The following is a 53,810-nucleotide window of genomic DNA, read 5'->3' on the forward strand; positions in this document are numbered from 1 at the left end:
AACCAGTCGAACGACTCGGTCTGCAGAGCGAGAAGATCAGGAACTTCGAGGGGCTCCTGGATACGCGCGAAAGAAACGCGACGGGGACCAGCGGGTACGGCGGAGGCGTTGCGCGAGGCTGCCAACAGATGTCCTTCCGAGGGCTCGCGGCGGACTGACTACACGCACGCCAGACAACCTCGCAACGTGAGCAAGCATCACGGGTCGTCAAAGGGCAGCGCAAAGGGGCAGTGTAGCCGAACGGCACACGCCTGTCCACTTCGCTCTCGCTGCATGCTCCACGTTGGTCGCAGCATCGCCCGTTCAGCCGCAAACGTCAAGCCCGCGAGCCCGACTTTTAGCCGCCTAGAGGCCCGGACGCTGGGTTTTCTCCCCAGTGTGATCGGGCGCCTACCGCCAGGCCCAAGACGATACCCGCGATCGTGGGCGGTTAACGCTCCGTCACCCCGGGGGTCGAACCCATGCCGACCACCGATGTAGCTGTGACTGGAGTACCCCTATCAAGGGCTTCGCCAAACCTGATTTTTGGTAACAATTGAAGGTAGCGGCGCGCCCGGCGGCTCAGGCCGTTCCCAGCAGCGTGGACAGCCCCTCGACCAGCCAGCGCCCGTCTTGCCTGACCATGACGAACCGGGCGCGGTTCTGGGTCACCTGTTGCTGGGGCCTGTCCTGGTTCGGCACTACTTTTACCGTAACCATGTTCACGAACAACAGGACCTCGACCCTGTCGGGCGTGGCGCGCTCGACGCCGGCGTCCACCACGGCCGCGGTGCGGACGGTCTTCTCGGCCTTGGCCTTGGACACCAGCGACGTGGTGAGCTCCTTGTAATGCCTGGTCAGCTCGCCCGTCGTGTACGCCCCGGCCCTGGCCAGGTCGGCCTCCACCGAGCGGTAGTCGTAGGAGAACATGTCGGGGGCGACCTGCCGGGCCGTCGCCATCGCCTCGGCCCCGGCCCCTTCGGCCCCCCGCAGGTCGCGCAGGTCGAACCACATCCTGGGCACCAGCACGCCCGCGACGATCACCAGGACGCCGAGCAGCACCACAGTGACGGTTCTCACACCACCTGCACCACCTTCGACACCAGCCAGACGCCGCCGGCCTTGGTCACGTCCATCGTCCAGCGGTAGAAGCGCTCCTGGGGCGGGCTCTTGGAGCCGTCCCAGCGGATCTCGGCGTCGGCCACCACCAGCACCTTCGCCGTGCCGCCGGACATCGACACCAGGCCGGTCGCGCGCAGGACGCCGTGCTGGACGACCTTGTTGGCGACCGTGGTGCTCTTGAGCTTGCCCGCGATGGCCTGGTAGCCGGTTCTGGCCCCGCCCGTGCAGGTGTCGAGGATGCGCTGCACGTCGGCGTCGGCGGTCTTGTAGTCGAGCGAGACCAGGTTCTTGGCGTGGGTGCCGGCCGCCAGCAGCGCGGCCTGCCTGTCGTCGGCCAGGGCCTGCGCGTCACGTGCCTGGAGGGAGATCCACACACCGGCGGCGACGAGCGCCGCCAGCGTCACGCTGAGGGCGGCCACGAGGATGCGTGCCGGGCGTGCGGGAAGTGCTCCCACCTGTGCTCACCCCTTCCGGCCGGTCGCCGGATCATAACCCGCGAGCCACTCCTGAAGCCCTGGAATCGACGGAGGCGGTTGGGGAGCCGGGGCGTTGCGGGCGCCGCGCACCCCGGTCGCGCTGCCGCGCGGCTCCCTGCAGAACGCCTTGGGGTCGGGCGGCCGGGTGCTGAGGTCGTGGGGCTGCCGCCTGCGTACGCCCTCGTAGCCGCGGGTGCAGGGCCTGGGCACGTTGAGGTCGAGGTCGAGGCCGAAATGCAGGCCGTCCCGGTCGACCACGGAGAAGGCGCCCGCGACCGCGGCCGGGTAGCCGATCAGGAGCTGCCGGAGGGCGGTGACCCGGGCGGAGACCGTACGGCCGCCGATCACGAGGTGCGTCAGCAGCGGGCGCAGGTGGGGCGCGACGCCGTCGGTGAGGCGTTCGAGCGACTCGGCCGCGCGCGGGGTGCGGCCGATCACGTGGGCGAGGTCGCCGCGACCGTTCCGGAGCGAATCCGTCAAGCTCGCCAGATGTCCGGCGAATGCCTTCAGATGGCCCCCAGAGGCCCGCTGAGCGTCGAGCACGGTCTCCCCGTAGTGCAGGACCGCGACCGTCTCGGGAAGCACCCTCTCGGCCTGTCCGAGCAGCCTCTCGCCCGCGTCGGCCAGCCGTCGCAGGGCGGGCCCGTTGCCGCCGAGCCCCTTGTCCAGCTCGGTCACGACCGTCTCCAGGTCGCGCGGGTCGACCGAGGTCAGCAGGCGGTCGGTGTCGCCGAGCAGCTGGGCCGTGGGGACCGGCAGCCGCGTGTGCGCGCGGTCGATCACGTCCCCCTCCCGCAGGTACGGCCCCGCGCCCCCGGCGGGCCGCAGGTCCAGGTACTGCTCCCCCACACCCGACCGGTTGGCCACCACCGCCAGCAGGCCGCGGGCCGGGACGGGGGCGCCGGAGCCGAGCCTGACCACGGCCCGCGCGCCGTCGCCCGCCACCGCCAGCGACTCCACCCGGCCGACCGGCACCCCCCGGTAGGTCACCTCCGAGCCGTCGAACAGCCCGCCCGCGTCGGCCAGCTCGACCGTGACCCGGTAGGCGGGGTCGAACAGGTCGGCGCCGACCCGGGCGTACCTCACCAGCGTGTACGCCACCGCCACCACCCCGATCAGCGCGAACGCCAGCAGCCTGACGGTCATCGCGCACCGCCGAGCAGGTTGCGCAGCGTGGTGCCGGGCGAGGCGTCGACGGTCAGGTCGGCGTTGGCGTAGTCGCCGCGCAGCATGGACGAGGCCGACCCCGGGAACGGGAACGTGATCGCGGTCGCCAACCCCGAGGCGACGCTGTCGCGCGCCCGGTCGAGGTTGAGCAGGAGCTGGTGCAGGTGGCGGAGGTCGGCGAGGGTGTCGGCCTGGGAGCGCTCGACGACGCGGGTGGCGGTGCGGCCGAGCCGGTCGAGGGCGGCGAGCATGGCGGTCAGGCCGGCGCGCTGACCCTTGAGCAGGGTGACGGCCGGACCGATCTCGGTGGCGGTGGCCCTGATCGTGGCGCGCTGGGCGGCCAGGGTGCCGGTGAGGCCGTCGAGCGCGTCGATCAGCCGGACGATCTGCTTCTTGGAGCCGTCGAGCCCCGCGGCGAACGCGCCGAGCCTGCGCAGCAGGTCCTTCAGCCGGGCCGAGCGGCCGTCGAGCACGTCGGCCAGCTCCCGGTTGATGGTGGCGACCTGGTCGAGCCCACCGCCGTCGACCAGCAGCGAGGCGGCCGACAACACCTCCTCGACCTCGGCCGTCGTGCTCGTACGGGCCATCGGGATCGGGCCGCTCAGCCGTCCGCGTCCGGCGGGCAGCAGCTTGACGAACTTCTCCCCCAGCAGGCTCGTCTGCGAGATCGCCGCCGACGTGCGGTCGGGCAGGGCGACGTCGCCGCGTACCTGGCAGACCACGTCGGCCCGCCAGTCGTCACCCAGCTCCACGCCGGTGACCTCGCCCACGGTGACGTCGTCGACCTTGCACGGCGAGCGCGGCACCAGGTCGAGCGCGTCGGCGAACCGGATGGTCACCGCGTACGGCCGTTCGCCCAGGTCGGCGCCGCCGGGCAGCGGCAGCGAGGCCACCCCCTCGAAGCCGCAGCCGGCCACGGTCAGGAGCAGCAGCGCCAGGACGAGCGGGCCTCTCATCGCACGGGTCCTTCTGGCAGGGGGTCGGGCGGCCGGATGGAGGCGGGCAGCGGGACCAGGTTCTGGATGATCGTGTCGAACCAGCGCCCGTTGCCGGTCGCGTCGGCGAGCTGCCGGGCGAACGGGCCGAGCAGGGCCAGCGACCGGTCGAGGCTCTCCTCCTGGCGGCGCAGCACGGCGACGAACGAGCGCAGCCGTTCGAGGGCGGGTCGCAACGTGGTCCTGTTGTCGGCGACCAACCCGTCGATCTGCCCGGCCAGCGCCACCGTGTTGACCAGCAGCCCGTGGACGACGGCCCGCCGCGCGGAGACCTCGCGCAGCAGCAGGTCGCCGTCGGTGACCAGGCCGTGGAGGTCGGCGTTCCGGCGGGCCAGCAGGCCGGTGACGGTACGGGCGTGGCCGACCAGGTCGTGGAGGCGGGCGTCGCGGGCGGCGACGGTACGCGAGAGCCTGCCGAGCCCCCGGAGGGAGGCCCGGATCTCCGCCGAGGAGCCTTCCATGGTCTGCGACAACACGGTCATGGCCGCGGCCAGGGCCCGCTCGTCGACGCGTCCCGCGGCCGCGCCCAGGTCGGCGACGGCGGGCGCGACCTCGTAGGGGACGCTCGTGCGCGACAGCGGGATCTGCCCCTGGAGCCGGCCGGCGCCCTCGGGGACGAGCATGACGAAGTGGGCGCCGAGCAGGGTCTTGATCCGGATGTCCGCCCTGGTCAGCGAGCCGAGCCGGACGTCGTCGGCCACCCGCAGGTCGACGCGGACGTGGTCGCCTTCGAGATCGACCCCGGTGACCTCCCCGACCTTGACCCCGGCGATCATCACGTCGTCGTGCTCGCGCAGGCCCGCCGAGTCGGCGAACGCGGCCGAGTACGTGCGGCCGCGCGGCAGGCCGCCGACCACCAGGGCCGCCACGACCAGCGCGAGAGCCACGACGATGCCGCCGACGCCCAGCGGCACGGGGTCGCGTCTCCTGAAGGGGGTCAGTGGCATCGCGGGCTCCCGTTGACGATCTTCGGAGTGCGCACGCCGCCGCTCCTGACCGTGAGCGAGCAGAGGTAGAAGTTGAACCACGACCCGTAGGAGGAGGCCCGGACGAGCCGGCCGAGGCGGTCGGGCGCGCGGGCGAGGGTGTCCTCGACCAGGGCGCTCCTGGCGTTGAGCGCCTTGAGCAGCCCGTCCGCGTGCCGGACGCTCGCACGCAGGTCGGGCCGGGCCCGGCGGACGAGGTCGCCGGTGACGGCGGTGAGACGGTCGAGGGTGGCCAGCGAGTCGCCGATGGCCTCGCGGTCGCCGGCCAGGCCGCCGATCAGGGCGCGCAGGTCGATCAGCAGGCGGTCGTAGTCGTGCTCCCGGCCGGCGATCTCACCGAGCACCGCGCCGAGGTTGGTGATCACGCGGCCGATCACGGCGTCGCGGTCGGCGAGCGTGCCGGTGAGGGAGGCGATGTGGCCGAGCAGGGCCTCGACCGTGCCGCCCTCGCCCTGGAGCACCTGGACGATCTGCCAGCTCAGCTTGTTGACGTCCTGGGGGCGGATGGCGTTGAGCAGCGGTCTGAAGCCGTTGAACAGGGCCGTGACGTCGAGGGCCGGGCGGGTGTCGGTGACGCGGGCGCCCGGCGGGAGCAGGCCGGCGCCGCCGGGGCCGGTGGAGAGCGTCAGGTAGCGGTCGCCGACGAGGTTGCGCCAGCGGACGGCGGCCACGACCGCGCGGGGCAGCGCGGTGGTGCGCCGTACGGAGAAGGCGACCTCGGCCTGGACGCCCGCCAGCGTGACGCTCTCCACCCGGCCCACCCGCACGCCGGCGATGCGGACCTCGTCGCCCTCGCGCAGCCCCGAGGCGTCGGTGAACAGCGCGTGGTAGACGACCGCGGCGGTGAAGCGGGCGCCCGAGATCGTGATCGCGAGGGTGGCCACGCACAGGGTGGTGACGAGGGCGAAGACGGCCAGCTTGAGCGCCGGCCCGAGCGTGGTCATCGCAGCATCAGCCTCGCCAGGTCGGCCGTGCCGTCGTCGAAGCGCACCCCCGGGAAGGGCACGGGCGCGTGGTCGGGCAGGCCGTAGCAGGCCGGGGCCCTGCGGTCGGCGTAGCGCGGGGTGTCCTTGCCCGGTTCGTACGGGTGCGCCGGCCGGACGATCTCCAGCACCGCCTTCGCGCTGCCGTGCCCGAAGGCGTTGTCCAGCAGCGGCCGGAGGCGGTCGAGGCCGCGCAGGACGCACGGGATGACGGGCGCGTGATGGGCGGCCACGTCGAGGGCCGGGCGGACGACATGCGGGAGGCCGACCAACCCCGGCTCGTTGGTGCTCAGCAGGCGGTCGGTGGCGGTGGCGGCCCGGGTGACGGCCGCGGCGGCCGGGGCGATGGGGGCGGCGGTGAGGGTGCGGCTGATCGCGGCGCTGTTGGCGAGGGTGCGCAGCAGGTCGGGGGCGGCCTGGCCGTACCGGGCGGTGACGTCGGCGAGCTTGGCGATGTCCCGCCTCAGCGCCGGCAGGTGGGGCTGGAGGCGGCGCAGGTAGGCATCGGTTCTGTCCAGGGTCGTGCCGAGCCGGGCGCCGCGGCCGTCCAGGGCGGTGGCCAGGGCGTTCAGGGCGGCGTTCAGGCGTTCGGGGTGGACGGCGCGCAGGTGGGCCAGCAGGCGGTCGAGGATCTCGGTGATCTCGACCGCGGCCGCCGAGGACCTGAGCACGTCGCCGTCGCGCAGCGGGCCGCGCGGCGAGCCGGGCGGGATCAGGGCGACGTACTTCTCGCCGAACAGGGTCTTGGCGCGCAGCTCGGCGGTGGAGGCGCGGTCGACGTCGTGGTCGAGGGCCAGGGTGATGCGGGCGCCGTGTTCGGCGGGCGCCAGGTCGGCCACCTCGCCGACCACGACCCCGTTGACCTTGACGTCGGCCCGGCGGTCGAGCTGGAGCCCGGCGGCCGGGAGCAGCAGCGTGACGTGCCGGGCGGTGGAGAACGCCTTCGTGTAGACGGCCAGCGTCAGGGCCGTGAAGGCGGCGATGATCGCCAGGAGCGCGGCGCCGTGTCTCATCCGGCCAGCCTCACCGTCGTGGTCGTGCCCCAGATGGCCAGGCCGAGCAGGAGGTTCGCGACGTTCACCGTCACCAGCACCGCGCGTACGGCCCGCCCGACCGCCACCCCGACCCCGGCCGGCCCGCCGGTCGCGTGGAAGCCGTGGTAGCAGTGGATGAGGATCACCAGGACGGCGAAGACCATCGCCTTGCCGAAGGACCACAACACGTCGTAGGGCGACAGGAACAGCTCGAAGTAGTGGTCGTAGGTGCCCGTGGACTGGTCGTGCAGCACGGTGACGATCAGGCGGGTGGCGAGGTAGGAGGCGAGCAGGCCGAGCACGTACAGGGGCATGACGGCGGCGAAGCCGGCGATCAGGCGCGTGGTGACCAGGAACGGCACCGGCGGGATAGCCATGACCTCCAGCGCGTCGACCTCGTCGCCGACCCGCATCGCGCCGAGCTGGGCGGTGAACCCGCAGCCCACGGTGGCCGACAGGCCGATGGCGGCCACCAGCGGGGCGATCTCGCGGGTGTTGACGTAGCTGGACAGGAAGCCGGTGAAGGCCGAGCCGCCGATGCGGTCGAGGCCGGTGTAACCCTGCAGGCCGACCTCGGTGCCGGTGAAGAAGGTCATGAAGGCGACGATCGTCATCGTGCCGCCGATCACCGCCAGGCCGCCGCTGCCCAGCCCGACCTCGGCCAGCAGCCTGAGCACCTCCCGGCGGTAGCGCGCGCCGGCCGGGAGGGATCTGATCGCCCTGGCGTAGAACTCGCCCTGCCGGTCGAGCGCCCTCATGACCGCACCAGCTCGTTGTAGACCGCGCTGATCAGGAAGTTCTCGGCGAACAGCAGCAGGGCGGCGAACACCACGGCCTGGTTGACCGCCTCCCCCACGCCCTTGGGCCCGCCCGCAGCGCTCAGCCCCTTGTACGCGGCGACGAGCCCCGTCGTGACCCCGAAGACCAGCGCCTTGCCCTCCGAGACCCACAGGTCGGAGACCTCGGCCAAGGCGTTGAACGACTGGAGGTACGCGCCGGGCGAGCCGCCCTGGACGACCACGTCGAACAGGTAGCCGGCGACCAGCCCGACCGTGACGACCAGGCCGTTGAGCAGCGGCGCGACCAGCGCGCAGGCGGCCACCCTGGGCACGACGAGCCGGTGCAGCGGGTCGACCGCGAGCACCTCCATGGCGTCGATCTCGTCCCTGATCCGGCGGGCGCCGAGGTCGGCGCAGATCGCGCTGCCGGCCGCGCCCGCGATCATCAGCGCGGTCACCACCGGGCCCGCCTCGCGGACGATGCCGAGCACCGCGGTGGCCCCGGTGAAGGACTGGGCGCCGAACTGGCGGATGAGGTTGCCGGTCTGCATGGCGAGCACGGCCCCGAAGGGGATGGCGACCAGGGCGGTGGGCAGGGCGCTCACGCTGACGATGAACCACGCCTGCCGGACGAGTTCGCGCACCTGGAAGGGCCGTCGCGCGGCGGCCCTGGCGGTGTCGAGCGACATGGCGACGAACCGCCCGACCTCTACCGTCACCATGTGCGGCCGATCAAACGCGGACAGTCATTTTCGAAGGCCGCGAGGAGGTACTTCTCGGTCGGATTCATGATCTAGGCGACGCCGTCGGCGTGGGCGTTGATCAGCCGGGGGTACTCCTCCAGCCAGTCGCGGCCGCGTTCGTCCACGAACGAGCCCTGCGGCGGGATCACGCCGTGGGCCGCCAGCCACCGGCCGGGCGGCTGCTGCGACCGGCGGAGCACATTGCCGCTCGGCATGAGCTGCGGCGGGATCGGCGGCAGCCCGCCGGGGTCGTGGCCCATCTGGGCCTCGGCCTCCAGCTCGGAGATGTCCTTCTCCTCCGACATGCCGATCGGGCCGTGCCTGCGGGCGTTGAGGAACTGCCGCACCACCGGCTCGTCGCTGGACAGCAGCATCTCGCGCGGCCCGAACATGACCAGCTCGCGGCGGAACAGCAGCCCGATGTTGTCGGGGACCGTGCGGGCGGTGTTGATGTCGTGGGTGACGATCAGGAACGTGGCCTCGATGTCGGCGTTGATGTCGACGATCGTCTGGTTGAGGAAGGCGGTGCGGACCGGGTCGAGGCCGGAGTCGGGCTCGTCGAACAGGATGATCTCGGGGTCGAGCACCAGCGCCCTGGCCAGGCCGGCGCGTTTTCGCATGCCGCCGGAGATCTCGCCGGGCAGCTTGCCCTCCGCGCCGACCAGCCCGACCAGGTCGATCTTGGCCATCACGATCCGGCGGATCTCGGCCTCGGTCTTCCTGGTGTGCTCGCGCAGCGGGAAGGCGATGTTGTCGTAGAGGTTGAGCGAGCCGAACAGGGCGCCGTCCTGGAACAGCACGCCGAACAGCCGGCGCAGCTCGTAGAGCTTGCGCTCGGGGCAGCTCGCCAGGTCGTGGCCGTCGATCCAGATGTGGCCGCGGTCGGGACGCAGCAGGCCGACCAGCGTCTTGAGGAAGACGGACTTGCCGGTGCCCGACGGGCCGAGCAGCACCGAGATCTCACCCGCGGGCAGCGTGAGCGAGACATCTTCCCAGATGACCTGCCGACCGAACGACTTGGTCAGCCCCTCGACCACGACCTCGACGCCCACTGGCCACCTTCCCGATCACAGGGAGCACTCAGGGGATAACGTGCCGCACACTTTACTTCCAGGATGGACTCACGGTAGCGGCGTTCCGAGGAATTGGAACCGGTTCCAATAACTTGTTACCCGGCGGTTATGAGACGTCAGGTCCAGTAAGGGCGCGCAGGCTCGGGCGCAGCAGCCGGGCGATGCGGTCCGGCGGGGCGTCGCGCAGCTCGGGCAGTTCGAGCAGCTGGTGGCCGACGGTCACGCCGAGCAGGATCGCGGTCATCAGGGCCGCGCGCAGGCGGGCGTCCTCGCCGGGGATCGACGCGGCGAGTCTGTCGATCTGCCGGGCGAGCGCCTCGCGGGCCGCCGTGCCCGCCTCGGGGTGGGTGAGCATCGAACGCATCATCGCCAGCGAGCCCTGGGGCAGCTCGCCCATCTTCACGTCGAGGGTGCCGAGCAGGTGCTCGACCAGCTCCTCCGGGGTGACGGCGGCCTCGGGGGCGGGCGTGGCGCGCACGGCGGCCCTGAAGAGCTTCTGCTTGTTGCCGAAGTACTGCATGACCAGGGCCGGGTCCACCTCGGCGGACTTCGCGACCGCCCTGATGGTGGCGCGCTCGTAGCCGACTTCGGCGAACAGCGCCCTGGCCGCGTCGAGGATCCTTCCCTCGGTCCTGCGCCGCCGTTCGGCACGGGGAAGCACGCGCTCGCTCACGATCCGACTCTACCTGTGTTGACCGTTCGCCCGGATTCGCTCTACGCTCGTTGAGTCAACGACTGTTGAGCGAGATGCGAGGGGTTGTGGTCATGACCGTCGAGGAGATCGTCGGCGCCTTCCACGGCGCGATGCTGCGCAAGTCGGCCGACGAACTGGCCGACCTGTACGCGGAGGACGGGAGGCACGAGTTCCCGTTCGGCGGGCTGCCGCCGTACGAGGGGCGGGAGGCGGTGCGGGCGGGGTACCGGGCGTCCTGGGGCCTCTCCCCCGCCGTGCCGCAGGAGGTGGAGCGGGTCGCGTTGCACCGTACGGACGATCCCGAGGTGGTGGTCGTCGAGCAGAACGCGCACGTCAAGGTGGGCGAGCGGGCGATCACCGTCCCTGGGCTGCTGATGCTGCGGATCAGGGACGGCCGGATCGTCCACTGCAAGGACTTCATGGACGCGAGCGCCATCGCCAAGGTCCGGGAGGCGGCCCACGGCCCTGGGCTCAGTTCCGGCTGAGGTCGAAGACGGCGATGCCGCCGGCGGTCGTGGCGGTGAAGGTGTCCTGTACCCAGGCCGCGATCCGGGCCACCTCGTCGCTGCCGCCGGTGCCGGAACTGCCGAAGCCGCCCATGCCGGTGCCGATGAAGTAGTGGATCCGCCTTTGGGCGACGTACTGCTGAAGCGGTCGAGCGTGAGGGCGGGGTCGGTGCCGTTAAGACCGCCGACGGCCAGCACGGGCAGGCCGCTGGCGAGCCGGCAACCGGCGGCGTTGTTCGAGCGAACCGCCGATGTAGGGCCGCTCGGACGCCTGCACCAGCGCCACGGCCACCAGCCACCACCCGGCCGCCACCGCCACCGCCGCCCCGGCCGCCAGGAGCTGCCACACCCGCCGCCGGAGGCCGCCCGGCGCGGTGACGAGAAAGACCAGCGCGAACCCCTGGACCACCAGGAACGCGAACCCGATCACCGCCCCCGCTCCACGAGCCACCGCGTCGAGCCGTGTTCCCTGGCCCGCGTCACGCAGTACCCGGCGACGGTCAGCGACAACACCGGCAGGGCGTCGGGGTTGTTGAACCGGGACATCAGCACGGCCACGGGCGTGACCGCCATCGCGGCCCCGGCCAGCAGCGCCGCCCGGACGGGGAACAGTCGGCGCACGGTCGCGTACACCATGGCCACCGCGCCGACGCCCATGAGCGCCTGGGGCACGAGGACGGCCCAGGAGTTAGATCCGTACGCGGAGCTCCCTCGGCCAGAGCGAGGCGGGGTCTTGCCGACGGTGATCGCGTTCGCGGCGTCGGACGACCCGAAGAAGAACGCCTTCCAGCTCTGGCTCCCGGCCTGCACGGCCGCCGAACAGGAGGAGTTGGCCCACGCCGCCGCCCCGAGCCCCCACACGTAGAGGACTCCGGCGCCGAGGAGCAGCACGGCCGACGCCACCCGCGATCTCGCTTCGCTCAGCACACCTGCACGCCAGGCAGGCCCGTTGGCCGGGCGACGAGACCCGGATGAGGATCGCCTGAGCCGTCCCGTCACATGCGAAAAGAGGCGGCCACACCCGGCACCAGGGTGTGTCCGCCTCTTTCGAAGAGCTGTGTGAAGTGGGAAGTTACTTCACGGTCACGGTGGCGCCGGCGCCCTCGAGGGCAGCCTTGGCCTTCTCCGCCTGCTCCTTGTTGACCTTGCCGTCGAAGACCGGCTTGGGAGCGCCGTCCACCAGGTCCTTGGCCTCCTTGAGGCCCAGGGACGTGAGGGCGCGGATCTCCTTGATGACCTGGATCTTCTTGTCGCCGGCGGCCTCGAGGATGACGTCGAACTCGTCCTGCTCCTCAACGGCGGCGGCCTCGCCACCGCCACCGGCGGTGGGGGCGGCGGCGACCGCGACGGGGGCGGCGGCCTTGACGTCGAAGACCTCTTCGAAGTTCTTCACGAACGCGGACAGCTCGAGGAGGGTCATCTCCTTGAACGCGTCGAGCAGCTCGTCGTTGCTGAGCTTCGCCATGATGCTTTTCCTTACGTTTAGGACTTGCAGAAAACTAGGAACGGGACCGCGGAAGTTGCGGCAACCCCCGTGTTACTCGCCCGCTTCTTCGCGCTTGGCACGAAGGGCGTCGGCCAGCTGAGCCATCTGCGTGGGCAGCGCGGCGAAAACCGCGGCGGCAGCGCTCTGCTTCGCCTTGAGGGCACCGGCGAGCTTAGCGAGGAGGACCTCGCGGGACTCGAGGTCGGCGAGCTTGGTGATCTCGGTGGCGTCGAGCGTCTTACCGTCGAGCACACCACCCTTGATCACCAGAAGGGGATTGGCCTTGGCGAAGTCACGCAGACCCTTGGCCGCCTCGACAACGTCGCCGTTGACGAAGGCGATCGCGGTCGGGCCAGTGAGCAGGTCGTCGGGGAACGACAGACCGGCTTCGTTGGCCGCGATCTTGGTCAGGGTGTTCTTCGCCACGGCGAACTTCGCATTCTCACCAAGAGCAACGCGCAGCTGCTTGAGCTGAGCGACGGTGAGACCGCGGTACTCGGTCAGAACGGCGGCGCTGCTGCCTTCGAACTCGCTCTTGAGCTCGGCAACGGCTGTCGCCTTATCCGCCCTCGCCATGGGCCTCCTTCCAGGTGTGCCGCCGGCGAAGGCCCCTGGAAATGAGAACAGCCCCGGGCGCAGGGGCGCACGGGGCTCACATATGGAACTGCACCATATGGGAAACTCGCATCACACCTGCGCGGGCCGTCCACAGAACGTGGATCCTTCGGTCGCCAGGACTGATGCACCTGACGACGACCGGCGGTCTTCGGCAACGACCAGAGTACGTGCTGGTCGCCGAGTTTCCAAATCGGTTCTCAGTTGACGGTCGTCTTCGGCAGCTCACCGACCTGGTCCGCGGGCGGGGCCTCGACCTTCACGGGCTCGTTGAAGCCCTTGAAGAGCAGCGTGGCGTCCAGCGTCGCGCCCTCCTTGGAGCCGTTCAGGGTGAGCTTGCGGGGCAGGCCGTCGCCGGCCACCCAGATGTCGAACTTGACGTCCTTGAGCTCGGCGAGGTTCGTCCTGGCCTGCTGCTGCTTGTCGGCGGGCAGCTGGCCGACGGCGGCGTCCACGGGGAACGTGCCGCTGTAGTGGGTGGTGTCCGCGCCGTTGACGCTCTCGGTGCCGACCTGCTTCACGTCCTTGGAGACGGTGACCAGCTTGGTCACGTTGGCGAGGTCGAACTGCTGGATCTGGCTGAGGTACTGGTTGACCTGGTTCTGGTCGCCCACTTCGTTGAGCGCGACCTTGATCCACGGCTTGGTGGCGCCGACGAGTTGCTTGAGCGCCTCGACCTTCACGTAGACGGTGTCACCCTGCAGGACGGCGCGCACGCCGCCCGGCAGGTTCCGGCCGCCCATGTCGACGGTGTCGAGGGTCAGGTCGACGGCGAGCTGGGGCTTGCTCTGGTAGAGCATGCGTCCCTGCACCTTGCCGTTGCCTTCTTGGGGGTGCGTCACGTTCGCGACGGCGTCCACCGTGTAGCTGGTGACCTCTGCGGTCTTCTGCGCGGCCTGCGCAAGCACCTCTGAGGCGGCCAGGTTGACCTGGATGGGCTGCACGTTCGTACCGCACCCGGCGACCGTGGCCGCGATGAGAGCAGCTCCGGCCGCGGCGGTGGCGAGACTTATCCTGCGCTTCAGCATGTTTTGACCCTACGGTTGGCTTGTCCCGTCGTGGCGACTTCCCCGCATAATTCGGGGAAAACCCAGGGTTCTCCCCGACAAGCTGTGCACGATTTCTGCACAACCCCGCTCACCTGGAGAGATCATCCACGCCGGAAATCCTGGACGAAACGGTTCCGACCCGGCGCTCGGAGGCACCCGTACGAACCGAAAGGCCCCCGCCTGGCACAGGCGGGGGCCTTTCGAAGAACGTGCAGCCGTTACGCGTCGAGCTCGGCGGTCAGGCCACGGGTGAGGTTGGGGTCGACGGGGACGCCGGGGCCCATGGTGGTGGAGAAGGTGACCTTCTTCAGGTAACGCCCCTTGGCCGCCGACGGCTTGAGACGCAGCACCTCGTCAAGGGCGGCGGCGTAGTTCTCGATGAGCTGACGCTCGGGGAACGACGTCTTGCCGATGATGAAGTGCAGGTTCGCCTGCCGGTCGGTGCGGAACTCGATCTTGCCGCCCTTGATCTCCGTCACGGCCTTGGCGACGTCGGGCGTCACGGTGCCGGTCTTGGGGTTGGGCATGAGACCGCGCGGGCCGAGCACGCGGCCCAGACGGCCGACCTTGCCCATGAGGTCAGGGGTGGCGACCACGGCGTCGAACTCGTTGAGCCGGTTGCCCTTGGCGATCTCGTCGATCAGCTCGTCGGCGCCGACGATGTCGGCGCCCGCCTCGCGGGCTGCCTCGGCACGGTCACCGGTCGCGAAGACCAGGACCCGGGCGGTCTTACCGGTGCCGTGCGGGAGGTTGACCGTGCCGCGCACGATCTGGTCGGCCTTGCGAGGGTCGACACCCAGCCGCAGCGCCACTTCCACGGTGGCGTCGAACTTGGTGCTCGACGTCTCCTTGGCCAGCTTCGCGGCGTCGGCGGGCGTGTAGAGCTTGTCGCGGTCGACCTTGGCCGCCGCGTCCTTGTGCGCCTTGCTGCGCTTCATGTCTGTCTCCTTGTGGTACGCGGGCCGGGACCCGGCCCTCCCACGGATCTGGGAAAGGTCTTAGTCGGCGATCGTGATGCCCATCGACCGGGCGGTGCCGGCGATGATCTTCTCTGCAGCCTCGACGTCGTTGGCGTTGAGGTCGGGCATCTTGGTCTCGGCGATGCTGCGCAGCTGCTCGCGCGTCAGCCTGCCGACCTTCTCCTTGTGGGGGACGGCGCTGCCCTTGTCGAGACCCAGGGCCTTCTTGATCAGCTCAGGCGCCGGGGGCGTCTTCGTGATGAAGGTGAAGCTGCGGTCTTCGAAAATGGTGATCTCAACGGGGATGATGTTGCCCCGCTGGGCCTCCGTCGCAGCGTTGTACTGCTTGACGAAGTCCATGATGTTGACGCCGTGGGGACCGAGGGCGGTACCGACCGGCGGAGCGGGCGTGGCCTGGCCAGCGGGGAGCTGGACCTTGACGAGCGCCGCGATCTTCTTCTTCGGAGGCATGAGTCCTTCTCCGGGTCCTGATCGTGATGCTGTCCGGACGCGGATGCGCCCGGACATGTCGGAAGGCCACCCTTCGCGAAAGGCGGCCGACCGAACGTCTAAGTGTAGGTGATCGTCTTAGATCTTCGAGACCTGGTTGAACGAGAGCTCGACCGGGGTCTCACGACCGAAGATCGAGACGAGCACCTTGAGCTTCTGCGACTCGGGGCTGATCTCGCTGACCGAGGCGGGCAGGGTGGCGAAGGGACCGTCCATGACCGTGACGGACTCGCCGATCTCGAACTCGACCGTGGGGCCGCTGGCCGCCTTGGTGGTGGCCTTCTTGCTCTCCTCGGTCGGCTCGGGCGCCAGCAGCTTGGCGACCTCGTCGAGGCTGAGCGGGGACGGCTTGTTGGACAGGCCGACGAAACCGGTCACGCCGGGCGTGTTGCGCACGGCGGCCCAGGACTCGTCGGTCAGCTCCATGCGCACCAGGACGTAGCCGGGCAGCACGCGCTCCTTGACCGGGACCTTCTTGCCGCTCTTGAACTCCTGGACGGTGTGCGTGGGCACCTCGACCTGGTAGATGTAGTCCTCCATGTTGAGCGACACGTTGCGGCTCTCGATGTTGGACTTCACGCGGTTCTCGTAGCCGGCGTAGGAGTGGATCACGTACCACTCGCCGGGGAGCCCGCGCAGGGAGCTCTTGAACTCCTCGACCGGGTCGACGTCGGGCAGGATCTCGGCCTCCGCGTCGACGGGGGCCTCCTCCGACTCTTCGACCTCGTCGGTCTCGTCGGCCTCCTGGAGAGCCGCCTCGACGCCTTCGTCGCGAGCCTCACCCAGCTCGTCGCCCCATTCGTCGGTGGCCTCTCCCAGCTCGTCGTCGCCCCGCTCGTCGCGGGGTTCCTCGGCCGGAACAGAAGACTCGGACACGTGACCTTTCCTCATTTCCTCGAATCGAATGGTGTCGCCGTCAGTCGACACCACACGGTGTCGAGCTAGGCGGGATCACTCCCCGCCGAAGACGCGGAGGACGGCCCAGCCCAGAGCGGCGTCGAGCCCATAAACGATCGCCACCATGATCAGAACGAATACCAGAACGACCGTGGTGTAGGTGATGAGATCCTTGCGTGTCGGCCAGATGACCTTGCGGAGCTCGTTGACGACCTGCCGGTAGAAAAGGGCAGGTGAAGTGCGTGTCTTCTTTTCGCCACTGGGCTTGCCTGCGGTCTCGCCGCGCGTGTCGATCGCCACAGTCCTCACCTGAATCTGTCGTATCCAACGCAGTTTTGCGGCGCGCTTACACGCCATTATTGCGCGGACCGCACTCGCAGGGCACGAGGGACTCGAACCCCCAACCGCCGGTTTTGGAGACCGGTGCGCTACCAATTGCGCCAGTGCCCTATGTCGTCAACCACACTACCCTGATTGACTCACTGCCTGGACCGAACCGCTCGCCGACATGCGGCGGAAGGACCAGGCGAAAGCATACGGGGGATTGCCCGGTACGTCGAACCCAAACCTGATCGCCCAGGTCACGCCCGCGTGGGAGCATGGGAGGCATGTCCACGCGACCCCGTATCTCCGCAAGAATCTCCGCGATTTCCGAGTCCGCCACGCTCGCGGTGGACGCCAAGGCGAAGGCGATGAAGGCGGCCGGCCGCCCGGTCATCGGCTTCGGCGCCGGCGAGCCCGACTTCCCGACGCCCGGCTACATCGTCGAGGCGGCGGTCGAGGCGGCCCGCGACCCGCGCAACCACAAGTACACGCCGGCGGGCGGTCTTCCCGAGCTGAAGCAGGCCATCGCCGACAAGACGCGGCGCGACTCCGGCTACTCCGTGGAGCCGTCCCAGGTGCTCGTCACCAACGGCGGCAAGCAGGCCGTCTACGAGGCGTTCGCCACGCTGCTCGACCCGGGCGACGAGGTGGTCGTCGTCGCCCCCTACTGGACGACCTACCCCGAGGCGATCAAGCTGGCCGGGGGCGTGCAGGTCGACGTGGTGACCGACGAGTCCACGGGCTACCTGGCGAGCGTCGAGCAGCTCGAGGCGGCCCGTACCGAGCGCACGAAGGTGCTGCTGTTCGTCTCGCCGTCCAACCCGACGGGCGCGGTCTACTCGCGCGAGGAGACCGTGGCGATCGGCCGGTGGGCGGCCGAGCACGGGCTGTGGGTGGTCACCGACGAGATCTACGAGCACCTGGTCTACGGCGGCGCCGAGTTCACCAGCATCGCCACGGCCGTGCCCGAGCTGGGCGACCGGGTCGTGATCCTCAACGGCGTGGCCAAGACGTACGCGATGACCGGCTGGCGGGTGGGCTGGCTGATCGGCCCGTCCGACGTGGTCAAGGCCGCCTCCAACCTGCAGTCGCACGCCACCTCCAACGTGGCCAACGTGTCCCAGAGGGCCGCGCTGGCCGCGGTCTCCGGCGACCTGTCGGCCGTGGCCGAGATGCGGTCGGCCTTCGACCGGCGGCGCCAGACCATGGTGCGGATGCTCAACGAGATCCCGGGCGTGTTCTGCCCGGAACCGAAGGGGGCGTTCTACGCGTACCCGTCGGTCAAGGAGCTGCTGGGCAAGGAGCTGCGCGGCCGTCGGCCCGGGTCCTCGGCGGAGCTGGCCGAGCTGATCCTGGAGGAGGCCGAGGTGGCGGTCGTGCCGGGCGAGGCGTTCGGCACCCCCGGCTACTTCCGGCTGTCCTACGCCCTCGGTGACGACGATCTGGTCGAGGGCGTCAGCCGGATGGCCAAGCTGCTGTCCGAGGCCCACTGAGCGGCCTACGGGGCGCCCTGCCGACCTTCCGGGGCCCGGCGGGGCGCTTTCCTCGGTTCAGGAGGCGGCGTGCCTGACGGCGGCGGCGGTCTGGCGTAGCTGGGCGGTCATGCCGGGCGTGGCGGCGAGGTAGACGGCCGTGCCCGGGCTCTCCAGCCACATGAAGTTGCGCAGGCCGTCGCGGCTCGTCCAGCGCAGCGCGGGTTTGCCGCGGTAGGCGGTCAGGGTCGACCGGGCCACCAGCGTGGCGAACTGCTCGGCCGTCCGCACGCCGCACACCACGCCCACCCGCAGTTGCTCGTCCTCGTCGTCGCGCCACATCACGCCCCTGACCGTGAGCCGCCTGGCGAGCGCGGCCAGGCGGCCGAAGGTGCCGGCGCGGGCCATGGGCGGGGGCGCGCCGGGGATCTCCAGCCTGGTCGATCCGCAGGCCAGCGTGACGGGTTCCGCGGTCGCCGGCTCGCTCGCCGACGGCGGCGGCGGGGTGGTGCTGGGCGGTCGCGGCGTGTCGCCGCCGCACCCGCCCGTGCCCGCGGCCAGCGCGAACGTGATGAACACCGCTGCCGGGCGCCGCATCGTCCCCCCATGACTCGTGGGATCAACCAGGGAAAAGGCTCCTAGTCTCCTACAGGAGCACGGGCCGAGGCGGCAATAGGCAGCAGTTCGCCGCCGAGGGAGTCGCTGACCCGGATCCAGGCGCCCGTGCCGGGGCGTTCCAGCCAGGCGATCACCCTGCCGCCGCGCGGATGCGCGCCGACGACCGCGGGCCGGCCCCGGATCGTGGTCTCGCGGGGGTCCAGCACGCCGGCGTGCGCACGGTAGGTGTCCCAGTCGGCGGCCACCGTGCCGTGCTCGACCTGGGCCTCCACGTAGCGCTTCGCGGTGCCGTACCTGGCCCGGGCGCCGTCGGGGGCGACCGGGCCGCCGCCGCTGCGGCGCAGGCCGCGTGGCAGGTAGGTGAGCCAGAGGTCGTCGGAGACGACCGCGAGCGGGGACTCGGGCCGCGCCGCCGCCGCGCCGGGGCGGGGCGGCACCTTCAGGGGCGGCGCGGGCACGTACGACGAGCCCGCCGAAGGCGGGTGCGGACGGCCGAAACCCGAGTGGAACAGGGCGTAGATGGCGAGAGCGGTCATCGCGAACGCCAGGCCGGCGAGCAGCGCGCGCCGGCCCTGCCCCGCGACGCCCGCACCCTCAGGGATCATGGACGGTTGATCCCCCGATCCGGGCGATCTCTACCGTGCCGATGCCGGTCCCGCAGCCTTCGGCGACATGCGAATCCGCACCTGGGGCCAGTGGCAAAATATGGAAATGCACCGGCCCCTGCACACGCTGCCCAAAGCCCATCTCCACCTGCACTTCACCGGCTCCATGCGGCACTCGACGCTGATCGAGCTGGCCAGGGAGCAGGGGCTGCACCTGCCCGACGCGCTGGAGCAGGACTGGCCGCCGCGGCTGCGGGCCACCGACGAGCGCGGCTGGTTCAGGTTCCAGCGGCTGTACGACATCGCCAGGTCCGTGCTGAGCCGCCCCGAGCACGTCTACCGGCTGCTGCGCGAGACGGCCGAGGACGAGGCGGCGGCCGGTTCCCGGTGGCTGGAGATCCAGGTGGACCCGTCCGGGTTCGCCGCGCGGTTCGGCGGGCTCACGGCCACGCTGGAGCTGATGCTCGACGCGGCGCGGCAGGCCGCCGAGCACGCCGGGGTGCACATGCCGGTGATCGTGGCGGCCAACAGGACCAGGCATCCGCTCGACGCGAACACCCTGGCCAGGCTCGCCACCCAGTACGCCGACCGGGGCGTGGTGGGTTTCGGCCTGTCCAACGACGAGCGGCGCGGCGCGGCGCGCGACTTCGAGCGGGCCTTCCGCATCGCCAAGCGCGGCGGCCTGCTGGCCGTGCCGCACGGCGGCGAGCTGCTCGGGCCGCGCAGCGTGAGCCAGTGCATCGACGACCTGGGCGCCGACCGGGTCGGGCACGGCGTGCGGGCGGCCGAGGACCCGTGGCTGATGCAGCGGCTGGCCGACCGGCAGATCTGCTGCGAGGTGTGCCCGACGTCCAACGTGGGGCTGGGCGTGGCCGAGCGGGCGGCGGACGTGCCGCTGCGGCGGCTGTTCGACGCCGGGGTGCCGATCGCGCTGGGCGCCGACGACCCGTTGCTGTTCGGCACCCGGCTGCTGCGCCAGTACGAGCTGGCCAGGGAGGTCTACGAGTTCTCCGACGCCGAGATCGCCGAGCTGGCCCGGCAGTCGATCCGGTCCTCGACGGCGCCGGAGCCGGTGCGCAAGGAGCTGCTCAAGGGCGTGGACGACTGGCTGACCGGCTCACCGGAGTGACTCGGCGATCCGCACCGCCCGTTCCTTGGCGCCGGCGCCCTCCAGGCGGTAGGTGAGCGCGTCCCGCTGCCAGACGAGGGTGGGGGCGGCCTGGCGCAGGGGGATCTCGGTGCCGTCCTGGCGGCGGATGTAGCCGAGCGGGTGCTCGCCGGGGATCCACCAGGCCGTGGTCCCGGCCATCTCCACGTAGTCCGGCCAGGGCGGGCCGAGCTTCTTGAAGAAGAACGGGTCCACGCCACCCTGGAACTGGTCGAGCCGGACGCCGTCCGGCCAGAACATCGACACGAGCCGGCCCTGGTCGGCGACGGTGGCGCGGTCAGGGGGGCCGAGCTCGGACGGGGTTCTGACCCGGAACCTCACTAGGCCGGGCAGGTCGTCCGGGTCCGCTGGGTGTTCGCCGGGGAGGTTCGCGGTGGTCCGTACCGGGGTGGGTGGTGTGTCGCCGAGCTGCAGTTCGACGCCCGCGAGGCGGAGGATCCGGGCCACGGCGGCGCGGCCCTGGGGCGTGGCGGCCGTGACGGCGACGACGGCCAGCACGACGGCCGCCACGATCCGCCACCGCGCCCGCCGCGCCGGCCGCCGCCCATGCTTCTGAGGCTGGGGCTCCAGGCGGGCGCGCACGGCGGCGGCGACGTCGTCCGGCGGCGGGGACGGGGTGTCGAGGAGGGGGCCGAGGGCGGTCAGCTCGGCTTCCAGGTCGTCGAAGGGGTCATGCGAGTTCACCGCCCACCTCCTCCCTCAGCCGGGCCAGCCCCCGATGGGTGCTGGACTTGACGGTACCGACCGGCCAGCCGAGCACCTGGGCCGTCTCCGCCTCCGACAGTTGCAGGAAGTACCGGCAGACCACCGCCTGGCGTTCCCGCTCGGGCAGCCCGCGTACGGCCGCCACCAACCGGGCCCGCCGGTCGGTGGCGACGGCCGCGCCCGCCGGGTCGTCGGGGGCGACGGGGCCGCCGGGTCCGGCGGGATCGGCGGCGGTGAGCCGTACGGCGAGGTCGGAGCGGCGCCCGCGGGCCCGGGTCAGGTTGTGCGTCTCGTTGGCCACGATCCGCAACAACCAGGGACGGAAGGGCGCGTCCCGCCGGAACCCGGACAGATGCCGGAAAGCTTTGACGAACGCCTCCTGCACGACGTCCTCGGCCTCGTCGCCCGCGCCGAGCAGGGCGGCGGTGCGATGGGCGAGCGCGCTGTACCTGGCGACCAGGACCTCGTAGGCCCCCAGGTCACCGTCGAGCGAGCGGGCGATCGCCTCGTCGTCGTCCATGGCGTGTCAGATTCCATCGCATCCGCCCGCGCCGGGGGAAGGGTGTTTCACGCATCAGGTCATCCTCAGGGGCATTAGACTCGTGCAATCCGTCTGCCCCTCAAAGGAACGGGACTATGTCTTCTGGGTATGACCGTGTAGTGCAACCGGCGGCCGGTGACGAGGCCCTGGAGAACCACCTGGGTGGGGACGAGGCCAAGAACTATCGGCAGTACGAGTTCGACATGGTCGCCCCGCACGTCGGCCGTTCGATGCTGGAGATCGGCTCCGGGCTGGGCCACTTCGCCGAGCAGTTCCTGCCGCGGCTCGACCGCCTGGTCGTCAGCGACTTCGACCCCTACTGCGTCGAGCAGCTGGAGAAGCGCTTCGAGGGCCGCGACGACATCGACGTCCTGCAGTTCGGCCTGCCGACCGAGATCCCGCTGAAGGACAAGGTCGACACCGTCGTCATGATGAACGTGCTGGAGCACATCGAGGACGACGCCGAGGCGCTGCGTTCGCTGGCCCGCGTCACGCTGCCCGGTGGCCGGATCATCATCTGGGTGCCCGGCTACATGCAGCTTTACGGAGACTTCGACCGCAAGGTCGGCCACGTCCAGCGCTACACGCCCAAGACCCTGCGCGCCACGGTGGCCAAGGCGGGGCTCGACGTCGACGTGCTCAAGCCGATCAACTTCCTGGGCGGCATCGCCTGGTGGGCGGCGGTCCGGCGGGGCGGCGTGGGCTACCCCGACCCGCGCCTGGTCAAGATCTACGACCGCACGGTGGTCCCGGCCACGCGGCTGATCGAGCGGTTCATCACCCCGCCGTTCGGCCAGACGGTGTTCTGCGTGGCCCGCGTCCCGCAGAAGTGAGCCCTCAGAAGTGAGCCCGGCCGCCACCCGGTGGGTTGGTGGCGGCCGGACGTTTTCTACTTGATCGAGCCGGCGGTCAGTCCGCCGACGACCTTCCGCTCGATCAGCGCGAACAGGATGATCACCGGGATGGTGGCGATCACCGAGCCCGCGAAGAGGTTCTGCCAGTCCACCTGGTACTGGCCGATGAACGAGTTGAGCGCGACCGTGAGCGGCTGGTTGGCCGGGGTCGTGGTCAGGGTCAGGGCGACCACGAACTCGTTCCACGCCGCGATGAACGTGAAGATCAGCGCGGTGATCACGCCCGGCATGGCCAGCGGCAGCGTGATCCGGAACAGCGCGCCGAAGCGGCCGTTGCCGTCGATGAAGGCGGCCTCCTCCAGCTCACGCGGGATCGAGGCGAAGTAGGCGTTCAGGATCCACACCGCGAACGCCAGGTTGAACCCGCCGTTGACCAGGATCAGCGACCAGATCGAGTCCACCAGGCCGAACTGGTAGAACTCGCGGTAGATGCCGACGAGCATGGCCGTGGGCTGGAACATCTGGGTGATCAGCACCAGGATCAGGAACGCCGTGCGCCCCCGGAACTTGTGCCGGGCCGAGTAGTACGCGGCCGGCAGCGCCACGAGCAGCACCAGGATCGTCGAGCCGCCGGCGACCTTGAGCGTCACCCACAGGTTGCCGGCCAGGCCGCTGGTCCAGAAGTTGGCGAGGTTCGACCACACCCACTCGTCGGGCCAGAACGTCACCTCGCGCAGCGAGTCCTGCGACCGCAACGAGGTCAGCAGCATGACGAGGTACGGGAACAGGAAGACGAACGCGACGATGTAGGCCGCGGCCGCCACGATCACGGTCTTGAGCCGGGGCATGCGGCGCTGCGCCCGCCCGCGGTGGCCGGGCTGGTGGCGCGTACCGGCCTTGGACATGGTCTGCACGGCCATCACGCCACCTCCTTGTTCCAGCGCGACACCTTCAGGAAGAGCGCGGTCAGCACGATGACCATGCCGAAGTTCACGACGGACATCGCGGCCGACTCACCGATGTTCGAGTTCTTGAGGATGAACATGAGGATGGTCGAGGTGGCCGTCGAGTAGCCCGGCTGGCCGTGGGTCATCGCCCAGATGATCGGGAAGCTGTTGAAGACGTTCATGACGTTGATCAGCGCGGCGACGGTGAGCGCGGGGCGCAGCAGCGGCAGCGTGATCGACCAGTACGTCCGGAACTTGGTGGCGCCGTCCATCTTGGCCGCCTCGTAGACGTCGGCGGGGATGGTCGCGAGCCCGGCCAGCAACGCGTACGTCGTGAACGGCACCGAGACGAAGACCGCCACGAACACCAGCCACGGCATCGCGCTGGAGGCGTCACCGAGCTGGTCGGCGGAGGCGCCGCCCATCGCGTCGATGAGCCCCAGCTTCACCCTGATCTGGTTGATCACGCCGACCTCGGGGTCGAGCATCCACTTGAAGATGATCGCCGTCATCAGCACCGAGGCCGCCCAGGGCGCGATGAGCGCCCAGCGGGCGATCTTGCGGCCGGGGAAGCGCTGGTTGAACAGCTGGGCGAGGGCGAGCGAGATCAGCACGGTGAGCGCGACGACCGCGACCACCCAGATCACGCTGCGGATCATGATGTCGCCGAAGTCCTTCTCGCCGAACAGCTTCGTGTAGTTGGCCGGGAAGTTGTTTCCCTGGACCACTCCGAACCGGCTGATCTTGAGGAACGACGACCGGATCATCTCGATCACGGGCCAGAGCACGACCAGCGCGATCAGCACCACGGCCGGCCCGATCCAGGCCAGGGGTTCGAGGGCGCGCAACCTTCTCATGAGGAACCTTCCATGACGGTGAAGCCGGCGCGGGGACGCGACCCGCGCGCCGGCTTCACAGACCCCCGCTGGATCAGCTGGCTTCGGCGGTCTTCTGCAGCTCGCCGAGGACCTTGGCCGGGTCGTCCTTGACGGCACCGCCGATGGTCTGCTTGATCGCCGGGTTCACCTCGGCCCACTTCGGGTCCTGGAACGGGTAGAAGCTGGCGTTGGGCAGCGCGTCGAGGAACGGCTTGAGCTTCTCGTCACCCGACAGCTTCTGGATGCCGCCGTTGGTGACGGGCAGCAGCTTGTAGGTGTCGGAGATCTTCTGCGCCGCGTTGCCGGTGTAGAAGAAGTCGAAGAACTTCTTGATCTCGGCGGCGTGGCCGTTCTTGTTGAACGCCATGATCCAGTCCATGACGCCGAGGGTGGTGTCGAGCGGGCCGGACTTGCCGGGGATCGCCGCGACGCCGTAGTTCTTCAGGCCGGCCGCGTCGAAGATCGGGATGGACATGGGTCCGCCGTTGACCATGCCGACCTTGCCCGCGCCGAAGTCCTCCCAGACCGTCTTGCGGTCCTTGGTGCCCGGGTTCGGGCTGGTGAGGCCGGCGTCGACCAGGCCCTTCATGTAGGTGAAGGTCTCGACGTTCTGCGGGGAGTTGATGGCCCACTTGCCGGAGGCGTCCTTGTAGCCGCCGCCGTTGCCCAGCATCCACAGGAACGACTCGCCCTGGGCCTCCTCCTGGCCCAGCGGGAGGCCGAACGGCTGGCTCACGCCGGCCTTCTTCAGCTTCTCGGCGGCGGCCTTGAGCTCGTCCCAGGTCTTGGGCGGCTCGGCGATGCCGGCCTTGGTGAACAGGTCCTTGTTGTAGAACAGCGCGCGGGCGGAGGAGACGAACGGGATGCCGTAGCCGGTGCCGTCCACCTTGCCGAAGTCGGCGAACTTCTGCAGCATGTCGCCGGAGACGTTCGGGGACAGGACCTCGTCGACCTTGTAGAGCAGGCCGTCCTTGACGAAGCCGGAGTAGTCGCCGGTCTGCAGGATGTCGGGCACCTGGCCGTTCTGGACCATGGTGGCGACCTGCTTGTCGATGTCGTTCCAGTTGATGACCTGGACGTCGACCTTGATGTTGGGGTTGGCGGCCTGGAACTCGTCCACGACGCCCTTCCAGAACGTCTCGCCCGAGTTCGGCTTGCCGGGGCCGTCGCCGTAGTCGGCGGCGACCATCTTGAGGGTGACCTGGCCGCCGCCCGAGGCCTGGGTGTTGTTCCCGTCGCCACCCGAACCGCCGTCGGAGCCGCAGCTGGACAGGACCAGCATCGTGGCAAGGCCGAGAGCGGCGCCGCCCACAAGCTTCATGTTCACTGGTGATACCGCCTTCTCGTCGGACGGGCCGCTGGTCCGTACCAGCCACCTGACCCCGTCCAAGGGGATGAGGGGTGCGAGAGCCACAGCTCAACGCGTTTGCGCCAGAGTAAGCCCGTGTTCAGCAGCCGGTCTATACCGGCTGGTATCGGTTTGAAAACACTAAGGGCAGAAAAAGCTCACAACCGGTCTAGACCGGGCGTCACAGGATCTTTCTCCGCACGTTCTCGCCGCCGTCCGGCGTCCCGATCCACGGCCCCTCGATGGACGGGTCGAGGATGCCCTCCTCCAGGAACTCGTAACGGCCGTCGAGCACGTACCGGGCCAGGCGCACGTCCTGCTCGTCGCTGTTGTCCCAGAGCTCGTCGAACAGCGTGCGGACACGGCGCCGGGCCTGGTGGCAGAAGGTGTCGGCCAGCTCGTACGGCCGGCGCCCGAGGTCGTCGGCGTCCTCCTCGGCCTTCAGGCAGACGGCCGTCATGGCGAACAGCTCGGCCCCGATGTCGACGATCCGCCCGAGGAAGGACTGCTTGTGCTCCAGCCTCCCCTGCCACCGGGACATGCCGTAGAAGGTGGACCGGGCCAGCTTCCTACTGGTCCGCTCCACGAAACGCAGGTGCTGGGCCAGCGGGCCGAAGGCGGTGTAGCCCGTGGGCAGGTTGCCCGAGCCGGCCACCAGGGTCGGCAGCCATCCGGCGTAGAAGCGGCTCGCCCGGCCGAGCGCGCGGGCGCGTTCCTGGGGGGACGCCTCGGGGTTGATCAGCTCGCCGGCCGCGGTCAGGTGCGCGTCCACGGCCTCGCGGGTGATCATCAGGTGCATGATCTCGGAGGAGCCCTCGAAGATGCGGTTGATGCGGGCGTCGCGCAGCATCTGCTCGGCGGGCACGCCACGCTCGCCGCGGGCGGCCAGCGACTCGGCGGTCTCGTAACCGCGGCCGCCCCTGATCTGGACCAGTTCGTCCAGCGCCCGGTACGACAGCTCGGTGGCGTACAGCTTGGCGAGGGCGGCCTCGATCCTGATGTCGTTGCGCCGGTCGTCGGCCAGGCGGGCGGTGAGCTCGCTGACGGCCTCCAGCGCGTACGCGGTGGCCGCGATGAAGGCGATCTTGGTCGCCACGGCCTCGTGCCGGCCCACCTTGCGACCCCACTGCTCGCGGGCGTTGCCCCACTCACGGGCGATCTTCACGGCCCACTTGACGCTGCCCGCGCAGGTCGCCGGGAGGGACAGGCGGCCGGTGTTGAGGGTGGTGAGCGCGATCCGCAGCCCTTGGCCCTCCTTACCGATCAGGTTCTTGGCGGGCACCCGGACCTGGGAGAACTCGGTGACGCCGTTCTCGATGCCACGCAGGCCCATGAAGCTGTTGCGGCGCCTGACCGTGATGCCCGGGCTGTTCCCCTCGACCACGAACGCGCTGATCTTCTCGCCGGTCCTGGCCATGACCACGAGCAGGTCGGCGACGACGCCGTTCGTCGTCCAGAGCTTGACGCCGTCCAGCACGTAGTCGTCGCCGTCGCGCACGGCGGTCGTGGACAGCCGGGCGGGGTCGGAGCCCACGTCCGGCTCGGTGAGCAGGAAGGCCGAGATCTCGCCGGCCGCGCAGCGGGGCAGGAACTCCCGCTTCTGCTCCTCGGTGCCGAACTGCTTGAGCGGCTGCGGCACGCCGATCGACTGGTGCGCCGACAGCAGCGTGGCCAGGGCGGGGCAGTAGGAGCCGACCAGCGTGAGGGCGCGGCAGTAGTACAGGTAGGGCAGGCCGAGGCCGCCGTACTCGGTGCCGATCGTGATGCCGAACGCCCCGAGGTCGGCCAGGCCCTTGACCACCTCGTCGGGCACCTGCGCGGTGCGCTCGATCAGGGCCGGGTCGACGTGGGTCTCCAGGTAGCGCCGTACCGCCCGGACGAACTCCTCGCCCCGCTCGGCGGCCTCGGCCGGCGGCCTGGGCGCCGGATGCACCAGGTCCAGCCGGAGATCGCCGAGGAACAGCTGCTTGGCGAAGCTGGGCCGCGTCCATTCGCGCTCCCTGGCCTGCTCGCCGACCTGCCTGCTCTCCGCGTACGTGGTCTGCTCACTCATGGCACCCTCCCGACGGTGCGCCGTCATGTGCTGGGAGTACTGCCCGCCTGACGGCTTTAAGCACGCCCAGCGCGACGACGGCCAGCACGGCCGGCACCGCCAGGAAGGCCCCGCAGCAGGCCAGCGCGACCGCCGACATCCCGGTCGCCACGACGGCGGTGACCCGCAGCCGCCCGGCGGGCAGCACCCGCACCGCCGCCGCCACGCCCGCCGCCGTGACGGCCGCCAGGCACGCCGAGGTGGCCCGCATCAGCAGGTCCAGGTCCACCGCCCACACCACGACCGGCACCGTCAGCACGGCCAGCGCCCCGAGGCTCCGGTACGGCCCGCGTCCCCCGGCGAGCCAGGCGGGCATGGCCCCGTCCCTGGCCAGCGCCACCCCCAGCCGCGCCGCCCCCGCCAGGTAGGTGTTGACCGCCCCGAACGTCAGCAGCACCGCCAGTACCCCGGTCACCGGCCGGGCCACTCCCCCGAGGCCGGTCTCCAGCAGCGCGCTCAGCGGCACGCCCGGCATGTCCGCGCCGAGCACGCCGATCGAGGTGATGCTGACGCCCAGGTACAACACGCCGACCACGACGAGGGTGACCATGGTGGCCCTGGTCAGCCCGCGCCTCCCGGCGGCGAACTCGGCCGACAGGTGGCTGGCCGCCTCCCAGCCCACGAAGGCGAACATGAGCACCCCGGCCGCGCCGGCCACCCCGGCCGGCCCGTACGGGGCGAAGGGGGTGAATCGGTCGAGGTCGGCCCGCGGGGCGGCGGTGACCACGGCCAGCGCCAGCAGGGCGACGAGCAGCGCGACGGAGGCGAGCTGCAACCGCCCGGAGGTACGCAGCCCGGCGGCGTTGGCGGCGAACGCCGCGGCCAGGATCAGCACGCCGGCCAGGGTGCCGTCGATGCCCAGGCACGCCTCGACGTACCGGCCGCCCACGAGCGCGCCCGCCACGGTCCCGACCGGCACGGCCCCGTAGAACCACCAGCCGACCACGGCGGCGGCCCGCGGCCCGAAGGCCAGCCCCGCGAAGCTCGCCACCCCGCCCCCGTCGGGATGCCGGACGCCGAGCGCCGCGAACGTCAGCGCCACCGGCACGCTCAGCGCGATCAGCCCCGCCCAGGCCAGCACGGAGGCCGGCCCCGCCGCCGCGGCGGCGAGCTGCGGCAGCACCAGCATCCCCGGCCCCAGCACCGCGCCCACCAGCAACGCCGCGCCCTGCCCCGCACCCATCCGGCCCTGTTCAGTCATGCACGCGAAAGTAGCCCGATCGTTCGGCCCCACCCCGGCTCCACCGAACGTTCGATCGGAGAAAGGTGCAGAATCGCGTCATGGACGAACTTGATTCGGCGATCATCCGCCTGCTCCAAACGGATGCGCGGCAGTCCAACCGGGAGCTGGCCCGCCGGCTCGGCATCGCCCCCTCGACCTGCCTGGAACGGGTCAGGGCGCTCACCCGGCGCGGCGTGATCCGCGGCTACCACGCCGACATCGACCCCGCCGCGCTCAACCGGAGCACGCAGGCGATGGTCTCGGTCCAGGTCCGCCCGCTGAGCCGGGCCGTGATCAACGCGTTCAAGCAGTCGGCCGCCGAGCTGCCCGAGGTGCTGAGCGTGTTCGTGCTGGCCGGCGGCGACGACTTCCTGCTGCACGTCGCGGTCCAGGACCTCGACCACCTCCACTCCTTCCTGCTCGACCGGCTCAGCAAGCGCAAGGAGATCGTCGGCTTCCGCACCTCGGTGATCTTCCAGCAGGTGCACGAGACGGTGCCGGAGCGGCTGCCGTCCTCCACGCAGACCTGACTTTCGTCGGGGGTGCCACTAGACCGTCGGCAGATTCGGCGGTGGGGGCGTTCTCCGTACGTTTGCCGGCATGAGCTTGAAGATCGCCCTCGCCGGGCTGGCCGCGGCCCTGACCCTCACCCCCGCTTCCGCCCCGGCCCTTGCCTCGGCCCCCGTCGAGCCGACCCCCGCCGCCGTGGACTCCTACCTGCGCGAGGCGCTGGAGGCCACCGGCGTGCCCGGTCTGTCCGTCGTGGTGACCCGCGGCGACAAGGTCGTGCACGCCGCCGGGTACGGCAAGGACTCCGAAGGGCGTGCGATCACCGCGGCCACGCCGATGCGGGTGGCCTCGGTGAGCAAGTCGTTCACCGCGCTGGCCGTGATGACCCTGGTGGAGCAGGGGAAGATCGCGCTGGACGAGCCGGTGGCCGGGCAGCTTCCCGGTTTCCGGATGGCGGACCCACGCCACGCCAGGATCACCGTGCGCCAGTTGCTGAACCAGACCTCCGGGCTGTCCGACAGCTCGCTGGACATCGGCGACCTGGAGTCCGCGAGCTCGCTGGCCGACTACACCGCCCGCCTGGCCAAGGGCCGCCTGGCCGCCGACCCGGGCAGCCGGTACGCCTACTGCAACGTCAACTACGACCTGGCCGCCCGCCTGGTCGAGACCGCGAGCGGCCGCCCCTTCGACGCCTACATGAAGGAGCGCGTCTTCGGCCCGCTCGGCATGACCGGCAGCGCCGTGAGCGCCCAGGCCCTCCGGCCGGCGGACGGATTCGTCTCGGTCTACGGCATGTGGCTGCCCCGGCCGGAGGCGTCGGGGTTCCTCGACGGCAGCGGCTCGGGCGCGGTCATCACGACCGCCGCGGACATGGGCAAGTGGCTGATCGCCCAGAACGGCGCCGGCCGCCCGCTGGTCAAGAAGCAGAGCCTGGAGACCATGCACAAGCCCGGCCCGCACGGCTACGGCATGGGCTGGAGCCTGGAGGAGGAGTCCGGCCTGCTCGTGCACTCCGGCAACCTGTTCACCTACAACGCCGTCGAGGCCGTCTCGCCGAAGACCGGCTACGGCTTCGCCGTCATGACCAACGGCGCCTCGCTCTACGACCCCACCTACGACATCATGCGGGGCCTGGCCGCGATGAGCGAGGGCCGCGCACCGGCGGCCCTGGGCGGCGACCGGCAGCTCTACGACCTGGTGCTGGGCCTGCTCGCCGTCGTGGCGGCCGGCCTCGGGGTCATGGGCGTGCTGCGGGCGCGGCGGTGGGCGACCCGGCGGTCGGGGAAGCCGTGGTGGCGGATCGCCCTTCGGCTGGTGCCGGTGCTGCTGCCGGTCCTGCTGTTCGCGTTCTACCCGAATTGGGTCTCCGTGCTGCTCAACGGCCGGTACGTGACCTGGGAGCAGCTCACCTACTTCCCGGCGTCGTTGTCGATCACCCTGCTCGCCGCGGCTCTCGCCGGGCTCTTGACCGCCGCCGTCCGAATTTGTGTACTATGTAAGCTTACCAAGTAAGCAAATTCGAGGAGAACCCGATGATCGCGGTCGCCGTCACCGTCCCGCTCGTGTGGCTCGCCTGGCTCGTCGTCACCGACTGGGTGCCCATGTTCCCGCTCAACGACCTCAGCGGCGCGAACGTCAGAGGGCGGGCCCTGGCCGCCGCGATCAACTACCCGTTCCCGCTGCTCATCGCGGCCGGCATCGGGCTGCACCGCACGTGGTCGCTCATCGCCGCGACCGTCCTGTGCGTCCTGGTCATGGCCGGGCACGTACGGAGCTGGTGGCTGCCCTACTTCGGGACGGCCACGGCCGAGCAGCGTGAGCTCTACCAGCGCGAGTACAGCCGCACCTGCAAGATCCTGCCGACCGCGGGCCACGCCGTGGTCATCGACGTCCAGCACATGGTGGTGGGCGTGCTGTCCCTGCTCATGCTGGCGACCACGATCGTCGTTACGCTGACCGCATGACTCAGGCACCCAGGCGGCCGGGGCGACCGGCCGTGCTCACCGTCGAGCGCATCGTGGCCGCGGCCGTCGGCATCCTCGACGCCGAGGGCCCCGACGCGCTGACCATGCGCCGCCTGGGTGCCGACCTCGGAGTGGCCGCCATGTCGCTCTACCGCCACGTACCCAACCGGGACGCGCTCGTGTCCCTGGTCGTCGACCGGCTGTTCACCGAGGCCATGGCCGGTTACACGCCGGTCCCCGACTGGCCGCGGGCGCTGACCGGGTTCGCCGTGGCCTACCGTCGCTTCCTGCTCGCCCACCCCCGCGCCGTCCCGCTGCTGGCCACCCACCCGGTGGACGTACGGCTCGGCACCGAGCTGATCTCCGGCCTGCTGGCCCGCTTCGAGGCGGCGGGGGTGCCCTCCGGCGACACCGTCAACGCGGTGCAGTCGGTGGCCGTCTACGTGCTCGGCCACGCCCTGGCCCAGGTCGGCTCGACGGCCGAGACCCACGACATCGACGCCCTGCGCTTCTACGACCAGTGGTTCGACGCGGGCCTGCGGGCCATGGTGTCGGGCTTCGAGCAGCAGCTCGCGGCCACGGATTAATTCAGTTGCCCGGCGTTACGGACCCGCCGTAGCTTGTCGGTCATGCGCCTTTACCTGTGACAGCAGCCACCTCAGTCCATCGTCCGACAGACGCGGCCACGCTGTGCTCGTCGACGCCCGGCCCTCACCGAGCCGCGTCCTGAGTTCGCGTAAAGGAGCTTCGCATGCGAGTTCGCTCAGCCAAGAAGAAGACCGCCACGCCCGTGCCGCCCCGGCAACTGCCCAAGATGCCGCAGCGCCCGGTCGTGCCGCCCCGGCGGATCATCCCGCCCAAGGGCCGCTAGACAACTACCGGGATGGTAGTTAGCGAGCGCCGCCTCCCCTCGTACGCCCGGGAGGCGGCGCTCACCCTTTCCAGGACCGGTTTCTCCTAGAGCCGCTCGATGATGGTGACGTTGGCCTGGCCGCCGCCCTCGCACATCGTCTGCAGGCCGTAGCGGCCGCCCGTGCGCTCCAGCTCGTGCAGCAGCTTGGTCATCAGGATCGCTCCCGTGCCGCCCAGCGGGTGGCCGAGCGCGATGGCGCCGCCGTTGGGGTTGACCTTCGCGGGGTCGGCGTCCAGCTCCTTGATCCAGGCCAGCGGCACCGGGGCGAACGCCTCGTTGATCTCCACGACGTCGATCTCGTCGATCGACATGCCCGCCTTCCGCAGCGCCCGCTGCGTGGCCGGGATCGGCGCGGTCAGCATGTAGACCGGGTCGTCGCCCATGAGCGCGAGCTGGTGGATGCGGGCCCGCGGGGTCAGGTTGTGCTCGCGCACGGCCTGCTCGGAGGCGATCAGCACGGCCCCGGAGCCGTCGGAGATCTGCGAGGAGGTGGCCGCGGTGATCTGGCCGCCCTCCTTCAGGGTCTTGAGCCCGGCCATCTTCTCCAGCGTCGTGTCGGGACGCGGGCCCTCGTCGTCCTCGACTCCGTTGATCGGGGCAATCTGGTCCTTGAAGTAGCCGTTCGCGACGGCCTTGGCGGCACGCTGGTGGGACTCGTAGGCGAACTGCTCCAGCACGTCACGCTGGAGGCCCCACTTCTCGCACATCAGCTCGGCGCCGCGGAACTGCGAGATCTCCTGCTTGCCGTAGCGCTCGACCCACTTGTCGCCGAACGGGAACGGCATGCCCTTCTCCAGCGCGGCGGTGATCGACGCCCCCATCGGCACGATGCTCATCGACTCCACGCCCGCGGCCACCACCAGGTCCTGGGTGCCCGACAGGACGCCCTGGGCGGCGAAGTGGATCGACTGCTGGGACGACCCGCACTGCCGGTCGATCGTGACGCCGGCCGTCGTCTCGGGCAGCCCCGCCGACAACCAGGCGTTGCGCGCGATGTCCATGCTCTGGGGGCCGAACTGCATGACGCACCCCATGATGACGTCCTCGACCGCCGCCGGGTCGACGCCGGTGCGGTCGATGAGCGCCTTCAGCGTGTGGGCGGCGAGGTCGGTGGGATGGACGGTGGAAAGACCGCCCTTCTTCTTGCCGACCGGGGTACGGACCGCTCCGACGATGTACGCCTCTGCCACAGTGCCTCCTGGAAACCGAGCATTATTCGGTTATTAGGGAGAGACTACAACAGAACGTCGTTCTGTGGCTCGTCACTCCGGAGGCAGAAGCTCCTCCGCGGCGTCGACCCGGAACCGCCACCGGTCCACGACCAGGCCGTTCAGCGATTCTGCCAGCTCCAGCGCCAGGCTTCCGAGCTTGACGGGCTCCTCCCCGCGCAGCTCGATCGCGGTCAGCTCGGTGGCGAACGGCAGCAGCTCCCGCACCGCCGGCGGCTGCCCCTTCTGCGGTACCAGCGCGGCCCGGATGTCGCCCGACGTGTAGGTGAACTCGTCCTCCCCCTGCTCCAGCAGGGGCGCCAGGTCGTCGGCGGACGGGCGTACCGGCAGGATGACGGCGGGACCGCCCTCCTCGCCGTCGGCCGGATCGCTCACCTCGCCCCGGCACACCGCGAGCCCCTTGAGCCGGAAGGCCAGCCCCTCGGCCAGGTAGCGGTCGAAGAAGTCGAACGGCAGCGGCCCCTCCGCGGTGACCCGGCAGGCCCACGCCTTCTCCAGCACCCCGCCGGTCAGCTCGGCGTCGGCCTCGACCGGCGCGCACACCCGGACGTCCGCCGCCACGATGTCGTCGCCCTCGCGCCGCGCGTCGGGATCGGCCAGCTGGACGATCCGCAACAATTCGGCGGGGTCCGGTCTGGCGGGCAGGGCCGCCGTCGGGCCAGTACGCAGTTTCCGCTTCGCCAACCAGCCCATGCCCGCCTCCGCGAATCAGCTTCGATAGGAGCTCGTCATCGTCGCGTAGACGATGATGTTGTCGTTGTAGTGGCCGATGGTGCGATCGTAGGCACCACCGCAGGTGATGAGGTGGAGCTGGGCGTTCTCCCGGCTCCCGTAGACGCGCTCGGTCGGGAACGTCTTCTTGCTCGCCTGCTCCACGCCGCCGACCGTGAACACGGCGGTCGTCTTGTCCTGGCGCTTGACCTCGATGGTGTCGCCGTGCTTGAGCTCGCCGAGGCGGCTGAACACGGCGCTGCGCGTCCGGGTGTCCTTGTGTCCGAGCAGCACCGCCGGGCCCTCCTGGCCCGGCGTGGACATGTTCCGGTACCACCCGACCAGGTTGGGATCGTCGGACGGCGGCACCTCGATCGTCCCGTCCTTGGCCAGCCCCACGGACTTGATCGGCGCGTTGATGCCGAGCCGCTTGATCACGATCCGGATCGGCGTCGAGGGCAGCATCGGCGGCGCCGGCGTGATCTCCGGCAGCGGCGGCGGCTGGTCGGGCGGCGCCTGGAACAACGCCTGCTGCGGCTGCCCCGACGCCTGCGTCTGCACGGCCACGGGCAGGGCGTCCCTGTCCATGCCGTACTCCTCGGGCGACTGCAGCACGATCAGCATGCCCGCCACGACCGTGACGACCCCGGCGATGGCCGCGCCGATCAGCACGGTCCTGAGCGCGGTGCTCCCCCGGTCCCGCGGCGGCGGGCCGCCGTACGGATACTGCCCGGCCACGCCGCTCAGCCCCTGCCGGCGGTACGCCGGCGCAGCACCAGCCCACCGGCCGCCGCGGCCGCGATCAGGACGGTGCCGGTGAGGACGAACAGCCGCCCGTCGGGCCCAGCCTCACCACCGGCTCCCGTGTCGGCCCCCGCCTTGGGCGTCTTGGACTTGTTGGGCGGGGTGACGGTCACGGTCGCGGTGCTGGTCTTGGTCGGCTTGGGGGTGGTCGTCGTGGGGGTGGGGCTGGGACTGGGGCTGGGGCTGGGCGACGGGCTCGTCCCCGTGCCTGCCGCCACTTGGAAGGTGAAGTTCTTGAGGCCGGTCGTGGGGGCCGTGCACTTGATCGTGCTGCCGGTGGTCGCCGTGGCCGAGGTGCCGAGGACCAGGTCGCCGGGGACGAGCGTCACCGTGCCGGTCGTGGTGGGCTTGACCTTGACGGTGACGCTGGGCAGCGTGATGTCCTGCCCGACGACGACGCTGGTCAGCGTGCCCTCGGCCGCCGCGGGCTGGGTGACGCCCGCGCCGGTCGCCTTCACGTTGAGGAAGTACTTGGCGCCGGTCGCGGGGAAGCCGGTGGGGGCCTTCAGCTTGTCGAGGCTGCTGCTCTCGACGGTGCTGGTCCACGAGATGCTGGCTTCCTCGTTCGCCTTGGCGTTGGTGGGCAGGGTGGGGGTGAGCTTGATGTCCACGTCGGCCGGGTAGGCCGGGTCGTTGATCGTCGTGTCCACCAGATCACACTTGTACGCGACCACCTCAGTCCCGGTGCCACCGCCGGTCCCGATGGGGATGTCGAGGACCTCGGTGGAGACGGTCGTGCAGGTCGTCGCGCTGGTGGACCCGCTGGTCAGAGCGAGCTTCACCTCGCCGGGCTTGATGCTCACCTTGCTCGTCGTGGTGGTGGGCACCGACACCTTGTACTTCACCTCGCCTGCCGGCACGGCGGTGGAGGTGGCGGACACTGCGGCTCCGGGCTTCGCACCGGGGTCGCTGACCGTGCCGCCCGTCGGCGTCAGCGTGGCGGTCACCTGCACGGTCGTCGCCTGTGTGGGTGCGGTCGTGAGGGTCAGCGCGGGGATGCTCACCGACAGGTCGAAGGTGCCGCCTGCGGTCACCGAGTCGGGACCGCTCAGCCCGATGCTGATCGACGTGTTGCTGAACGGGCCACCAGCGGCGCACGTGTAGGCGAACTGCTTGGGCACGGCCGCCGAGACCGTCGCCGAAGCCGCGGTCGCGGTCGACACGGCGAAGACCGAGCCGGAGAAGGCGGCGAGCGTGCCCATCAATCCCAAGGCGGAGGTCTTGTGGGCGAGGCGGCGCCACGCCTGGGACGTAAGCACGGGTCCATCTCCGTTTCAGCGCAGTGTCAACAGTCGTGCCAGAATTCCAGCCGATGGTCACGGTTCGGTTGAGATCCTACGAACTGTCCCTGTCAACTTCCCGTAAAACCCAAAATTCGCCCCAAAAACCCCATCAGCCCTTCTTCTTCGACAACGTCGCGTACACCACGATGTTGTCCGTGTAGCTGTGCGCCTCCTTGTTGAAGACGCCGCCACACGTGATCAGCCGGAGCTGCGAGTCCTTGGTGTTCCCGTACACCCGGGACGTCGGGAACGCCGACTTGCTGACCTGCTCGATCCCGCTCACGGTGAACCGGGTGACCTTCCCGTCCGACCGGTACACGTAGATCGGGTCGCCCTTGGCCAGCTCGCGCAGGCGGTCGAAGACGGCGGGGCCCTTGCGGGTGCTGACGTGGCCGTTGATGATCGCGGGCCCGAGCTCGCCCGGCACCGGCGAGAAGCGGTACCAGCCGGTCTGGTTCGGCCTGGTCAGCGGAGGCGTGCCCAGGTTGCCCTTGATGTCCACGGTGACGCCGCCGATGGGGGCGTTCACCTTGATCTTGGGGATCTTGATCCGGCTGGGCTTCGCCTTGGCCTTGGCGGCCTTCGTCCTGGCCTTGGGGATCGGCGGCACGGTCGGGGCCGCGGCCAGCGGCGGCGGCGCGTCCGGCCGGGCCGGGGTCAGCGTCGCGCCCTTGCCGCCCGGTCCCACGGTCGCGGGCAGCACGAACGCGCCCGCGTTCTCGATCTGCACGGCGGTCGGCCGGTCGGCGGCGGCCAGCGTGCCGGAGCCGTCGTCCACCTTGGGCGCCACGGAGAGCAGGCCCACCATGATCGCACCGACGCCGGCCAGCGAACCGGCGATCAGCAACCCGGGCATCGCCCGCTGCATCGGAGTCTTCTGCTCGGCCATCACTTCGTTCCTCCCGCGTGCGCAGCCCTGCGGCGACGCAGGGCGAGCCCGCCGCCCGCGCTGCCCATGAGCAACATCGCCCCACTGGCCATCAGCCCGTACGGCCGGTCCGGCTCGTCGGGCGCCTCACCGGTGTCCACCCCGCCCTTGGGGACCTTGGCCACCTGCGCCCTGACGTACGTGGTCGCCGTCGGGCCGGTCGCGGTGGGCGTGGCCGTGCTCGTGCTCGTCCCCGTGACCGCCGGCACCACGACCACGTGCCCGAGCCCGTTGGTCGGGGTGGGCTGGGAGTGGTGCCGCGTGGGGGTGCTGGTCGCCGTGGACGTGCCCGTGTTGGTGGGAGTGTTCGTCGGCGTGTTGGTAGGGGTGTTCGTCGGCGTGTTGGTGGGGGTGTGCGTGATCGTCGGTCCCGACTTGTCCCGTACGGTCACCGTCACCGAGACCGGCCCGCCGACGAGCTTGCACTTCGCGCCGTGGTAACCCGTCGGGATCTTGGCGGTGTTGGTGGACACCTTGAACGCGTCGAGCCAGGCAGGCTTGCTGGAGGCGTTCACGATCCTGATGGTGTGCTTGCCGTACTTCAGCTCCGGCGACTTCCAGATCGTGAAGCCGCCGTCGAGGTCGTCGTTGACGGGCAGGTCGTCGTCGGAGCGCGAGGGGTCCTCCGTGGCCACCTTGCCGCCGTCGATGTAGATGTCCACCGGGCCGGCGTCCTTGTCGTGCGGCCCGATGTACTCCACGCCGGTGCCGGTGAAGCTCAGCTCGGCCCATGCGCCGAGGTCGTTGGTCTCGTGCAGGTCGTTGTGCACGTGGTTCTCGGAGCCCGGACGGTCGTCGATCGAGCTCCAGCCGGGGCCGTAGTTGATCTTCATGTCGGTCGGGTTGTCGGTCTCGTTGCCGTCGTTGGCGACGACCGTGCCGTCCGGCGGGGTGAAGTCGAGCTCGATGTCCTTCGGCGTGACCTTGATGGTTCCGACCTTGTCGATCAGGCCGGGGTCGTTCAGGGACTCGGGCAGCGACAGTTCGCCGTCGGGGCGCAGCTTGCCCTTCTGCTCGACCGAGCCCTTCGGCTGCAGGATGCCCTGCCAGCTGCTGGTCAACTCGACGTTGCCGGTGGCGTGCACATTGGCACCCGGAGCGAAGTAGCCGGGCGACTGGAGCCGTCCGTGGTCGGCGTAGTCGAGCTTCCAGGTGAAGTTGAGCGGGTCGCCGACCACCAGGTCGGTGGCGAAGGTGAGATGGGTGTTCAGGCGTACCGGCCCGTGCCGCACGATGCTGTCGGCCCCGGAGGGAACGCATTCGTACTGCACGTCCAGGTCGGCCGGTGCGGCCGAGGCCGGGACGCCGGGCAACGCGACGACCCCGACGGCCGCCACCGATGCGATCGACGCGGCGAGCAACGACTTGCGCCACCGACTCACGGGACACTCCGATCATCACAAATAGACCGAGGGTAGATCTTAGAGTCGAAAACACCCGCAACGCAGGCGGTTTCCCCCAAGTTCCAGCACTTGTGATGAAGCCGTGTCCCCCGCCGCCTCCCTCAGCGTGAAAGCGGGTATACCTCCGGGTAACAGAATCGTATTCTGTCGTGCACGACACCTGCTTGGAGGCGAATCGATGCAGCGAGACCTCTTCGACGAGGAGCACCTGCTCTTCCGGGAAACCGTGCGCGAGTTCATGGCCCGCGAGGTCGTGCCGCACCACGGCCAGTGGGAGAAGGACGGCATCGTGCCCCGCGAGGTCTGGAAGAAGGCCGGCGAGATCGGCATGTTCGGCTTCGGCGTCCCCGAGGAGTACGGCGGATCCGGCATCACCGACTTCCGCTACAACGCCGTGATCGTCGAGGAGATCATCAGGAGCGGCGCCTCCGGCCTCGGCTTCTCGCTGCACAACGACGTCATGGCCCCGTACGTCGTCGAACTCACCGACGACGAGCAGAAGCAGCGCTGGCTGCCCGGCTTCGCCTCCGGCGAGCTCATCACCGCGATCGCGATGACCGAGCCGGGCGCCGGCAGCGACCTGCAGGGCATCAGGACCACCGCCGTCCGCGCGGGCGACCACTACGTGGTCAACGGCCAGAAGACGTTCATCACGAACGGCGTCAACGCCGACCTCGTGGTCGTGGTCGCCAAGACCGACCCCGAGGCGGGCGCCAGGGGAACGACGCTGATCGTGGTCGAGCGCGGCATGGAGGGCTTCAACCGCGGCCGGAACCTGGACAAGGTCGGCATGAAGGCCCAGGACACCGCCGAGCTGTTCTTCGAGAACGTACGCGTGCCCGTCGCCAACCGCCTCGGCCCGAACGAGGGCGAGGGCTTCTTCCATCTGATGAACAACCTGCCCCAGGAACGCCTGTCGATCGCCGTGGGGGCGGTGGCCGCGGCGGAGACGGTGCTGGAGCAGACGATCGAGTACTGCAAGACCCGCCAGGCGTTCGGCCGCAACATCGGTTCGTTCCAGAACACCCGCTTCGTCCTGGCCGAGCTGGCGACCGAGACGGAGATCGCCCGCCACTACGTGGACAAGTGCATCCTGGCGCTCAACGCCCGGCAGCTCACCGTCGTGGACGCGGCCAAGGCCAAGTGGTGGACGACCGAGCTGCAGAACAAGGTCATCGACCGCTGCCTCCAGCTCCACGGAGGCTACGGCTACATGATGGAGTACCCGGTCGCCAAGGCGTGGCTGGACAGCCGCGTCCAGACCATCTACGGCGGCACCACCGAGATCATGAAGGAGATCATCGGCCGGTCCTTCGGATTCTGACGGCAGGCGCGCGCCCGGCCGGGCCGCGCCGCATACTGTCAGCATGGACGGCGGCCTGATCCTCCTCGTTTTCCTGGCATTACTGTTCGCCTGGGGGCTCAACCGCGTGCGCAGGGCGTTCCGGCTCGGCCCCGTCGGCTACGCGGGCGTGATGATCGTGTTCATCATCGCCATGCTGCTCGTCTGGGGCCAGACGATGCGCTGAGGCCGGGAAGGCTCACCCCGGCATCCCCCGCACGAACCGGGTCAGCAGCCGGGCGAGCCGCCCGCCGGCGCCCTCGATCACGTCGAGCACCTCGAACTCGGGGCCCGTCGCGCCGTGCTGCCGGGCCAGCGCCCGCCTGCTCCGCCTCAGGCCCTGGCCGCGTATGGCGCCTCGCGCAGGGAGTGGCAGCTTCTCCACGCCACCGCCCAAGGGGAGAACGCCGTCGCGCTCGCGCCGTTCGAGGGGGTGGAGGAGGCCGTACGGAGCCTGACGTCGAGGGGATGGCTGGCGGACGGGCGGCTGACCGACGAGGGCAGGGCCGTGCACACGGCCGTCTCCGAGCGTGTCACCCGCTTCCGACAGCAGGTCACGCAGAACGTGAGCCCGCAGGAGTACCAGACCGCCGTCGAGGTGTTGCGCCGCATGGCGGCCAACGCCGAACGCTAGGAGGCCGCCCGGTCGGCCGCAAGGACGACCCGGGCCACCAGCTCCGGATCATCGCTCATCGGCACGTGCCCGCAGCCCCTGAGCAGCTTGACCCGCTGCCCCGACCAGCGCGCCGCGCGCACGGCCTGGCGGCGCGGCAGCAACCGGTCGCGCTCGCCCCAGGCGATCGTGATGGGCGACTTCGGCGGGGCGGGCGGCATCAGCCCGCCGAACGACTCCAGCGTCTCGTCGAAGCCGGCCGCCCCCGCCAGCGCCTGCGTGGCCGCGACCAGCCCGGCGGGGTCGAGCCGGCTCGGACGGGCCACCAGCACGCCGCTGGACACCGCCCGCATGAACGGGTTGCCGGCCGCCCTGACCGCCTGCTCGGGCGACATCGCGCGCGCCGAGTTCCGCAGGCCCTTCAGCGTCGTCTGGCAGTAGAGCAGCTCGGACCGCGACCAGAAGCCGGCCGGCGACAGCGCGGTCGCCGCGCGCACGACGCCGCGCGAGGCCAGTTCGAGCGCGATGTAGCCGCCGAGCGAGTTGCCCACCACGTGCGGCTCCCGGATGCCGAGCAGCGCGCAGAACGACTCGACCGCGTCCGCCAGCGACTCCGCGGTGTACGGGATGCCCGCGGGCAGCCGCGGCGACACCCCGAAACCGGGCAGGTCGATGGCGATCACCGTGTGGTCGGCGGCCAGCCGGTCCATCACCGGCAACCATGCCTGCCAGTGGTGTCCGATGCCGTGGACGAGGATCAGCGGCTCGCCGGTGCCCCGGCGTTCGAAGGCCAGCTCCATGCGGCCCAGTGAACCACTCACCTGCTCCGGGTGGGAATCTCGAACCAGACCGCTTTGCCTTCCCTGGTGGGACGGGATCCCCAGCGCTTGGCGAGCTGGTCGACCAGGTAGAGGCCGCGGCCGCCCTCGTCGTTCTCCCCGGCGCTGCGGATGCGGGGCAGGCGGAGGTCCTGGTCGAACACCTCGACCCAGACCGACTCCTCGCCCCTGCGCAGCCTCAGCGTGAACTCCTTGTCGCCGATCGGCTCCTCCTCGAAGCCCGGCATGTCCCAGGAATCCTCGAACGGCAGCGGCGGCCCCTCGACGACCAGCTCCCGGCGCGGGGAGTTGGCGGTGGAGGCGTGCAGCACCACGTTGGTGACGACCTCGGAGACCAGCAGGCAGGCCAGCTCGGCGCGTTCCTCGGGCACGTTCCAGCCGGAGAAGGCCTCGGAGGCCATGCGGCGCGCCTCGCCGACCATGATCGGCTGGGCCGGGAAGGTGCGCTCCTCGACGTCGAGGTCGACGTCGCTGGAGCGGACGACCAGGATCGCCATGTCGTCGTCGATCTCGCCGGGCACCGCGATCGTGGCGGCGTCGGCGATGCGCTCGACGTCGGCGTCGGCCATCTTGGCGAGCTTCTCGCACAGCACGCCGAGCGTCTCCTCCTCGCTCGGCATCCGCCCGTCGCGGCCCGGACGCCGGTCGACCAGGCCATCGGTGTAGAGCAGCAGCGCCGCGCCCGGCGGGAGGGTGCGGGTCTCCTCCTTGTAGACCAGGTCGGCGTGCAGGCCCTTGGCCCGGACGCCGAGCGGCTGGCCGACCTCCTCGATGTCCATCTCCAGGCACTGGCCGTCGACCACCAGCAGCGGCGGCGCGTGCCCGGCGTTGGCGAAGGAGAGCTGCCGGGACCAGGCGTCGTAGACGAGGTACTGGCAGGTGACGATGGGCGGGATGCTGACGTCGGCGCCGTTGTCGTCCTGCTCGGGGGTGGCGATGATGCGGGTCCACTCGTCGAGCCTGGCCAGGATGTCGGCGGGCGACTTGTCGTCTTGTGCGAAGGCCCGCAGCGCAGCCCTGAGCTGGCCCATGATGGCCGCGGCCTTGGCGCCCCTGCCCTCGACGTCGCCGATCACGATGCCGACCCGGCCGGCCGAGAGCGGGATCACGTCGTACCAGTCGCCGCCGACCTGGGTCTGGATGCCCTGGCCGTGGGAGGCGAGCGGGGCCGCCGGGTAGTAGCGCACCGCGATGTCGAGGCCGTCGAGCTGGGGCAGCGCCCTGGGCAGCAGGTGTTTCTGGAACGACTCGGCGGTGTGGCGCTCCTCTTCGAACAGCAGCGCGTTGTCGATCGCGAGGGCCACGCGGGTGGCGATGGCGCCCACGAAGTCGCGGTCGAAGGCGTCGTAGTGGGGGCTGCGCCGGTCGGTCAGGTTGGACAGGCCGAGGTACATCAGGCCCAGCGTCTCGCCGCGCACCAGCAGGGGGGCGACGATGGCCGAGGTCATGCCGATCTCACTGGCCAGCCGCGCGCTGCCCTCGTGGGGCGACGGGTAGCTGGTGGTGGAGAAGTCTTCGACCAGGATGGTCTCCTGGCGGCGCAGCGCGGTGTCGGCGTAGTGGCCGGAGGGGTAGCGGATCTCCGCGCCCACCGGCTTCCACGTGCCCGCGGGCGGCGTCCAGCCCTGGACGTGCTCCGAGACCCGGCGGACCAGCCGGTCGCCCTCCATGAGCTCGATGAAGCAGTGGTCGGCGAACTGCGGCACGAGCATCTCGGCCACCCGCTTGAGCGTCTCCTCGACGTAGAGGGAGCCGGCCAGCCGCTCGCCGATGCGTTCGAGGAGCCCGAAACGGTCCTTCTCGCGTTCGTTGCTGCGCAGGGCCTCGCGGGCCAGGATGACGATGCCGGTGACCGAGCCGGACGGGTGGCGCAGCGGCACGGCCTGGGCGCGGACGTAGACGATCGTGCCGTCGCCGCGCCTGACGTCGAACGTGCCCTCCCACACGCCGCCCTTGAGCACGTGCTTGGCCAGCTCGATGGCCATCGGGTGGTCCTTCTCCATGATCCCGAGGGACAGGACGGACGCGTCACGCGCCGGCGCGTTGCCGGGCCGGCCGAACAGCTGCTCGGCGAAGGGATTCCAGTAGAGGAGATTGCTGAAGCGGTCTGTCACGACCACTGCCATTTCGGCATGGTCCAGAACGGACCCGGCACCAAGGTGATCAGCCGTTTCTTGTGACAGATCCCCCCATCGCTTCATCCGGAGACCACTCCTTGGGGTGGCTTGTGCGCACAGCGGACCACGGGTGCTCCTGCAACTGTCTTGGCCAGGGGAGAGTGGAGGGCCTCCCAAGAGGGATTCAACCAAGTGGCTGCGCGCGCGTCAGCGCTTGGAGACAAAAACGTGCGCGGCAACGTCACGCGGAAGCTCCGCGGGAGTGTCGTTCGCGTCACCGTCACCTGTCACCCGCACACCGTCGTCGCTCGCCGCGAGCGTCACCTCGCGTCCGGGTTGTATCCCAACTTGCTTGAGTTTAAGCATCACAGCAGGATCGCTTTGCACTTGTTCGCTGATCCGGCGCACCACGACCGGAATGTCACGCGGCCCGGCGGCCTCGGACATCGAGGTCAGGACGTTGGCCGCGCCGTCGGGCACCTCCTGCGCCCCCAGCTCGGCCAGCCCCGGGATGGGGTTTCCGTGCGGGCAGACCGTGGGGTTGTCGAGCAGCGTCACCAGCCGCGCCTCGACCGACTCGGACATGACGTGCTCCCACCGGCACGCCTCGATGTGCACCTCTTCCCAGGGAAGGCCGATGACCTGGGTGAGCAGGCATTCGGCCAGACGGTGCTTGCGCATCACGCGCGTGGCCAGCGTGCGGCCCAGGTCGGTCATCGACAGGTGCCGGTCGCCCTCGACGCGGACGAGGCCGTCGCGCTCCATGCGGGCGACGGTCTGGCTCACGGTGGGGCCGCTCTGCTGGAGGCGCTCCGCGATGCGGGCGCGAAGGGGGACGATGCCCTCCTCTTCGAGCTCGTAAATCGTGCGGAGATACATCTCCGTCGTGTCGATCAGGCCGTGTGCGGTCAAGGCTCCTCCCAACTGAAATGCTACGCCGGTCGTGGCGGGGACTGAGCCCGTCCGCTACGGGCACAGAAGTCATCAGGAACCCTATTGGGAGAACGACCGACGATGGTTAAGGACGGCAACAACGGAGCGGCCGAGTTCCTTCCCGACCGGCGCGACCTCGGCTCCCTGCGGACGGCGGCCGCCCGCTGCGAAGGCTGCGACCTGTATGCCAAGGCCACCCGGACGGTGTTCGGCGAGGGCCCCGAGCAGGCCCGTTTCATGCTGGTGGGCGAGCAGCCAGGAGATCGCGAGGACCGCGAGGGACATCCGTTCGTGGGGCCCTCCGGACGTGTGCTGGATCGGGGTCTGGAAGAAGCGGGAATCGACCGGGACGCGGTTTATTTGACCAACGCTGTCAAACATTTCTCCTTCACTCCCCGGGGGAAGAGAAGGATTCATCAGAAACCGACGGTCGCCGAGATCGAGGCGTGCCGGCCGTGGCTCGGCGCGGAGCTGGAGCTGGTGCGTCCCGACGTGGTCGTGGTGCTCGGCGCGACGGCGGCCAGGTCCCTGCTGGGCAGGGCGTTCCGGCTGACCGGGCACAGGGGCGAGCCGGTGCCGCTCGGCGACGCGCTCGCGGTGGCCACGATCCACCCCTCGGCGGTGCTGCGCGCGCCCGACAGGGACGCGGCCTACGCGGGCTTCGTCTCCGACCTCAAGGCCGCGGCGCGGGTGTCGGAGCGGTAATTGCGGAACCCGGCCACCGACAGGCCGACGACGAGCACGGTGACCGCGCACGCCAGTCCCCCGCCCACCCAGGCGCCGGTGAGCCCGAAGGCGGTCGCGGTCGCACCGGCGCGCAGGTCGCCGAGGCGCGGGCCGCCCGCCACGACCACCATGAACACGCCCTGCATCCGCCCGCGCATCTCGTCGGGGGCGTAGAGCTGCAGGATCGACTGCCGCCACACCGACGAGATCACGTCGGCCACGCCGCCGACCGCCATGAACGCCACGACGAGCCACAGCTCGCGCACCAGCCCCGCGGCCGCGACGGCGAGCCCCCACATGGCGATGGCCAGCACGAGCGCGATGCCCTGCCGCGAGATCCGCCCCAGCCAGCCGGAGAACAGCGCGCCGGCGACCGAGCCGATCGCCATGGCGGAGGTCACCCAGCCGAGCGCGGTCATCGAGCCGCCGAAGCGATCGGCGGCCAGCTCGGGGTAGAGGGCGCGCGGCATGGCGAACACCATCGCGATGATGTCCACGACGAACGACATCAGCAGCACCGGGCTCCTGGCGATGAAGCTGAGGCCCTCCCAGACCGCCCGTGCTCCTGGACGTGTCACCTCGCCCAGCGGGGGCAGGGCGGGCAGCCTGAGGGCCGCGTAGAGGCCGCCGCTGAACAGCAGGGCGTCCACCGTGTAGGCGGCGGCGTAGTTGGGGTGGTCGCCGCCGGTGGCCAGCAGCACGCCGCCGAGCATCGGGCCGACGACCGCGCCGAGGCTGTAGACCAGCGAGTTGAGCGCGTTGGCGGCCGGCACCAGCTCGGGGTCGAGGATACGCGGGATCACCGAGCCCCTGGTCGGGCCGGTGATCGCGAACCCGGTGGCGTTGACCGCCGTCGCCGCGAAGATCAGATACACGTTGCCCAGCCCGAGCAGGGCCTGCGCCAGGATGACCAGGGTGGCCGCCCAGGTGATGAGCGAGCCGATGACGAGCAGCCTGCGCCGGTCGAAGGCGTCGGCGACGGCCCCGCCCCACAGCCCGAAGACCAGCAGCGGGACGAGGTTGGCCATGCCGAGCAGGCCCACCCAGAGCGAGGAACGGGTCAGGTCGTAGACCTGCTGGCCGACCGCCACGACGGTGACGGCGACGCCCACGTTCGAGACGGCCTGGCCGGACCAGATCCGCCGGTACGCGGGCACGGCCAGCGGCCTTGTGTCCACAAGATGACGTTTGACCAGTTCCCCGAATGCCACCTAAGGCAATTTATGGTGCAAGTCTCTCCAAAGCCCAACCGGGTCGGGTGCGCCGGTAGCGCAGCCTGTCGTGCATCCGGTCGAGCTGTCCCTGCCAGAACTCCACCTCGGTCGGCGTCACCCGGAAGCCGCCCCAGAAGTCGGGCACCGGCGGATCCTCCGGCCAGCGGGCGGACAGCTCCTCGTAGCGCTCGTCGAGCTCCTCGCGCGAGCGCACGACCGCCGACTGCCGCGAGGCCCAGGCCCCGATGCGGGAGCCGTACGGGCGGGAGTTGTAGTAGTCGGCCGACTCCTGGTGGGAGATGCGGGCGACGGTGCCCTCGATGCGGATCTGGCGACGGATGGCGTGCCAGGGGAACAGCAGCGAGGCGCGTCCGTTCTCGGCCAGGTCGCGGCCTTTGCGGGACTCGTAGTTGGTGTAGAAGACGAAGCCGTTCTCGTCGTAGCCCTTGAGCAGGACCGTCCTGGCGCTCGGCCGGCCGCCCGCGGAGGCGGTGGCGAGGACCATGGCGTTCGGTTCGGGCAGGCCGGCTTCGAGCGCGTCCTGGAACCAGACGGTGAACTGCGCGACGGGGTCGGACGCGAGGTCGGTCTCGAGCAACGGCTCGCCCTCGTACGTTCGGCGTAGCGCCGCCAGCAGAGGCGGGCGCGGGGTGGCATCCACGAGACGGTATTCTTGCGCGCTCATGTGGCAGATCCCACGCTAGGGCGCGTTCGGCGGCCTGACGCAGGTCGCGGGGTACGTGTCCACAGCAGGCTCCCTACCAGCGGGTTTGGCGTTTCGGCGGGTCCCGAGACCGACCATGACCTGGGAGGGGGTTAAATTGACCCGCCGGTATCTCGACATCAAGGCATTGCCGTTACATGGCAAGAAAGGGAGGCGGCCGAGCATGTCCGACTTCAAACCCGGCCTCGAAGGCGTCGTAGCTTTCGAGACCGAGATCGCGGAACCGGACAAAGAAGGGGGCGCCCTTCGATACCGGGGCGTCGACATCGAGGAGCTGGTCGGCCGTGTCCCGTTCGGGCACGTTTGGGGCCTGCTGGTCGACAACAAGTTCCAGCCGGGCCTGCCCCCGGCGGAGCCGTACCCCATCCCTGTCCACTCCGGTGACATCCGCGTAGACGTGCAGAGCGCGCTGGCCATGCTGGCTCCGGCCTATGGCTTCAAGCCCCTGCTCGACATCAGTGACGAGGAGGCCCGCGACCAGCTGGCGCGCGCCTCCGTGATGGCACTCTCCTTCGTCGCGCAGTCCGCGCGCGGCCTCGGCCTGCCGATGGTGCCGCAGAGCCGGGTCGACGAGGCGAAGACCATCGTCGAACGCTTCATGATCCGCTGGCGCGGTGAGCCTGATCCCAAGCACGTCAAGGCCATCGACGCCTACTGGACCTCGGCCGCCGAGCACGGCATGAACGCGTCCACGTTCACCGCCCGCGTCATCGCCTCCACCGGCGCCGACGTGGCCGCGGCGCTCTCCGGCGCCGTGGGCGCGATGTCGGGCCCGCTGCACGGCGGCGCCCCCGCCCGCGTGCTCCACATGATCGAAGGCGTGGAGCAGCTCGGCGACGCCAAGAAGTACGTCCAGAGCGAGCTCGACAAGGGCAACAGGCTCATGGGCTTCGGCCACCGCGTCTACCGCGCGGAGGACCCGCGCGCCCGCGTGCTGCGCCGCACCGCCAAGGAGCTCGACGCGCCCCGCTACGAGGTCGCGGCGGCGCTGGAGCAGGCCGCCCTGGAGGAGCTGCACGCCCGCAAGCCCGACCGGGTGCTCGCCACGAACGTCGAGTACTGGGCGGCCGTGGTGCTGGACTTCGCCGAGGTGCCCTCGCACATGTTCACCTCGATGTTCACCTGCGCCCGCACGGCCGGCTGGGCCGCGCACATCCTGGAGCAGAAGCTCACGGGCCGGCTGGTGCGTCCGAGCGCCAACTACATCGGCCCGGCCTCGCGCCCGCTCAGCGACGTCCCCGGCGCCTCTGAGGTCGCCGGCACGATCTGACACGTTTTCGCCCGTGTCATGAACGGCCCGCCCACTCAAGGGCGGGCCGTTCCGCGTCTCATTCGGCGGACCCGTGCGACGTCACCCGGACGGCCTCAGTACGCTTGGCACGTGGCTGACATCGTGATTCCCGCTGACATCAAGCCCGCCGACGGCCGCTTCGGCTGCGGGCCCTCGAAGGTTCGCACCGAGCAACTGGCCGCGCTCGCCGCGTCCGGCGCGAGCCTCATGGGCACCTCGCACCGCCAGAAGCCGGTCAAGAACCTGGTCGGCCGCGTGCGCTCCGGGCTCGCCGACCTGTTCTCGCTGCCCGAGGGCTACCAGGTCGTGCTGGGCAACGGCGGCACCACCGCGTTCTGGGACATCGCGGCCTTCGGGCTGATCAGGGAGAAGTCCCAGCACCTGTCGTTCGGCGAGTTCTCCTCGAAGTTCGCCGCCGTCGCCAAGAAGGCGCCGTGGCTGGCCGACCCGAGCGTGATCAAGTCCGACGTCGGCACCTACCCCACCGCGGCCGCCGAGGACGGCGTCGACGTCTACGCCCTCACCCACAACGAGACCTCGACCGGCGTCGCCATGCCGATCTCCCGCGTGGGCGGCGACGACTCGCTGGTGCTGGTCGACGCCACCTCCGGCGCGGGCGGCCTGCCGGTCGACATCGCCGAGACCGACGTCTACTACTTCGCCCCGCAGAAGAGCTTCGCCTCCGACGGCGGCCTGTGGATCGCGATCATGTCGCCGCGCGCCCTGGCCAGGGTCGAGGAGATCGCCGCCTCCGGCCGGTACGTCCCCGAGTTCTTCAGCCTGCCGATCGCGATCGACAACTCGGGCAAGGACCAGACCTACAACACGCCCGCCGTGGCCACGCTGTTCCTGCTGGCCGACCAGCTCGACTGGATGAACGGCAACGGCGGCCTGGCCTGGACCACCGCCCGCACCGCCGAGTCCAGCCAGCGCCTGTACACCTGGGCCGAGAAGTCGTCCTACGCCACGCCGTTCGCCGCCCCGCAGTTCCGCTCGCAGGTGGTCGGCACGATCGACTTCAACGACGACGTCGACGCCGCCGAGGTGGCCAAGGTGCTGCGCGCCAACGGCATCGTCGACACCGAGCCCTACCGCAAGCTGGGCCGCAACCAGCTCCGCATCGCGATGTTCCCGGCCATCGAGCCGTCCGACGTCGAGGCGCTGACGGTCTGTGTCGACCACGTGGTCGAGCGTCTCTAGCCCATCGCGCGCCGGCTCGTCCGGCGGGTCAGCTCGTCCAGGAGCGCCAGGGCGTCCTCCTCCTCGACGCTCTGCGCGAACCTCGTCAGCACCGGCAGCCTGTCGGTGCTGACCGCGAGGGCCTCCAGCATCAGGCGGCTGACGTGCTCGGCCCTCGAGCAGGCGGCCGCGTAGCGGAAGGCGTTGCGCGCGGGCGTGCGCACCAGCAGGCCCTTGCGCACCAGCCGCTCGGCGACGGTCTGCACGGTCGTGTACGCGAGGTCACGGTCCTCGTTGAGCCTGTCCAGGAGCTCCCGCACGCGCATGGCCTTGCCGGCATCCCACAGCACGTTCATGATCGCGCGTTCCAGGGATCCCAGGTTCGCCAACTCACCAGTCCTCCGGCTCGATCAGTAGGAAACATTCTTGCCCGAACAGCCCCCGATCGGCCAGGGGCGAGCGCTGCCCCGCAGCCTCGGCTACCTCATGTTCGCCAGCCGCTGGCTGCAGGTCCCGCTCTACCTGGGCCTCATCGTGGCCCAGGCGGTGTACGTCTGGCAGTTCATGACCGAGCTGTGGCACCTGCTGAGCAGCGTCTTCCTGCACCCGGCGACCGGCGACGGCACGTCGGCCGAGGTCGTCGTCATGCTCACGGTCCTGGCGCTGATCGACGTCGTGATGATCTCCAACCTGCTGATCATGGTGATCATCGGCGGTTACGAGACGTTCGTCTCGCGCATCAACCTCAACGACCATCCCGACGAGCCCGAATGGCTCTCCCACGTCAACGCCAACGTGCTGAAGGTCAAGCTGGCCACGGCCATCGTGGGCATCTCGTCGGTGCACCTGCTGCAGACGTTCATCCGGGCGCGTGACGTGCCCAACGACAAGATCATGTGGCAGACGATCATCCACCTGGCGTTCGTGGCCTCGGCGATCGGCCTGGCGCTCATCGACCGCATGCTCTCCAGCTCGCCGGCCGAGCACACCAAGCCACACCTGTAGGGCTCAGAAGCGGGCCGGCAGCGTTCTCCTGCGCGGCAGCACCCCGGCGGCCACCACGCCGCCCACGAGGCCGAACAGGTGGCCCTGCCACGAGATGCCCTGCTGGTTGGGGAGCAGGCCCCACAGGATCGAGTAGTAGGCCACGCCCACGCCGATGCCGATCAGGATGTCCACCAGGCGGCGGTCGAACAGGCCCCGGGCCAGCACGAAGCCGAAGTAGCCGAAGACCAGGCCGCTCGCGCCGATCGTGATCACGCCGGGGCTGGACACCCACGTGCCGAAGCCGCCGATCACCACGATCACCAATGTGGCCCACAGGAACCTGCGGATGTCGCGCACCGCCGCCAGGAATCCCAGCACCAGCAGCGGCAGCGAGTTGGCCATGAGATGGCCGAAGCCGCCGTGCAGGAACGGCGCGAAGAAGATGCCCACCAGGCCGTCGGCGTCCCAGCCCGCGATGCCGTAGGAGTCGAGCGCGCCGCCCATCACGTAGTCGACGCCCTCCAGGACCCACATCACGGCGAGCATGGACCCGAGGATGACGATCGCCTTGATCGCGTTCGACAGGAAGGTGCCGGCGCCGCGCTTGGCCGACTCGAACCTGGAACCCGAATAGTCGCTCATGCGCTCTCCTGGTGGTCGTCTTCTCCCTTTACCGTACGTAGGAAAGCTCACGCACGCGCGTTGACGCGGCCCCTTCCGGTCGTGCGGAAGGGGCCGGCGTACGGGTGAGGGTTACTCGCCCTTCCACTGGGGGGCGCGCTTCTCGGCGAAGGCCGCCGCGCCCTCCATGGCGTCCTTGGAGCCGAACACCGGGTTGATGATCGCGCCCTGCCTCTTGAACATCTCCTCCAGGGGCCAGTCCTGGGACTCGATGATCACCTTCTTGGTCGCCGCGAGCGCCAGGGGGGCGTTGGCGGCGATCTTGCGGGCCAGCTCCAGCGCGCCCTCCAGGGCGGCCCCCGGCTCGGTGATCCGGTTGACCAGGCCCAGCTCGTACAGGCGGGAGGCGGGGTAGTGGTCGCCGGTCAGGGCGATCTCCATGGCCACGTGGTACGGGATCCGCCGCGGCAGCCGCATGATCCCGCCCGCGCCCGCCACCAGCCCGCGCTTCGGCTCGGGCAGCCCGAACGTGGACTCCGACGAGGCCACGATGACGTCGCACGACAGGGCCAGCTCGAAGCCGCCCGCCAGCGCGTACCCCTCGACCGCGGCCACCAGCGGCTTCTTGGGCGGCGCCTCGGCGATGCCGCCGAAGCCGCGGCCCTCGACCACCGGGAAGTCCCCGGACAGGAACCCCTTGAGGTCCATGCCCGCGCAGAACGTGCCCCCTGCGCCGGTCAGCACGTACGCCGAGATCTCGGCGCGGGCGTCGAAGGTGTCCAGCGCCTCGGCGATCCCCCGGGCCACCGCACCGTTGATCGCGTTACGCGCCTTCGGCCGGTTGATGGTGATGACCGCGACGTTGCCGGACTCCTCGACGAGCACTTCGTCAGACACGGGACCTCACTTGGGCTGGAAGCGGATGCCGCCGTCGAAGCGCACGACCTCGGCGTTCATGTAGTCGTTCTGGACGAGCGAGTGCACCAGGTGGGCGAACTCGTCGGCCCGGCCCATGCGCTTGGGGAAGACCACGGGGGCCACGAGCTTGGCCTTGAACTCCTCGGCGTTGCCCGAGAAGCCGTAGATGGGGGTGTCGATGATGCCGGGGCAGACCGTGTTCACGCGTACGCCGATGGCCGCCAGGTCGCGCGCGGCGGGGACCGTCATGCCCACGATGCCGCCCTTGGAGGCCGAGTAGGCGAGCTGGCCCGTCTGGCCCTCCAGGGCGGCGACGGAGGCCGTGTTGATGACCACGCCGCGCTGGCCGTCGGCGTCGACCGGCTCGGTGGCGGCGATGGCGGCCGCGGCGATGCGCATGAGGTTGAAGGTGCCGATCAGGTTGACCTCGATCACCTTGCGGTACGTGGCCGGGTTGTGCGGCTTGCCCTCGCGGTTGACCGTGCGCTCGGCCCAGCCGATGCCCGCGCTGTTGACCACGACGCGCAGCGGCTTGCCCGTGGCCACGGCCGCGTCGACGGCCGCCTGCACCTGATCGTCGTCCGACACGTCCGTCCTGACGAAGACGCCGCCGAGCTCGTCGGCGACGGCCTTGCCGCGCTCCTCGTTGAGGTCGGCGATGACCACGGTGGCGCCCGCGCGGGCGAGCTCGCGGGCCGTCGCCTCACCGAGCCCGCTGGCACCGCCGGAGATGATTGCTGCAGATCCGTTGACGTCCATATCCCGGACCTTAACGCGCCAACCGAATGAAGTTCTACTCGGGGCGGGTTAAATCTCCCCCACGGCGCTGTCGACATCGGAGTACACCTTGATCCGCCGGTCGAGCCCCGTGGTCCGCAGGATGCGCGCCACGGGCGCCTGGGGCGCGGCGAGGGACACCCCGCCTCCCTCTCCCGTGGCCAGCCGCCAGGCCTCGATCAGCACCGACAGACCGCTGGAGTCCATGAACGACAGCTGCTGCAGGTCGAGCACGAGCCTGGCGCTGTCCTGCTTGATGGCGTCGCGGACCTCGTCGCGGAGGAACGGTGCGGTGAACAGATCGAGCTCTCCCTCAACAGCCACCACCACGGCGTCACCCAGGGCGTGTCGCGCAAGCCGCAGCTTCATTTGGCCCCTCCTCGATGAGCCACTGTACTTCGACATCCCCGGATAGCGGGCATGCACAAACTACGAAGAGCCGGATACAGAAGGACTAGACCGGACGAATCATGCGCTAGACGCGGCGCTGAGGGTTCTTACCCAGTCGGCCGTCCGGCCCGCGACCTGGGCACCAGGTTGCTCACCCGGCCGGGACGGCGAAGCCGTACGGGAGCTCCAGACGGTGCCCGGCCAGCAGCTCGGCGTCGGCCAGCAGCTCGCGCGTGGGCCCGTCGGCGGCGATCACGCCGCCCGAGAGGATCAGTGAGCGCTCGCACAACTCCAGCGCGTACGGCAGGTCGTGGGTGACCATGAGCACCGTCACGTCCAGCGAACGCAGGATCTCGGCCAGCTCCCTGCGCGCGGCCGGGTCGAGGTTGGAGGAGGGCTCGTCGAGCACGAGGATCTCCGGCCGCATCGCCAGCACCGTGGCCACCGCCACCCGGCGCCGCTGCCCGAACGACAGGTGGTGCGGCGGCCGGTCGGCGGCCGCCAGCATGCCGACCCGGTCGAGCGCGTCGCGGACCACCCGGTCGAGCTCCGCGCCCTTGAGGCCGG

63 protein-coding genes and 1 tRNA gene (1 of these 64 running past the window's edge) are annotated in these 53,810 nt (G+C 70.3%); 15 read left to right on the plus strand and 49 right to left on the minus strand.

Annotation, left to right across the window (positions count from 1 at the left end; all coding sequences use genetic code 11):
- Positions 1-561: 561 nt before the first annotated feature.
- The 11 genes from ABZ444_RS39270 to ABZ444_RS39320 form a co-directional block, all read right to left on the minus strand.
- Positions 562-1,059, minus strand: coding sequence for a hypothetical protein (locus tag ABZ444_RS39270; RefSeq protein ID WP_352325416.1), 498 nt, complete (start codon positions 1,057-1,059; stop codon positions 562-564).
- Entirely contained in the window at positions 1,056-1,556 is a 501-nt protein-coding gene (locus tag ABZ444_RS39275) for a hypothetical protein (RefSeq protein ID WP_358008651.1), read from the minus strand. The genes ABZ444_RS39270 and ABZ444_RS39275 overlap by 4 nt, the downstream gene beginning before the upstream one ends.
- 6 nt (positions 1,557-1,562) lie before the next feature.
- On the minus strand, positions 1,563-2,723 hold the full coding sequence (locus tag ABZ444_RS39280; protein ID WP_358008653.1) for an MlaD family protein: 1,161 nt from the start codon (positions 2,721-2,723) through the stop codon (positions 1,563-1,565).
- Positions 2,720-3,700, minus strand: a complete 981-nt coding sequence (locus ABZ444_RS39285; RefSeq protein WP_358008655.1) for an MCE family protein — start codon at positions 3,698-3,700, stop codon at positions 2,720-2,722. Before ABZ444_RS39285 ends, ABZ444_RS39280 begins: the two co-directional genes overlap by 4 nt.
- Positions 3,697-4,686, minus strand: a complete 990-nt coding sequence (locus ABZ444_RS39290) for an MCE family protein (protein ID WP_358008657.1) — start codon at positions 4,684-4,686, stop codon at positions 3,697-3,699. The genes ABZ444_RS39285 and ABZ444_RS39290 overlap by 4 nt, the downstream gene beginning before the upstream one ends.
- A complete protein-coding gene (locus ABZ444_RS39295; protein ID WP_358008659.1) occupies positions 4,677-5,669 on the minus strand; it encodes an MCE family protein in 993 nt (330 codons plus the stop codon). Before ABZ444_RS39295 ends, ABZ444_RS39290 begins: the two co-directional genes overlap by 10 nt.
- The gene (locus tag ABZ444_RS39300) at positions 5,666-6,721 is read right to left on the minus strand and encodes an MCE family protein (RefSeq protein ID WP_358008661.1); all 1,056 of its coding nucleotides are present in this window, start codon (positions 6,719-6,721) and stop codon (positions 5,666-5,668) included. Before ABZ444_RS39300 ends, ABZ444_RS39295 begins: the two co-directional genes overlap by 4 nt.
- Complete coding sequence (locus ABZ444_RS39305; protein WP_358008663.1) at positions 6,718-7,500, minus strand: ABC transporter permease; 783 nt, start codon at positions 7,498-7,500, stop codon at positions 6,718-6,720. Before ABZ444_RS39305 ends, ABZ444_RS39300 begins: the two co-directional genes overlap by 4 nt.
- On the minus strand, positions 7,497-8,243 hold the full coding sequence (locus tag ABZ444_RS39310; RefSeq protein WP_358008665.1) for an ABC transporter permease: 747 nt from the start codon (positions 8,241-8,243) through the stop codon (positions 7,497-7,499). The genes ABZ444_RS39305 and ABZ444_RS39310 overlap by 4 nt, the downstream gene beginning before the upstream one ends.
- Positions 8,244-8,314: 71 nt before the next feature.
- Entirely contained in the window at positions 8,315-9,316 is a 1,002-nt protein-coding gene (locus ABZ444_RS39315; RefSeq protein WP_358008667.1) for an ABC transporter ATP-binding protein, read from the minus strand.
- Positions 9,317-9,443: 127 nt separating this feature from the next.
- Positions 9,444-10,010, minus strand: a complete 567-nt coding sequence (locus ABZ444_RS39320) for a TetR family transcriptional regulator (RefSeq protein ID WP_358008669.1) — start codon at positions 10,008-10,010, stop codon at positions 9,444-9,446.
- A gap of 92 nt (positions 10,011-10,102) precedes the next feature.
- Between ABZ444_RS39320 and ABZ444_RS39325 the strand changes: the two genes are divergently transcribed.
- Positions 10,103-10,516, plus strand: coding sequence for a nuclear transport factor 2 family protein (locus tag ABZ444_RS39325; RefSeq protein WP_358008670.1), 414 nt, complete (start codon positions 10,103-10,105; stop codon positions 10,514-10,516).
- Here the strand turns inward: ABZ444_RS39325 and ABZ444_RS39330 are convergent.
- The 11 genes from ABZ444_RS39330 to ABZ444_RS39380 form a co-directional block, all read right to left on the minus strand.
- Entirely contained in the window at positions 10,503-10,631 is a 129-nt protein-coding gene (locus tag ABZ444_RS39330) for a hypothetical protein (RefSeq protein ID WP_358008671.1), read from the minus strand. The two genes, ABZ444_RS39325 and ABZ444_RS39330, sit on opposite strands and share 14 nt — an antisense overlap.
- 81 nt (positions 10,632-10,712) lie before the next feature.
- A complete protein-coding gene (locus tag ABZ444_RS39335; protein ID WP_358008673.1) occupies positions 10,713-10,967 on the minus strand; it encodes a hypothetical protein in 255 nt (84 codons plus the stop codon).
- Positions 10,964-11,464 carry a glycosyltransferase family 39 protein gene (locus ABZ444_RS39340; RefSeq protein WP_358008675.1) on the minus strand — a complete coding sequence of 167 codons (501 nt, stop codon included), beginning with the start codon at positions 11,462-11,464 and terminating at the stop codon, positions 10,964-10,966. The genes ABZ444_RS39335 and ABZ444_RS39340 overlap by 4 nt, the downstream gene beginning before the upstream one ends.
- Positions 11,465-11,609: 145 nt before the next feature.
- A complete protein-coding gene (gene rplL, locus ABZ444_RS39345; protein WP_358008677.1) occupies positions 11,610-12,002 on the minus strand; it encodes a 50S ribosomal protein L7/L12 in 393 nt (130 codons plus the stop codon).
- 72 nt (positions 12,003-12,074) lie between these two features.
- A complete protein-coding gene (rplJ, locus tag ABZ444_RS39350) occupies positions 12,075-12,599 on the minus strand; it encodes a 50S ribosomal protein L10 (RefSeq protein WP_125642941.1) in 525 nt (174 codons plus the stop codon).
- 239 nt (positions 12,600-12,838) lie between these two features.
- Entirely contained in the window at positions 12,839-13,666 is an 828-nt protein-coding gene (locus tag ABZ444_RS39355) for a DUF1396 domain-containing protein (protein WP_357967394.1), read from the minus strand.
- A gap of 239 nt (positions 13,667-13,905) precedes the next feature.
- The gene (rplA, locus tag ABZ444_RS39360) at positions 13,906-14,625 is read right to left on the minus strand and encodes a 50S ribosomal protein L1 (protein ID WP_358008679.1); all 720 of its coding nucleotides are present in this window, start codon (positions 14,623-14,625) and stop codon (positions 13,906-13,908) included.
- A gap of 60 nt (positions 14,626-14,685) precedes the next feature.
- Positions 14,686-15,117 carry a 50S ribosomal protein L11 gene (gene rplK / locus ABZ444_RS39365; RefSeq protein WP_357967458.1) on the minus strand — a complete coding sequence of 144 codons (432 nt, stop codon included), beginning with the start codon at positions 15,115-15,117 and terminating at the stop codon, positions 14,686-14,688.
- 117 nt (positions 15,118-15,234) lie between these two features.
- Positions 15,235-16,032, minus strand: a complete 798-nt coding sequence (nusG, locus tag ABZ444_RS39370) for a transcription termination/antitermination protein NusG (protein WP_358008681.1) — start codon at positions 16,030-16,032, stop codon at positions 15,235-15,237.
- Positions 16,033-16,107: 75 nt separating this feature from the next.
- A complete protein-coding gene (gene secE, locus ABZ444_RS39375) occupies positions 16,108-16,353 on the minus strand; it encodes a preprotein translocase subunit SecE (RefSeq protein WP_125642950.1) in 246 nt (81 codons plus the stop codon).
- Between the two features lie 77 nt (positions 16,354-16,430).
- Positions 16,431-16,503 (minus strand) — tRNA-Trp (locus ABZ444_RS39380).
- Positions 16,504-16,661: 158 nt separating this feature from the next.
- Between ABZ444_RS39380 and ABZ444_RS39385 the strand changes: the two genes are divergently transcribed.
- On the plus strand, positions 16,662-17,870 hold the full coding sequence (locus ABZ444_RS39385; protein ID WP_357967389.1) for a pyridoxal phosphate-dependent aminotransferase: 1,209 nt from the start codon (positions 16,662-16,664) through the stop codon (positions 17,868-17,870).
- 57 nt (positions 17,871-17,927) lie between these two features.
- Here the strand turns inward: ABZ444_RS39385 and ABZ444_RS39390 are convergent, their stop codons facing one another.
- Both ABZ444_RS39390 and ABZ444_RS39395 read right to left on the minus strand, forming a co-directional pair.
- Positions 17,928-18,446, minus strand: coding sequence for a hypothetical protein (locus ABZ444_RS39390; RefSeq protein ID WP_358008683.1), 519 nt, complete (start codon positions 18,444-18,446; stop codon positions 17,928-17,930).
- Between the two features lie 41 nt (positions 18,447-18,487).
- The gene (locus ABZ444_RS39395; RefSeq protein WP_358008685.1) at positions 18,488-19,072 is read right to left on the minus strand and encodes a hypothetical protein; all 585 of its coding nucleotides are present in this window, start codon (positions 19,070-19,072) and stop codon (positions 18,488-18,490) included.
- A 106-nt stretch (positions 19,073-19,178) separates the two neighbouring features.
- Here ABZ444_RS39395 and ABZ444_RS39400 point away from each other — a divergent pair, with 106 nt between their 5' ends.
- A complete protein-coding gene (locus ABZ444_RS39400; protein ID WP_358008687.1) occupies positions 19,179-20,201 on the plus strand; it encodes an adenosine deaminase in 1,023 nt (340 codons plus the stop codon).
- Here the strand turns inward: ABZ444_RS39400 and ABZ444_RS39405 are convergent.
- Both ABZ444_RS39405 and ABZ444_RS39410 read right to left on the minus strand, forming a co-directional pair.
- Positions 20,190-20,924, minus strand: a complete 735-nt coding sequence (locus ABZ444_RS39405) for a hypothetical protein (protein WP_358008689.1) — start codon at positions 20,922-20,924, stop codon at positions 20,190-20,192. The two genes, ABZ444_RS39400 and ABZ444_RS39405, sit on opposite strands and share 12 nt — an antisense overlap.
- A complete protein-coding gene (locus ABZ444_RS39410; protein ID WP_358008691.1) occupies positions 20,911-21,465 on the minus strand; it encodes an RNA polymerase sigma factor in 555 nt (184 codons plus the stop codon). Before ABZ444_RS39410 ends, ABZ444_RS39405 begins: the two co-directional genes overlap by 14 nt.
- A gap of 116 nt (positions 21,466-21,581) precedes the next feature.
- On the opposite strand from ABZ444_RS39410, the gene ABZ444_RS39415 reads away from it, so the two are divergent.
- The gene (locus tag ABZ444_RS39415; protein ID WP_357967373.1) at positions 21,582-22,319 is read left to right on the plus strand and encodes a methyltransferase domain-containing protein; all 738 of its coding nucleotides are present in this window, start codon (positions 21,582-21,584) and stop codon (positions 22,317-22,319) included.
- A 56-nt stretch (positions 22,320-22,375) separates the two neighbouring features.
- Here ABZ444_RS39415 and ABZ444_RS39420 read toward each other — a convergent pair whose 3' ends face one another.
- The 5 genes from ABZ444_RS39420 to ABZ444_RS39440 all read right to left on the minus strand — a co-directional run bounded on the left by ABZ444_RS39420 (position 22,376) and on the right by ABZ444_RS39440 (position 28,806).
- The gene (locus ABZ444_RS39420; RefSeq protein ID WP_358008693.1) at positions 22,376-23,260 is read right to left on the minus strand and encodes a carbohydrate ABC transporter permease; all 885 of its coding nucleotides are present in this window, start codon (positions 23,258-23,260) and stop codon (positions 22,376-22,378) included.
- Positions 23,260-24,144: a sugar ABC transporter permease gene (locus tag ABZ444_RS39425; RefSeq protein WP_358008695.1), complete on the minus strand. Its 885-nt coding sequence runs from the start codon at positions 24,142-24,144 to the stop codon at positions 23,260-23,262. The genes ABZ444_RS39420 and ABZ444_RS39425 overlap by 1 nt, the downstream gene beginning before the upstream one ends.
- A gap of 73 nt (positions 24,145-24,217) precedes the next feature.
- Positions 24,218-25,486 carry an extracellular solute-binding protein gene (locus ABZ444_RS39430; RefSeq protein ID WP_357967364.1) on the minus strand — a complete coding sequence of 423 codons (1,269 nt, stop codon included), beginning with the start codon at positions 25,484-25,486 and terminating at the stop codon, positions 24,218-24,220.
- Between the two features lie 208 nt (positions 25,487-25,694).
- On the minus strand, positions 25,695-27,566 hold the full coding sequence (locus ABZ444_RS39435) for an acyl-CoA dehydrogenase family protein (RefSeq protein WP_358008697.1): 1,872 nt from the start codon (positions 27,564-27,566) through the stop codon (positions 25,695-25,697).
- Positions 27,559-28,806: an amino acid permease gene (locus ABZ444_RS39440; protein WP_358008699.1), complete on the minus strand. Its 1,248-nt coding sequence runs from the start codon at positions 28,804-28,806 to the stop codon at positions 27,559-27,561. The genes ABZ444_RS39435 and ABZ444_RS39440 overlap by 8 nt, the downstream gene beginning before the upstream one ends.
- An 80-nt stretch (positions 28,807-28,886) precedes the next feature.
- Here ABZ444_RS39440 and ABZ444_RS39445 point away from each other — a divergent pair, with 80 nt between their 5' ends.
- From ABZ444_RS39445 to ABZ444_RS39460, 4 genes are all read left to right on the plus strand, one after another.
- Positions 28,887-29,357, plus strand: coding sequence for an Lrp/AsnC family transcriptional regulator (locus ABZ444_RS39445; RefSeq protein WP_358008701.1), 471 nt, complete (start codon positions 28,887-28,889; stop codon positions 29,355-29,357).
- Positions 29,358-29,427: 70 nt separating this feature from the next.
- Positions 29,428-30,849 carry a serine hydrolase domain-containing protein gene (locus ABZ444_RS39450; RefSeq protein ID WP_358008703.1) on the plus strand — a complete coding sequence of 474 codons (1,422 nt, stop codon included), beginning with the start codon at positions 29,428-29,430 and terminating at the stop codon, positions 30,847-30,849.
- A gap of 20 nt (positions 30,850-30,869) precedes the next feature.
- Entirely contained in the window at positions 30,870-31,301 is a 432-nt protein-coding gene (locus ABZ444_RS39455) for a hypothetical protein (protein WP_358008705.1), read from the plus strand.
- Positions 31,298-31,888: a TetR/AcrR family transcriptional regulator C-terminal domain-containing protein gene (locus ABZ444_RS39460; protein ID WP_358008707.1), complete on the plus strand. Its 591-nt coding sequence runs from the start codon at positions 31,298-31,300 to the stop codon at positions 31,886-31,888. Before ABZ444_RS39455 ends, ABZ444_RS39460 begins: the two co-directional genes overlap by 4 nt.
- Before the next feature lie 370 nt (positions 31,889-32,258).
- On the opposite strand, the gene ABZ444_RS39465 is transcribed toward ABZ444_RS39460, so the two are convergent.
- From ABZ444_RS39465 to ABZ444_RS39490, 6 genes are all read right to left on the minus strand, one after another.
- The gene (locus ABZ444_RS39465) at positions 32,259-33,404 is read right to left on the minus strand and encodes an acetyl-CoA C-acetyltransferase (protein WP_358008709.1); all 1,146 of its coding nucleotides are present in this window, start codon (positions 33,402-33,404) and stop codon (positions 32,259-32,261) included.
- 72 nt (positions 33,405-33,476) lie between these two features.
- Positions 33,477-34,136, minus strand: a complete 660-nt coding sequence (locus ABZ444_RS39470) for a hypothetical protein (RefSeq protein WP_358008711.1) — start codon at positions 34,134-34,136, stop codon at positions 33,477-33,479.
- Between the two features lie 15 nt (positions 34,137-34,151).
- Positions 34,152-34,892, minus strand: a complete 741-nt coding sequence (locus tag ABZ444_RS39475) for a class F sortase (RefSeq protein WP_358008713.1) — start codon at positions 34,890-34,892, stop codon at positions 34,152-34,154.
- A 5-nt stretch (positions 34,893-34,897) separates the two neighbouring features.
- The gene (locus tag ABZ444_RS39480) at positions 34,898-36,217 is read right to left on the minus strand and encodes a hypothetical protein (RefSeq protein ID WP_358008715.1); all 1,320 of its coding nucleotides are present in this window, start codon (positions 36,215-36,217) and stop codon (positions 34,898-34,900) included.
- Between the two features lie 133 nt (positions 36,218-36,350).
- Positions 36,351-37,130, minus strand: a complete 780-nt coding sequence (locus tag ABZ444_RS39485; RefSeq protein ID WP_358008717.1) for a class F sortase — start codon at positions 37,128-37,130, stop codon at positions 36,351-36,353.
- Complete coding sequence (locus tag ABZ444_RS39490) at positions 37,130-38,551, minus strand: hypothetical protein (protein WP_358008719.1); 1,422 nt, start codon at positions 38,549-38,551, stop codon at positions 37,130-37,132. Before ABZ444_RS39490 ends, ABZ444_RS39485 begins: the two co-directional genes overlap by 1 nt.
- Positions 38,552-38,750: 199 nt before the next feature.
- Between ABZ444_RS39490 and ABZ444_RS39495 the strand changes: the two genes are divergently transcribed.
- Together ABZ444_RS39495 and ABZ444_RS39500 are read left to right on the plus strand one after the other, a co-directional pair.
- Positions 38,751-39,896: an acyl-CoA dehydrogenase family protein gene (locus ABZ444_RS39495; RefSeq protein ID WP_358008721.1), complete on the plus strand. Its 1,146-nt coding sequence runs from the start codon at positions 38,751-38,753 to the stop codon at positions 39,894-39,896.
- Positions 39,897-39,939: 43 nt separating this feature from the next.
- Positions 39,940-40,101: a hypothetical protein gene (locus ABZ444_RS39500; RefSeq protein WP_352322270.1), complete on the plus strand. Its 162-nt coding sequence runs from the start codon at positions 39,940-39,942 to the stop codon at positions 40,099-40,101.
- Positions 40,102-40,113: 12 nt separating this feature from the next.
- Here ABZ444_RS39500 and ABZ444_RS39505 read toward each other — a convergent pair whose 3' ends face one another.
- Positions 40,114-40,299, minus strand: a complete 186-nt coding sequence (locus ABZ444_RS39505) for a hypothetical protein (RefSeq protein WP_358008723.1) — start codon at positions 40,297-40,299, stop codon at positions 40,114-40,116.
- A gap of 48 nt (positions 40,300-40,347) precedes the next feature.
- Here ABZ444_RS39505 and ABZ444_RS39510 point away from each other — a divergent pair, with 48 nt between their 5' ends.
- On the plus strand, positions 40,348-40,548 hold the full coding sequence (locus ABZ444_RS39510) for a hypothetical protein (protein ID WP_358008725.1): 201 nt from the start codon (positions 40,348-40,350) through the stop codon (positions 40,546-40,548).
- On the opposite strand, the gene ABZ444_RS39515 is transcribed toward ABZ444_RS39510, so the two are convergent.
- The 3 genes from ABZ444_RS39515 to ABZ444_RS39525 form a co-directional block, all read right to left on the minus strand.
- Positions 40,545-41,348, minus strand: a complete 804-nt coding sequence (locus ABZ444_RS39515; RefSeq protein WP_358008727.1) for an alpha/beta fold hydrolase — start codon at positions 41,346-41,348, stop codon at positions 40,545-40,547. The two genes, ABZ444_RS39510 and ABZ444_RS39515, sit on opposite strands and share 4 nt — an antisense overlap.
- Positions 41,345-43,567, minus strand: coding sequence for a SpoIIE family protein phosphatase (locus ABZ444_RS39520; protein ID WP_358008729.1), 2,223 nt, complete (start codon positions 43,565-43,567; stop codon positions 41,345-41,347). The genes ABZ444_RS39515 and ABZ444_RS39520 overlap by 4 nt, the downstream gene beginning before the upstream one ends.
- Before the next feature lie 123 nt (positions 43,568-43,690).
- Positions 43,691-44,395, minus strand: coding sequence for a metal-dependent transcriptional regulator (locus ABZ444_RS39525; protein ID WP_357967321.1), 705 nt, complete (start codon positions 44,393-44,395; stop codon positions 43,691-43,693).
- Positions 44,396-44,497: 102 nt separating this feature from the next.
- Here ABZ444_RS39525 and ABZ444_RS39530 point away from each other — a divergent pair, with 102 nt between their 5' ends.
- Positions 44,498-45,121 (plus strand): UdgX family uracil-DNA binding protein, encoded by a 624-nt coding sequence (locus ABZ444_RS39530; RefSeq protein ID WP_358008731.1) that lies wholly within the window; start codon positions 44,498-44,500, stop codon positions 45,119-45,121.
- Here the strand turns inward: ABZ444_RS39530 and ABZ444_RS39535 are convergent.
- Together ABZ444_RS39535 and pdxH are read right to left on the minus strand one after the other, a co-directional pair.
- The gene (locus ABZ444_RS39535) at positions 45,067-46,353 is read right to left on the minus strand and encodes an MFS transporter (RefSeq protein WP_358008733.1); all 1,287 of its coding nucleotides are present in this window, start codon (positions 46,351-46,353) and stop codon (positions 45,067-45,069) included. The two genes, ABZ444_RS39530 and ABZ444_RS39535, sit on opposite strands and share 55 nt — an antisense overlap.
- Before the next feature lie 10 nt (positions 46,354-46,363).
- Positions 46,364-47,041, minus strand: a complete 678-nt coding sequence (pdxH, locus tag ABZ444_RS39540; protein ID WP_357967315.1) for a pyridoxamine 5'-phosphate oxidase — start codon at positions 47,039-47,041, stop codon at positions 46,364-46,366.
- Between the two features lie 202 nt (positions 47,042-47,243).
- On the opposite strand from pdxH, the gene ABZ444_RS39545 reads away from it, so the two are divergent.
- Positions 47,244-48,350: a citrate synthase 2 gene (locus tag ABZ444_RS39545; RefSeq protein WP_357967312.1), complete on the plus strand. Its 1,107-nt coding sequence runs from the start codon at positions 47,244-47,246 to the stop codon at positions 48,348-48,350.
- Positions 48,351-48,461: 111 nt separating this feature from the next.
- The gene (serC, locus tag ABZ444_RS39550; protein WP_358008735.1) at positions 48,462-49,571 is read left to right on the plus strand and encodes a phosphoserine transaminase; all 1,110 of its coding nucleotides are present in this window, start codon (positions 48,462-48,464) and stop codon (positions 49,569-49,571) included.
- Here serC and ABZ444_RS39555 read toward each other — a convergent pair.
- Positions 49,568-49,939, minus strand: coding sequence for a BlaI/MecI/CopY family transcriptional regulator (locus ABZ444_RS39555; protein ID WP_358008737.1), 372 nt, complete (start codon positions 49,937-49,939; stop codon positions 49,568-49,570). The genes serC and ABZ444_RS39555 overlap by 4 nt on opposite strands.
- Positions 49,940-49,976: 37 nt before the next feature.
- On the opposite strand from ABZ444_RS39555, the gene ABZ444_RS39560 reads away from it, so the two are divergent.
- Positions 49,977-50,555: a TIGR00645 family protein gene (locus tag ABZ444_RS39560; protein WP_352355382.1), complete on the plus strand. Its 579-nt coding sequence runs from the start codon at positions 49,977-49,979 to the stop codon at positions 50,553-50,555.
- A 3-nt stretch (positions 50,556-50,558) separates the two neighbouring features.
- Here ABZ444_RS39560 and ABZ444_RS39565 read toward each other — a convergent pair whose 3' ends face one another.
- From ABZ444_RS39565 to ABZ444_RS39585, 5 genes are all read right to left on the minus strand, one after another.
- Entirely contained in the window at positions 50,559-51,179 is a 621-nt protein-coding gene (locus ABZ444_RS39565; RefSeq protein WP_358008739.1) for a rhomboid family intramembrane serine protease, read from the minus strand.
- A gap of 111 nt (positions 51,180-51,290) precedes the next feature.
- Positions 51,291-52,055 (minus strand): crotonase/enoyl-CoA hydratase family protein, encoded by a 765-nt coding sequence (locus tag ABZ444_RS39570; protein WP_358008741.1) that lies wholly within the window; start codon positions 52,053-52,055, stop codon positions 51,291-51,293.
- 6 nt (positions 52,056-52,061) lie between these two features.
- Positions 52,062-52,835, minus strand: a complete 774-nt coding sequence (locus ABZ444_RS39575) for an SDR family NAD(P)-dependent oxidoreductase (protein ID WP_358008743.1) — start codon at positions 52,833-52,835, stop codon at positions 52,062-52,064.
- A gap of 48 nt (positions 52,836-52,883) precedes the next feature.
- Positions 52,884-53,222, minus strand: coding sequence for an STAS domain-containing protein (locus ABZ444_RS39580; RefSeq protein ID WP_101785558.1), 339 nt, complete (start codon positions 53,220-53,222; stop codon positions 52,884-52,886).
- A 172-nt stretch (positions 53,223-53,394) separates the two neighbouring features.
- A protein-coding gene (locus tag ABZ444_RS39585) for an ABC transporter ATP-binding protein (protein WP_358008745.1) crosses the window boundary here: on the minus strand, positions 53,395-53,810 show its 3' portion. Its footprint extends 322 nt past the window's final position; 416 of the gene's 738 nt are visible here — the last part of the coding sequence; the start codon falls outside the window, past its right edge — the gene reads right to left on this strand; it ends in the stop codon at positions 53,395-53,397.

It is taken from the genome of Nonomuraea sp. NPDC005730 (assembly GCF_040630865.1).
Classification (GTDB): Bacteria; Actinomycetota; Actinomycetes; order Streptosporangiales; family Streptosporangiaceae; genus Nonomuraea.

What these genes read in the sequence shown, in the direction of transcription:
- ABZ444_RS39445 (WP_358008701.1), top strand. Translation starts at nt 28,887, where the DNA reads ATGGACGAACTTGATTCGGCGATCATCCGCCTGCTCCAAACGGATGCG.
- ABZ444_RS39565 (WP_358008739.1), bottom strand. Translation starts at nt 51,179, where the DNA reads ATGAGCGACTATTCGGGTTCCAGGTTCGAGTCGGCCAAGCGCGGCGCC.
- ABZ444_RS39425 (WP_358008695.1), bottom strand. Translation starts at nt 24,144, where the DNA reads ATGAGAAGGTTGCGCGCCCTCGAACCCCTGGCCTGGATCGGGCCGGCC.
- rplK (WP_357967458.1), bottom strand. Translation starts at nt 15,117, where the DNA reads ATGCCTCCGAAGAAGAAGATCGCGGCGCTCGTCAAGGTCCAGCTCCCC.
- ABZ444_RS39390 (WP_358008683.1), bottom strand. Translation starts at nt 18,446, where the DNA reads ATGCGGCGCCCGGCAGCGGTGTTCATCACGTTCGCGCTGGCCGCGGGC.
- ABZ444_RS39395 (WP_358008685.1), bottom strand. Translation starts at nt 19,072, where the DNA reads ATGATCCCTGAGGGTGCGGGCGTCGCGGGGCAGGGCCGGCGCGCGCTG.
- ABZ444_RS39455 (WP_358008705.1), top strand. Translation starts at nt 30,870, where the DNA reads ATGATCGCGGTCGCCGTCACCGTCCCGCTCGTGTGGCTCGCCTGGCTC.
- ABZ444_RS39545 (WP_357967312.1), top strand. Translation starts at nt 47,244, where the DNA reads ATGTCCGACTTCAAACCCGGCCTCGAAGGCGTCGTAGCTTTCGAGACC.
- ABZ444_RS39520 (WP_358008729.1), bottom strand. Translation starts at nt 43,567, where the DNA reads ATGAAGCGATGGGGGGATCTGTCACAAGAAACGGCTGATCACCTTGGT.
- ABZ444_RS39460 (WP_358008707.1), top strand. Translation starts at nt 31,298, where the DNA reads ATGACTCAGGCACCCAGGCGGCCGGGGCGACCGGCCGTGCTCACCGTC.
- rplA (WP_358008679.1), bottom strand. Translation starts at nt 14,625, where the DNA reads ATGAAGCGCAGCAAGGCGCACAAGGACGCGGCGGCCAAGGTCGACCGC.
- rplJ (WP_125642941.1), bottom strand. Translation starts at nt 12,599, where the DNA reads ATGGCGAGGGCGGATAAGGCGACAGCCGTTGCCGAGCTCAAGAGCGAG.
- ABZ444_RS39300 (WP_358008661.1), bottom strand. Translation starts at nt 6,721, where the DNA reads ATGAGACACGGCGCCGCGCTCCTGGCGATCATCGCCGCCTTCACGGCC.
- ABZ444_RS39495 (WP_358008721.1), top strand. Translation starts at nt 38,751, where the DNA reads ATGCAGCGAGACCTCTTCGACGAGGAGCACCTGCTCTTCCGGGAAACC.
- ABZ444_RS39415 (WP_357967373.1), top strand. Translation starts at nt 21,582, where the DNA reads ATGTCTTCTGGGTATGACCGTGTAGTGCAACCGGCGGCCGGTGACGAG.
- ABZ444_RS39285 (WP_358008655.1), bottom strand. Translation starts at nt 3,700, where the DNA reads ATGAGAGGCCCGCTCGTCCTGGCGCTGCTGCTCCTGACCGTGGCCGGC.
- ABZ444_RS39450 (WP_358008703.1), top strand. Translation starts at nt 29,428, where the DNA reads ATGAGCTTGAAGATCGCCCTCGCCGGGCTGGCCGCGGCCCTGACCCTC.
- ABZ444_RS39410 (WP_358008691.1), bottom strand. Translation starts at nt 21,465, where the DNA reads ATGGACGACGACGAGGCGATCGCCCGCTCGCTCGACGGTGACCTGGGG.
- ABZ444_RS39305 (WP_358008663.1), bottom strand. Translation starts at nt 7,500, where the DNA reads ATGAGGGCGCTCGACCGGCAGGGCGAGTTCTACGCCAGGGCGATCAGA.
- ABZ444_RS39530 (WP_358008731.1), top strand. Translation starts at nt 44,498, where the DNA reads ATGGTTAAGGACGGCAACAACGGAGCGGCCGAGTTCCTTCCCGACCGG.
- ABZ444_RS39330 (WP_358008671.1), bottom strand. Translation starts at nt 10,631, where the DNA reads ATGGGCGGCTTCGGCAGTTCCGGCACCGGCGGCAGCGACGAGGTGGCC.
- ABZ444_RS39440 (WP_358008699.1), bottom strand. Translation starts at nt 28,806, where the DNA reads ATGACTGAACAGGGCCGGATGGGTGCGGGGCAGGGCGCGGCGTTGCTG.
- ABZ444_RS39485 (WP_358008717.1), bottom strand. Translation starts at nt 37,130, where the DNA reads ATGGCCGAGCAGAAGACTCCGATGCAGCGGGCGATGCCCGGGTTGCTG.
- ABZ444_RS39580 (WP_101785558.1), bottom strand. Translation starts at nt 53,222, where the DNA reads ATGAAGCTGCGGCTTGCGCGACACGCCCTGGGTGACGCCGTGGTGGTG.
- ABZ444_RS39430 (WP_357967364.1), bottom strand. Translation starts at nt 25,486, where the DNA reads ATGAAGCTTGTGGGCGGCGCCGCTCTCGGCCTTGCCACGATGCTGGTC.
- pdxH (WP_357967315.1), bottom strand. Translation starts at nt 47,041, where the DNA reads ATGAGCGCGCAAGAATACCGTCTCGTGGATGCCACCCCGCGCCCGCCT.
- ABZ444_RS39295 (WP_358008659.1), bottom strand. Translation starts at nt 5,669, where the DNA reads ATGACCACGCTCGGGCCGGCGCTCAAGCTGGCCGTCTTCGCCCTCGTC.
- ABZ444_RS39420 (WP_358008693.1), bottom strand. Translation starts at nt 23,260, where the DNA reads ATGGCCGTGCAGACCATGTCCAAGGCCGGTACGCGCCACCAGCCCGGC.
- ABZ444_RS39400 (WP_358008687.1), top strand. Translation starts at nt 19,179, where the DNA reads ATGCACCGGCCCCTGCACACGCTGCCCAAAGCCCATCTCCACCTGCAC.
- ABZ444_RS39435 (WP_358008697.1), bottom strand. Translation starts at nt 27,566, where the DNA reads ATGAGTGAGCAGACCACGTACGCGGAGAGCAGGCAGGTCGGCGAGCAG.
- ABZ444_RS39470 (WP_358008711.1), bottom strand. Translation starts at nt 34,136, where the DNA reads ATGGGCTGGTTGGCGAAGCGGAAACTGCGTACTGGCCCGACGGCGGCC.
- ABZ444_RS39575 (WP_358008743.1), bottom strand. Translation starts at nt 52,835, where the DNA reads ATGGACGTCAACGGATCTGCAGCAATCATCTCCGGCGGTGCCAGCGGG.
- ABZ444_RS39385 (WP_357967389.1), top strand. Translation starts at nt 16,662, where the DNA reads ATGTCCACGCGACCCCGTATCTCCGCAAGAATCTCCGCGATTTCCGAG.
- ABZ444_RS39280 (WP_358008653.1), bottom strand. Translation starts at nt 2,723, where the DNA reads ATGACCGTCAGGCTGCTGGCGTTCGCGCTGATCGGGGTGGTGGCGGTG.
- rplL (WP_358008677.1), bottom strand. Translation starts at nt 12,002, where the DNA reads ATGGCGAAGCTCAGCAACGACGAGCTGCTCGACGCGTTCAAGGAGATG.
- ABZ444_RS39500 (WP_352322270.1), top strand. Translation starts at nt 39,940, where the DNA reads ATGGACGGCGGCCTGATCCTCCTCGTTTTCCTGGCATTACTGTTCGCC.
- ABZ444_RS39325 (WP_358008670.1), top strand. Translation starts at nt 10,103, where the DNA reads ATGACCGTCGAGGAGATCGTCGGCGCCTTCCACGGCGCGATGCTGCGC.
- ABZ444_RS39355 (WP_357967394.1), bottom strand. Translation starts at nt 13,666, where the DNA reads ATGCTGAAGCGCAGGATAAGTCTCGCCACCGCCGCGGCCGGAGCTGCT.
- ABZ444_RS39290 (WP_358008657.1), bottom strand. Translation starts at nt 4,686, where the DNA reads ATGCCACTGACCCCCTTCAGGAGACGCGACCCCGTGCCGCTGGGCGTC.
- ABZ444_RS39310 (WP_358008665.1), bottom strand. Translation starts at nt 8,243, where the DNA reads ATGGTGACGGTAGAGGTCGGGCGGTTCGTCGCCATGTCGCTCGACACC.